The sequence below is a fragment of the Stenotrophomonas sp. 14P6.2.3 genome (genome assembly GCF_057799055.1).
On the sequence record NZ_JBYOLA010000022.1, the window covers coordinates 1 to 57,671 of the forward strand.

Genomic DNA, 57,671 nt, shown 5'->3' on the forward strand with positions numbered 1-57,671 from the left:
CGCAACCGGACCCACCCCGCCTTCGACAGATTTCTGCGATCTGTCGGAATGGCATGGGCTGCTCTTGGTGGGTGTCGACCTTGGTCGACAGGTAGATCCACGCCATGCGTGGATGTTTTTCGTCCCGATTTCGAAATATCCGATTTCGATGGAGATTCATCCACGCATGGCGTGGATCTACTGGCCACCGGGAATCTGTCGAAGGCGGTGCACTGTGGGTTTGCGGGGTGTGAGCCGCATGGATGCGGCGACCAAGCCTCCATGGACGGATTCACGGCGTCCCCGCAAACCCACAGTGCACCGCCATCCCGCGGGAAGCCGCTTTGGCTGTTGCCGTTGCTCCGGCTGTTGCTTGAAAGCCTCTGCGGGTGCCGGGCGCCGCCCGGCCGATCCCCCCTTCAACCCGCCGGTGGGCAGTACGCCTTGATTGCCGCCTCGGCCAGGCCCTTCTGCGCGCTGCGCTGTTCCGGGGTAAGTGCGGTATCGGCCTTGCCGTCGCCATCGGTGTCCTGCATCACCGGGCCGCTGCCCTCCAGCAGCGCCACGTTGGCGCGGGCGGTGCTGCATTGTTCCGGTACCGGCGCGGCGGAAGGCTCCGGGGCCGCGTCCGTCGCCGGTGTCCTGGCCTGGGCTCGGGTCTCGTATTTGGCCCCGGTCGGCGGCGTTTCCGAATACTGGGTCACGCCCTTGGCGTCCTTCCACTTGTAGACGGGGCCTGCCAGCGCAGTGGTACTGGCCAACAGCAGCAGGTATCCCAGGCAGGACAGGGCACGCATGGCAAACTCCGCAGAATGGGCGTAGAACGCCGATTGCAGCATTGGCGCCGACCGCTGGCAAGTCGATTAAACTGGATTCCATGGACCCGATCACACCGCCGCCGCGCTCGCGCACGATTTACCTGCTGCCCAACCTGTTCACCACGGCTGGGCTGTTCTCTGGCTTCTACGCCATCATCGCCGCGGCCAACGGAGACTTCGTCAACGCCAGCATCGCCGTGTTCGTGGCGGCGGTGATGGATGGCCTCGATGGCCGTGTCGCGCGCCTGACCGGTACCAGCAGCGAGTTCGGCGTGCAGTACGACTCGCTGGCCGATCTGGTCAGCTTCGGCATGGCGCCGGCCCTGGTGATGTACCACTGGTCCCTGTCGGAACTGAAATACGACGGTGAGCTGGTCGGTCGTCTGGGCTGGGCGGTGGCGTTCCTGTACGCCGCCTGCGCGGCGCTGCGCCTGGCCCGCTTCAACACCCAGGTGGCCGTGGTCGACAAGCGCTGGTTCGTCGGCCTGGCCAGCCCGGCTGCCGCCGGCCTGATGATGTCCTTCGTCTGGGCCTTCGCCGATGGCACCCTGGGCTGGAACGGCAACGAGCTGCGCTTCGTGGCGCTGGCGGTGACCCTGGTCGCCGCACTGCTGATGGTCAGCCGCATCCGCTTCTGGAGCTTCAAGGGCGGCGCGGCCAAGGAGGGCGCCCGTTCGGACCGCGTCCCGTTCCTGGTGCTGGCACTGGTGCCGATCGCCATCGCCATCGCGGTGATCGACCTGCCACGCGTGTTGTTCGTCGTCGGCATCCTGTACGCGCTGTCAGGCCCGGTGATGTGGGGCGTGCAGCGCCTGCGCAAGAAGCCCGAGGCGGCGTGAGCCAGGACCTGCCCGTGTTGTGGTCCCCGGCCCAGCAGGCCTGGCTGCAGGCCATGGGCTATACCGTCTATCACGATGGCAAGTTGGCCGCCGAAATGGACGCGGCATTGCAGCTGAGCGTGGCTGAAGCCGCGGCATCGGCACCCGCGCCGGTCGCGCCGACGCGCACGGCGCCACCATCGATGCAGCACGCACCCAGCCAGCGCGACGCGGCGCCGGAACCTCGGCTCGAGCGCGCGCCACCACGCACTGCCGTGCCGGTGGCGGCGCCGGATACCGTACCGGCTGCGGCCCGTCCGCTGCCCACCGGCAACGCGCGCCAGCCGCTGGTGCGCCTGCCTGATCGCCTGCAGATCGCGCTGTTGCGCGCCTCGGGCTGCAATCCGAACGACCCGGCCACACAGACGCTGATGGAAAGCTGGCCGCTGGAACAACTGCGTCGCGACCCTGCAGCCAAGCGCGCGTTGTGGCCGCAGCTGCGCGCGCTGCGCAAGGGCGCAACCGCATGAGTGCAGTCAGCCAGCCCGGGCCGGTGGCGATGCGCGCGCTGCGTGAGAGCGATCTCAATGCGGTGATGGCCATCGAAGTGCGTGGCTACCCCTATCCGTGGACCCGCGGCATTTTCCTGGATTGCCTGCGTGCCGGTTATCCCGGCCTGGCGATGGAGCGCGATGGCCTGTTGATCGGCTATGGCGTGCTCAGCCTCGCTGCCGATGAAGCGCATGTGCTGAACATCTGCATCGATCCGCTGGTGCAGTCGCGTGGGCTCGGCCGCCAGCTGCTGCGTGCGCTGGTCCGTCTGGCCGCTGATCGAGGCGCGCAGCGGGTGTTCCTGGAAGTGCGTCCGTCCAATACGCCAGCCCTGGCGCTGTATCACAGCGAAGGCTTCAACGAGATCGGCCGGCGCCCTCGCTACTACCCTGCCGCGCAGGGGCGCGAAGATGCGCTGGTGATGGCGATCGAACTGGTGGACGGCGAGCTGGAGACAATGCCGCCGCTGTAGTCGGCGTCGCGTGGCCGCTGCGCACGCCGGGCATGGCCCGGCGCTACCGATGCGTTGTTTACGCCAGCCGCAGGGCCAACACGCCGGCCACGATCAACGCCGCCGCCAGCCAACGCGCGCGCGGCACCCGCTCGCGCAGCAGGAACACCGAGATCAGCAGCGCGAACAGGATCGACGATTCGCGCAGCGCCGACACCATGGCCACCGGCACCTGGGTCATCGCCCACAGCGCCATCGCATACGATGCGGTGGTGCCGATGCCGCCGGCCACGCCCAGCGGCCAGTGCTGGCGCGCATACGCCAGCAACTTGCCGCGCTGCCGATGCAGCGCCCACAGCGGCAACGGAATGCCCGACAGCAGGAACAGCCACAACGTGTAGCTCAGCGCATTGCCGGACAGCCGTGCGCCCTGCGCATCGACCAGCGTGTAGGTGGCGATCATCGCGGCGGTCAGCAACGGCAGCCGCAGCTGGCCGCTGCGTGCGCCGCGGGCCATGCACAGGATGCCGCCACTCACCAGAATGACGCCGAGCCAGGCCGACGGCGGCAGGCGTTCGCCGAGCGCGGCGCCGGCCAACGCAACCAGGATCGGCGCGCAGCCGCGCATCATCGGATACGCCAGGCTCATGTCGACCTGCTGGTAGCAGCGTGCGACCAACGCGTAGTACGTCACCTGCAGCAGCACCGATGCGATCAGCCACGGCCAGCTTTCCGCGGCGGGGAAGGGCAGCCACGGCAAGACGAGCGCAGACAACAGCGCGGCGCTGCCGGTGACCAGCACCGTGCCGAGAAACTTGTCCGGCCCGCGTTTGACGATCGCGTTCCAGCTGGCGTGCAGTGCAGCGGCAGCGAGGACCAGCAGGAAGAGGGAAAGCGGCATCGGGTGATGATGCCATGCGGGGAAAAATGAAACGCCGGGCATTGCCCGGCGTCAGCCTTGAAAATGTGCCAATCAAGGTTGGCGTTCTGGTAGGTGCCAACCTTGGTTGGCACGTCACAGCGGTGCGGACCCAGGTCCGCACCCACCACGGAGGCGTTACAGCTTCGCGCGCTGCTCGCGCAGGCCAGCCAGCTGGTTGTTCCAGTCGACCAGGCGCACGCGTTCCTGCTCGATCACCGCTGGCGGAACCTTGTCGGAGAACTTGGCCAGCTTGGTCTCGCTCTTCTCCTGCTCGCCTTCCACGCGCTTGATCTCCTTGTCCAGGCGCGCGCGCTCGGCATCGAGATCAACCAGGCCTTCCAGCGGTACCAGCAGCTTCAGCTCACCGACGATCGCGGCGGCTGCCGGCGGCGCACTCTGTGCGTCGGCCAGCCACTGGATGCTGTCCAGCTTCAGCAGGAAAGCCAGCGAGGCACTGAAGCGCTCGATGCGCACGCGGTCCTGTTCCAGGCCGGCCAGCAGGCGCAGCGGTACCAGCTTGGACGGGGCGACGTTCAGTTCGCTGCGCACGCGGCGCACGGCACTGATCACCGCCTTCAACCATTCAACGTCGGCCTCGGCCTGTGCATGATCGCCCTCGAACTCGGCGGCGGTCGGGTACGGACGCAGCGACAGCGTGGTTTCGGCCAGGCCCAGGCGCGGGGCCAGCTGCTGCCACAGCTGTTCGGTGATGAACGGGGTCAGCGGGTGCAGCAGGCGCAGCAGCGCTTCCAGCACATACAACAGGGTGTGGCGGGTGCTGTCAGCGTCGGCAGCATCGGCGCCATTCAACGCCGGCTTGCTCAGCTCCAGGAACCAGTCGCAGAACTCGTTCCAGGCGAATTCGTACAGGCACTGCGCCAACAGGTCGAAGCGATAGGCGGCGAAATGGCCCTGCGCTTCGGCGGTGGTAGCGGCCAGGCGCGAGAGGATCCAGCGCTCGGCATCGGTACGCGGCGTCGGCACGCCAGTGAACGCCGCACCTTCGGTGTTCATCAGGGTGAAGCGGCTGGCGTTCCACAGCTTGTTGCAGAAATTCTTGTAGCCCTCGGCGCGGTTCATGTCGAACTTGATGTCGCGGCCATGGGTGGCAAGTGCGGCGATGGTGAAACGCAGCGCATCGGCACCATGGGCGGCGATGCCGTCCGGGAACTCCTTGCGCGTGGCCTTCTCGATCTTCTCCACCATGCGCGGCTGCATCAGCCCGCCGGTGCGCTTGGCCACCAGGTCATCGATGGTGATGCCGTCGATGATGTCCAGCGGGTCGAGCACGTTGCCCTTGCTCTTGGACATCTTCTGGCCCTGGCCATCGCGGATCAGGCCGGTGAAGTAGACGTCCTTGAACGGGACCTTTCCGGTCAGGTTGTCGGTGGCCATGATCATGCGCGCCACCCAGAAGAAGATGATGTCGAAGCCAGTGATCAGCACCGACGACGGCAGGTAGCGGTCGAAACCGCGCTCGGCCATCGCCTGCTCGTTCGGCCAGCCCAGGGTGGAGAACGGCCACAGCTGCGAGGAGAACCAGGTCTCCAGCACGTCGCTTTCCTGGCTCAGCACGACGTCGCTGCCGAGATTGTTCTTCGCCCGCACTTCCTCTTCGCTGCGGCCGACGTAGCAGTTGCCGGTGGCGGCATCGAACCACGCCGGAATGCGGTGGCCCCACCACAGCTGGCGGCTGATGCACCAATCCTGGATGTTGTTCATCCAGTGGCGGTAGGTGTTGATCCAGTTCGGCGGCACGAAGGCGATTGACCCGTCCTCGACCAGCTCCAGACCACGACGCGCCAGTTCGTCCATTTTCACGAACCACTGATCGGTCAGGTACGGCTCGATCACCTGGCCGGTACGGTCGCCGCGCGGCACCTGTAGCTTGTGCGCCTTGGTCTCGACCAGGATGCCGAGGTCTTCCAGTTCACCCAGCACGGCCTTGCGCGCGTCGTAACGGTCCAGCCCCTGGAAACGTTCCGGCGCGTTGTCGTTGATCGCGGCCACCGGGGTGAACAGGTTGATCATCGGCAGGCTGTGGCGCACGCCCACCTGGTAGTCGTTGAAGTCATGCGCCGGGGTGACCTTGACCACGCCGGTGCCGAACGCACGGTCGACGTAGTCGTCGGCGATCACCGGCACGCGGCGGCCGGTCAGCGGCAGCACCACGCTCTTGCCGATCAGGTGCAGGTAGCGCTCGTCTTCGGGATGCACCATCACCGCGGTGTCACCCAGCAGGGTTTCCGGGCGGGTGGTGGCGACCACCAGGTAATCGCGGGTTTCGCGCAGCGTCTCGACGCCGTCGGCATCGCGCTCGACGTGCTCGTAGCTCAGGCCTTCATCCAGCTGGTAGGCGATCGACCACAGGAAACCGTCTTCCTCGGCGCTTTCCACTTCCAGGTCCGAGATCGCGGTCTTCAGCACCGGGTCCCAGTTGACCAGGCGCTGGCCGCGGTAGATCAGGCCCTGTTCGTGCCAGCGCACGAAGGCTTCGATCACCGCTTCGGACGGCTGCGGGTCCATGGTGAAGGTGCTGCGCGACCAGTCGGCCGAGGTGCCGAGGCGGCGCATCTGCCGTTCGATGATGTCGCCGGACTGCTGCTTCCACTCCCACACCTTGCCGATGAAGCCCTCGCGGCCCAGCGAATCGCGGGTCTCGCCGTTGCCTTCCAGCGCCAGGTTGCGGCTGACCACCATCTCGGTGGCGATGCCGGCGTGGTCGGTACCGACCTGCCACAGCGTGTCGTAGCCGCGCATGCGGTGGTAGCGCACCAGCGCATCCATCAGCGTCTGCTGGAAAGCATGGCCCATGTGCAGGGTGCCGGTCACGTTCGGCGGCGGCAGCAGGATGGTGTACGGCTCGCCCTTGCCGGACGGCTTGAAATGGCCGGCCTTCTCCCAGGCCTCGTAGAGGTCGGTCTCGAAGGACTTCGGGTCGTAGCTGGAGGCGAGTTGGGTCATGCGGGGGAACCAGTCATCAAGGCGGGAAGGGAGATCAGCGCGACCCGAGGGTGCGCCGGATCTTCTGGTCGGTGTGGTACTGGCTGACCGAATAGGCAGCCCAGATCGCCGCAGGCAGCCAGCCGATCAGGGTGATCTGCAGGATCAGGCAGACGATGCCGGCAAACGGCCGGCCGATGGTGAAAAAGGACAGCCAGGGAAGAATCAGGGCGATCAGCAGGCGCATCAAGGGGTCCTCGCAGGGCTTACATGTCGTGCTTGTTCAGGTCGTAACCGGCGGTCTTGTACTGGCGCCAGCGCTCGCGCAGCGGTTCGCGCGCTTCCGGATCGGCCGGCACCACTTCCAGCACGCGCTCGCACTGGCCAAGCCAGGGTTCGTCGCGCAGGTTGATCACCAGCGGCCGCACGGGCGCCTCGCCACCGGGCGGGGCGATCAGTACCAGCGCTTCTTCCTCGTCCACGTCCTCACCCACGATCTGGTGCGGAATGTAGGCATCGTCGTCGAACGACCAGAGAAGTTCGTCCAGTTCTTCGGCCTGGGCCTGGTCGCGGGCCAGCACCAGGGTGAACAACCCGGCGTCGTTGGCCTTGCGCGCCAGTTCGCAGACCAGGCGCAACGGCTCGGTCAGGAAGCGGGGCTTGGCGATCAGGTAGAAGTCGGCGCGGGGCATGGCGGCATCCAGGTGAGGCAGGTGCCGATCCATGCCGGCTGACGGCTGGAGCGGCGAGGCCCCGGCCGGCGGTTGCCGGCCAGGGTCAGGTACAGCGTCAGGCGCGGGCGACCTGGTCCAGCAGCCACTGGCTCAGCAGGCCGACCGGACGGCCGGTGGCCATGCCGCGCTTGCCTTCATCGCTGGCCACGCCGGCGATGTCCAGGTGGGCCCAGCGCTGGCCTTCGGCGAAGCGCGACAGGAAGCAGCCGGCGGTGATGGCACCGGCCCAGCGGCCGCCGATGTTGTAGACGTCGGCGAAGCTGGAATCCAGCATCGGCTGGTACTCGTCCCACAGCGGCAGGCGCCAGGCGCGGTCGAAGACCTGCTCGCCGGCGGCCAGCAGCTCGTTGGCCAGGTCGTCGTGCTTGCTCATCAGGCCCGCGGTCTGGTGGCCGAGGGCGACCATGCAGGCACCGGTCAGGGTGGCCACGTCGACCAGCGCCTGCGGCTCGAAGCGCTGCGCGTAGGTCAGGGCGTCGCACAGGATCAGGCGGCCCTCGGCGTCGGTGTTGCCGACTTCGATGGTCTTGCCCGACATCGAGGTGATGACGTCGGACGGGCGGTAGGCATTGCCGTCGATGGCGTTTTCCACCGCCGGCACCACCACCACCAGGTTCAACGGCAGCTTGGCCTTGACCGCAGCGACGAAGGTGCCGATGACGTTGGCGCCACCGCACATGTCGTACTTCATCTCTTCGATGCCGCCCTGGGTCTTCAGGTTGACGCCGCCGGTATCGAAGGTGATGCCCTTGCCGACCAGCACGTAGGGCTTGGCGTCGCCGCCATTGCTCCACTTCAGCACCACCAGGCGCGGGCGGTTGGCCGAGCCACGGGCCACGGCCAGCAGCGAGCCCATGCCCAGCGCTTCCATCTGGGTCTCGTCGAGGATCTCGGCTTCGGCACCGTCATGCTCGCCGGCGAATTTCACGCCCACTTCAGCCAGATAGGCCGGGGTGCAGTAGTTCGGCGGCAGGTTGCCCAGCTCGCGGGCAAACTCGACACCGGCAGCGATGGCCTGGCCCTGGGCCAGGGCCTGCGCATCCTCACCGGCGATGGCCAGCTGGGCCAGGCCGGCATCGTCGGCCTTCTTCTTGCCCAGGGTGGCGGTGTAGCGGTAGGCCGCGTGGTCGGCGGCAATCACTGCCTGGCGGATCGCCCAGGCCGCGTCGCGGTCCTTCACCGCCACCTCGGACAGGGTGAACAGTGCGCTGCGGGCAGCGCCGGCCTTCAGCGCGCGCACGGCATCACCGACTGCCTTCAGGTACTGCGGCACGCCGAAGCGGGCGGCATCGCCGAGGCCGACCACCAGCACGCGCGGGGCGGTCACGCCCGGCAGGTCGTGCAGCAGGGTGGTGGCGCCGGTCTTGCCGGACAGGTCGCCGCGCTGGGCCAGGGCCGCCAGGCGGCCACCGCTTGCAGCATCCAGTGCCTGCGCGGACGCAGTCAGGGTATGGTCGGCATAGGCGCCGACGACGAGGCAGTCAACGGCGGCCGAAGCCGCAGCGAGGTGGTTCAGGGTGAATTCGAGAGCCATTGAGCAGATTCCATTGGCAAGTCCGTACAATCGCGGACCGTTTACGCCCAGACGCTAGACTGGGCGGCACCGCGAACGAACCTGAGAGTTTAAACCACCGCCCCATGTTGAAGCTCGACCGCTATCTATTGGGCGATTTCGTCCAGAGTTTCCTGGCTACCCTGATCGTCCTGCTGGTGGTCAGCGTGGGCGGCGTGCTGGTGGACATCCTCGGCAACATCGCCGACGGGCGGCTGCCGGCCAAGCTGCTGTTCTCGCAGCTGGGCCTGCAGTTCATCGTCTACATGCCGCTGATCCTGCCGCTGGCACTGATGCTGGGCCTGCTGCTGGCCATCGCCCGCCTCTACCGCGACTCGGAAATGGCGGTCATCACCGCCATCGGTGTCGGCCCCAAACGCCTGCTCAAGCCCCTGCTGCTGCTGGTGCTGCCGGTGATTGCGGTGGTCGGCGCCTGTTCGCTGTGGCTGGGGCCCTGGGCCCAGCGCACCGCCGAACAGATGATCCAGGACGCCAACCGCAGCGTGCTGATGGCCGGCCTGGAGCCGGGCCGGTTCACTCCGCTGCCCAATGGTGGCGTGGTCTATGTCGCCTCCATCTCCCCCGATGGCAGCCAGCTGGGCCGGGTGTTCCTGCAGCGGCAGAAGGAGGATCGCCTTGAAGTGGTGTCCGCCGCCAGCGGTCGCATGTACTTCGAAGGCGCCCGCCAGCGCTTCCTGGAACTGGATGATGGCCACCAGCTGGAAGGGCCGGCGGCTGGTGCGCTGGATTACCGTCTGGCGACTTTCGCCCGCAACGACGTGGCGCTGCCCGACGGCAGCGAGGCCCGCAAGAGTGATGATCCCGAACTGATGCCGACCACCGCGCTGTTCGGCGACAAGCGTCCCGAGGCGCAGGCACAGCTGCACCGCCGCCTGGCCCCGCCGCTGATCGCGCTGGCCTTCGCCCTGCTGACCGTGCCGCTGGGCCGCAGTTCGCCGCGCCAGCAGCGCTACGGCCGGATGATGCTGGCCCTGCTGGCCTACATGGTCGGCACCAACATGATGTTCATCGGCAGCGGCTGGATTGCCAACGGCCAGATTCCGTCGGCGCTTGGCCTGTGGTGGCTGACCCTGCCGCTGCTGGCACTGGCGATCTGGATGTACGCGCGTGATGGCCGCATGGCCCGCCCGAAGGGAGCCCGCGCATGATGCTGCGACCGATGCGTTTCGACCTGTACCTGGGCCGGGCAGTGCTGGGTACCGTGCTGCTGACCTGGGCGGTGCTGGTCGGCCTGGACGTGCTGATGGCCTTCTCCGGCGAGTTCAAGGACATCGGCAAGAACGGCTATTCGCTGGGCCATGCGGCAGCCTGGGTGCTGTACACCGTGCCGCGCCGGGCCTACACGATGTTCCCGACCGCAGCGGTGATCGGCGCGCTGATGGGCCTGGGCCAGCTGGCCGCGACCTCGGAGCTGACCGCGCTGCGCGCGCTGGGCCTGTCGCGCAAGCGCCTGAGCGTGTCGGTGGCGATCGCGCTGTCGCTGCTGACCGGGCTGATGGTGATCAGTGCCGAGACCCTGGGGCCCTGGGGCCAGAACCGCGCCGATTCGCTGAAGATGAGTGCCAAGTGGGGCACCGACATGGCGGTGGCGCGTTACTCCGGCCTGTGGGCGCGCGAGGGTGACACCTTCCTCAACGCACAGACGGGCGAAGAACAGCTGGTGGGCGAAAAGGGCACCCGGCTGATCCTGCGTGACGTGCGCCTCTACAGGATCAACGAGGACGGGCGGGTCGGCACGCTGACCCATGCCGCCACCGCCGAGCATGACAAGGACGGCTGGGTGCTGACCGGCGTGCGCCGCGACACCTTCGGCGAGCGCTCGGCAACGCGCCAGGAAGTGGCCCGTGAGCCGTGGAATTCCAAGCTGGACGCCGGAGCCCTGGCCACCGGCATCGCCAAGCCGCGCAACCTCAGCGTGTCCGAGCTGAGCACCAGCATCGCCTACCGCGAGCGCAACGGCCTGGATGCACGCGACTATGAGGATGTGTACTGGAGCCGCTGGTTCTATCCGTTGAATGTGCTGGCGCTGTGCCTGGCGGCGGTGCCGTTCGCGTTCGGTTCGCTGCGCAGTGGCGGCATGGGCAAGCGCCTGTTCCTGGGCATCCTGTTCGCGCTGGCGTTCTGGCTGCTGCAGCTGTTCTTCGGTCGCATGGCCGGCGCGCTGAAGTTCGACTACCGCATTGCCTACGCGCTGCCGCCGATCGTGATGCTGGCGGTGTCCGGATTGTTGTTCCGGCGCAAATCGGGCTGATTCCGGTGGCGCCGGGCCCTGCCCGGCGCTGCCAGCACAGGTCAGCGCTTCGGCATCCGCCGCAGCCGCGTGGCGCTCGCGCGGTCGTGCCAGGTCAGCCGCTGGCGATCCACCAGCGCCCACCAGAAGCCCAATCCGCCCAGCAGCAACGACAGCGTGGCCACCGCGAACCGCAGCCACAGCTGGCCGCGTCGCAACGGCGTGCCGTCGCGTGATTCCAGCTTCAAGCGCCACGGGCGCATGCCCAAGGTCTGCCCGCCGCGTCGCCAGCTGGCAGTGGCGTACCACCCGGTCATTGCCCAGCACACTGCCCACAGCAGCCATTGCCAAGCGCTGAAAGGCGCGATGTTGTCGCGCTGCGCATGGCCGCTGAAGGTATAGGCCAGGGTGAACACGGTGCCGGCCAGCATCCACAAGGCCAGCACCGGCAACGCGTCATAGATCATCGCCAGCAGGCGCCACAGCAGCAGCGCGCGCGGGCGGGGCGTATCAGCGGCAACGTGGGCCGCATCGGTGGCGGGGCTCGACATGTGCCGAGCATACGCAATGCTGGCCGTGCCCGCAGTCGGCCTCGTATCCTGCGTGCATGGCCGTCACTTCCACTCCCGCCGAACGTCGTCAGCTGGTCCAGCACCTGCCCGAGCTGCGCAGCGAGGACGGCCAGCGCATCCAGCGTTTCCTCGACGCGATCTGGGCCGAGCACGGCCTGGCCCGCGCCACCCTGGACAGCTACCGCCGCGACCTAGAAGGCCTGGCGCGCTGGTGTGATGGGCGCGACGGCGGTCTGGCCGGTGTTGAACGCGCCGGGCTGTTCGATTACCTGGCCTGGCGCACCCGCCACAACTGGTCGCCGCGCAGCAATGCGCGGCTGCTGTCGGCGCTGCGTGCGTTCTTCGCCGACGCCGTGCGCCGTGGCGAACGCAGTGAAGATCCCAGCGCACTGCTCGATCCGCCGAAGCTGCCACGGCTGCTGCCCAAGGCGCTGGCCGAAAGCCAGATCGATGCGCTGCTGGCGGCGCCGGATATCGACAGTCCGCTCGGCCTGCGCGACCGCGCCATGCTGGAACTGATGTATGCCGCCGGGCTGCGCGTGAGCGAGCTGGTGCTGTTGCCCGCCACGGCAGTGAATCTGCGCCAGGGCGTTCTGCGGGTGACCGGCAAGGGCAGCAAGGAGCGCCTGGTGCCGCTGGGTGAGGAGTCGCAGTACTGGCTGGAACGCTATCTGCAGCAGTCGCGACCGCAACTGGTGGGCAAGGGCAAGGTGCAGGCGCTGGCCGACGGGCAGACGCCCTTGTTCATCGAACCGGCGCTGCATGGCTTGACCCGCCAGGCGTTCTGGCATCTGGTCAAGCGTTATGCGGCGGTGGCCGGCATCGACCCAGCGCGGATCAGTCCGCATGGCCTGCGGCACAGTTTCGCCACCCACCTGCTGAACCGTGGCGCCGACCTGCGCGCGCTGCAGATGCTGCTGGGCCACAGCTCGCTGTCCACCACCCAGATCTACACCCTGGTCGCGCGCGAACACCTGCAGAAACTGCACGCCCGCCATCATCCACGCGGCTGAGCCCACGGCTGAACCCTGCCGGGCCTGTGCGCGGCATCGCGGACCGCTCAGGATGGCTGTGTCAGAATCCGAAGTCTTCTTTCTGCTGCGGACTGCTCCATGCTCCGATTCGCCATCGCCGCCGTGTTCGGCGCGCTCAGCCTGAGTGCCTGCGCCCAGCCCGCCCCGCCCGCCGCAAAGGCGCCCGCCGCAGCGGCAGCCAAGGCCGGTCCTGCCGCCACCGCCAATGCTCCGGCCGAGCAGGCCGTGCGCAAGGCACTGACCGAGCTCAACCCCGGCTTCCAGGTGGATTACATCGGCGCCGCGCCCTTCCCTGGCTTCCGTGAAGTGGTGGTCTCCGGCCAGCTGCTGTACGTCTCCGACGACGGCCGCTACCTGTTCCAGTCGCAGCCCTACGACACCCGCGCCAAGAGCCCGGCCAACAGCGAAGGCCTGCTGGGCTACCGTCGCGACCTGCTGGCCAAGGCCAATCATGGTGACCGCATCGTGTTCGCCGCGCCGAACGCGAAATACACCATCAGCGTGTTCACCGATATCGAATGCGGCTACTGCCGCAAGCTGCACCAGGACATCGCCGAGCTCAACCGCAACGGCATCACCGTTGAATACCTGGCGTTCCCGCGCATGGGGCTGGGCAGCAAGGATTACACCGACATGATCTCGGTCTGGTGCGCGGCCGATCGTCGCCAGGCCCTGACCAATGCCAAGCGTGGTGGCACGGTGGCCGCGAAGAACTGCACCAACCCGGTGGCCATGCAGTACGCCCTGGGCCAGCAGCTGGGGGTGAACGGTACGCCGGCCATCTTCGCGCCGGATGGCACCCAGCTCGGCGGCTACCTGCCGCCGGCGCAGCTGCGTGCCGCGCTGGAGAAGCTGTCGGCCAAGCGCTGACCGCCGCTGACCTTTTTCTGTAGAGCCGAGCCCATGCTCGGCTGCGGACACATCAGCCGAGCATGGGCTCGGCTCTACAGGTTGGAAACCGGGGATGCCAGTCGCATCCCCGGTTGTCTGCTTATTTCAAGCCATCACTGACCGCCTTGGTCAGCGTGCCCTGCGCGTCGTCGCCGCTGAACTCCCAGACAAACGCACCGCCCAGTCCCTGGGTCTTCACGTAGCCCATCTTGCGGGTGATGTTGGCCGGGGTATCGAAGCTCCACAGCGTGCTGCCGTTGTAGATCCAGGTGGCCCCGGCGGTATTGTCGGTATAGCCCTGCCACGCCAGGTTCTTCAGCACCTTCCAGTCTTCGATGCCGGCCTCGTAGGTGCCCGGTGCCGCACCGGTGGCGCTCTGGTACAGGCCGTTGTTGGCGTTGGTCACCCCGGTCCAGCCGCGCCCGTAATAGCCGATGCCCAGGTTGAGCTTGGCGGCGGGAACACCGCGGCTGATGAAGGCCTCGATGGCATCGTTGCTGTTGTACAGCTTCTGGTCGCCGGTGGACGGATCACTCGGCGAATCGAACAGCGCCGACTGGTGATTGGTCTTCGCATCCCACGCGCCGTGGAAGTCGTAGGTCATCACGTTGATGTAGTCCAGGTACGGGTGGTACGCGGCCGGATCGGTGACGCGGATCTTGTCGATGCCGGCGCCGACCGCCACCGTCAGCAGCAGGCCCGGACGCACCGCATCGAGCTGGCGACGGAACTCGGCCATCAGCGCGGTGAAGTTGGCATTGTCCTCGGGCGTGCCGCAGGCGATACCGCAGGCCACCGGGTATTCCCAGTCGATGTCGATACCGTCGAACACGCCCAGTGCTGCCCCCGGGCCACCGGCGCCGTCGGTCACCGGCAGGTTGCCCTTGATGTAGGCGTCGATGCACGAGGCGACGAAGGCCTGGCGGTTGGCCGGCTGCGCCGCGCTGGAGAAGCCGCGCGACCAGGTCCAGCCACCCAGCGAGATCAGCACCTTCATGCCCGGGTACTTGGCCTTGAGCTGCTTGAGCTGGTTCCAGTTGCCACGCAGCGGCTGGTCCCACGTATCGGCGCTGCCGCTCACGCTTTCGCCGGCACCGAAGGCCTTGCTGTAGTCGGCGAAGGCATCGCCACCGGCACCGCTGTTCGGGTCCGACGCCTGGGTGATGCCCACTTCGCAGCGGTTGTTGCGCACGTTGCCGAAGGCGTAGTTGATGTGGGTCAGGCGCGCGGCCGAACCGCTGCTGTCGATGTTCTTGACCCGGTAGTTGCGGCCATAGATGCCCCACTGGGTGAAGTAGCCGATGACCCGCTTGCCGGTGGTGCCACCGTCGCCGGCCAGGGTGCTGGCGGTCACCGCCGTGCCCTGTGCGGAGGCATTGCCGGCGTTGTCGCGGGCGCGCACGCGGTAGCTGTAGCTGGTGGAGGCGGTCAGCCCGCCATCGACATAGCTGGCGCTGGACGGTGAACCGACCAGGCTGCCGTTGCGGTACACGTCGTAGCCGGCCAGGCCGCTGCCTCCGGTGTTGTCGGTGGAGGGACTCCAGCTGAGCGCGATGCTGTTGGCGGTGCGGGTGCCCACGGCCAGGCCGCCGGGCACGCTGGGTGCGGTGGTATCGCCACTGGCCGCGTTGACGGTGATGGTGATGGTCGCGGTGCTGGCGGTGGCGTTGTTGTTGTCGGTGGCGACCGCGCGCAGGGTATGGCTGCCGGCGCTGGCGTTGGCCCAGCTGGCGCTGTACGGCGCGCTGGTGTCGACGCCCAGCGAACTGCCGTCGCGGAAGAACTCGACCTTGCTGACGCTGCCGTCCGCATCGCTGGCATTGGCGGTCACATTGACCGTGCTGCCGGCGCTGAAAGTGGCGCCGTTGGCCGGCGAGGTCAGGCTGACCACCGGCGGCTGGTTGGCGCCGCTGCCGTCGCAGGCGCCGAGGTTGGTGTAGTAGGGCGCCCCGGCCGGATGGTCCGGCGGTGCGTTCCAGATGTCCTGGTTCGCCCGGTAGAGGACGCCTCCTTTCTGCAGGGTATCGCCACTCCGGTAGATCTTGGCCTGGTCCCATTCGGCCACGCCGGCACAGCTGGCGGCCTGGGCCAGGCCGGGCAGGGCAACGGCCCCGGCGAGGGCCAGCAGCCAGGCCAGACGGCGCGGGCGACAGCGTTGAAGGGAAGGGTGGGCACTGCGTACATCGGCACTCTGCACAAGCGGGTCGTACATGGTGTGTCTCCGATCGATGGTTGGCGCACGGGCCACGACGGCGCCGCACGTAACGCAGGGTCCGGACATCGCCCGGGAAGGCGACGGAGGGGGCGGACGGAGGTACCTGGTGGGCCGGGGAGAGAGTCCGGCGCCAGGTAGGGACAACGTTGTCATCAATTGCGTGGTCAATCCGTGAGCGAGTGCATGGTTCGGGGATTTGGCGGAGAGCGGCGCTGGCGCGCGGTCGGCAGCCAGCGGCGGAGCCCCCCTCGTGGTTGGGGTGGTCGTTTACAGCGGATTTCTGGGGGTTGGCCGGGTGGGTGGGCTGCGCAGGGGGCGCCGTGAATACGTCCCTGTAGGCTCGGGCGCGCCATCCATGGCGCTTACGCCCCTGCGCAGCCCACCCACCCGGCCACGGACAATTTCCTGCGCGGCCAGCCACGAAAGACGAACAAAAAATCAAAATCAAACGCCGATCGCTTCGCTCTCAGGCGTTTGATTCCAGGCATTCCTTGGTTGCCGGCGAGCGGCCGGCACTACCGGAAGCATCCACGCATGGCGTGGATCTACCGTGTCGACCAAGGTCGACACCTACCAACAGCAGCAGGAAACTGTCGAAGGCGGGGTGGGTCCGGTTGCGGGGGTGTCCGCGGCATGGATGCCGCGGCCAAGCCCCCAGGGACGGGTTTACGGCGTCCCCCGCAACCGGACCCACCCCGCCATCCCACGGAATGCCCGCTTTGGCTTTGGCCGTTGCCGTTGCCTGCGCTCTGGCCTCTGCGGGTGCCGGGCGCCGCCCGGCCGAAGCCTACCCCCGCTTCCGGTACAATGTCGGGCCCGTTTCCCAACTACGGTTCCCCGGACATGATGGTCCTCGAGGGCGCGCCCGCCCTGTCGCCGTTCCGCCGCGAACGTCTTGAATCCCGCCTGCAGTCCATCGCTCCCTCCCTGCGCATCAGCGGTGCCTGGCACGTCTACTTCGTGCAGGCCGAGGGCACTGCCGCCCCCGACGTCGATACCCTGTGCCGCATCCTGGAAGCCCGTCCGCAGTCCGAGGCGGTCGCTGACGGTGCGGTCAGCCGCATCGTGGTGCCGCGCCTGGGCACGCTGTCGCCGTGGTCGAGCAAGGCCAGCGAACTGGTCCGCGGTGCCGGCCAGCCGGTGAGCCGGGTCGAGCGTGGCCTGCGCATCGACGTACTGGGATGGCCGGCCGATGCCGCCGCCCAGCAGGCATTGATCAAGGTGCTGCACGACCCGATGACGCAGTCGGTGCTGGAGACCGTCGATCAGGGCCAGTCCCTGTTCTCGACCCCGGCCCGTGGCGAACTGGAGCGCGTGCCGGTGGACCAGCTGGAGGCCGCCAACCAGCGCCTCGGCCTGGCCATGGCGCAGGACGAGATCGACTACCTGCGCGAACGCTTCACCGCGCTGGGCCGGTCGCCGTCGGACGTGGAACTGATGATGTTCGCGCAGGCCAATTCCGAGCACTGCCGGCACAAGATCTTCAATGCCAGCTGGACCATCGACGGCCAGGAGCAGGACCGCTCGCTGTTCCGGATGATCAAGAACACCCACCAGCAGACGCCGCAGCACACGCTCAGCGCGTACAGCGACAATGCGGCGGTGATCGAAGGCCACCCGGCCTCGCGCTATCGCCCGGACCCGGCCAGCGGCGAGTACCGCCGCGAACCGCAGGTGCCCAGCGCGTTCCAGATCAAGGTGGAAACGCACAACCACCCGACCGCGATCGCGCCGTTCCCGGGCGCGTCGACCGGCGCCGGTGGTGAAATCCGCGACGAAGGTGCAACCGGTCGTGGTGGCAAGCCGAAGGCTGGCCTGAGTGGTTTCTCGGTCTCGCACCTGCGCATTCCCGAGCTGCCGCAGCCGTGGGAAGCGCCGCGTGCGCTGAACCCGCGCATGGCGCCGGCGCTGGAAATCATGACCGACGGCCCGCTCGGCGGCGCTGCGTTCAACAATGAATTCGGCCGCCCGGCCCTGCTCGGCTACTTCCGCAGCTTCGAACTGCCGGAAGGCGCCGACCTGGTACGCGCCTACGACAAGCCGATCATGCTGGCCGGTGGCCTCGGTGCCATCGACCGCGTGCAGGTCGACAAGATCCTGCTGCAGGACGGCGATGCCGTGATCGTGCTCGGCGGCCCGGCGATGCTGATCGGCCTCGGCGGCGGTGCCGCCAGTTCGGTCGCCTCCGGTGAAAGCGCCGAGGATCTGGACTTCGCCAGCGTGCAGCGCGACAACCCGGAAATGGAGCGTCGCTGCCAGGAGGTCATCGACCGCTGCGTGGCGATGGGTGCCAACAACCCGATCAAGTTCTTCCATGACGTCGGTGCAGGTGGCCTGTCCAACGCCATTCCCGAACTGCTGCACGATTCCGGCGTGGGCGGCATCATCGACCTGGGCAAGGTGCCCACCGACGATCCGTCGCTGTCGCCGATGCAGCTGTGGTGCAACGAGTCGCAGGAGCGCTACGTGCTCGGTGTGGCGCAGGAGCGCCTGGCCGAATTCGCGGCGCTGTGCGCGCGCGAGCGCTGCCCGTTCGCTGCGGTCGGTGTCGCCACCGCAGCCGAACACCTGGTGGTGGCCTATGGCGCCGTGCCGGGCAACATCCCGGCCGATGCGCCGATCGACCTGCCGATGGACGTGCTGTTCGGCAAGCCGCCGAAGATGCACCGCGATACCGCGCACCCGCCGGCACCGCGCTGGCCGGCGCTGAAGACCGGTGGCATGGATCTGCAGGAAGCCGGTCTGCGCGTGCTCGCGCACCCGACCGTAGCCTCCAAGAACTTCCTGGTCACCATCGGCGACCGCAGTGTGGGCGGCCTGACCGCACGCGAGCAGATGGTCGGCCCGTGGCAGCTGCCGGTGGCCGACGTGGCGATCACCCTGGCCGACTTCGACGGCGTGGCCGGCGAGGCGATGGCACTGGGCGAACGCACGCCGCTGGCGCTGCTGGACGCGGCTGCTTCGGCCCGCATGGCCGTTGGCGAAGCACTGACCAACCTGTGCGCGGCCCCGGTCGATGCGCTGGATGAAATCAAGCTGTCGGCGAACTGGATGGCCGCGGCCGGCCACCCGGGCGAAGACGCGCTGCTGTACGACGCGGTGAAGGCGGTGGGCATGGAACTGTGCCCGCAGCTGGACATCAGCATCCCGGTGGGCAAGGACTCGCTGTCGATGCAGGCGCAGTGGCACGACCAGGGCGAGGCGCACAAGAGCGTGTCGCCGGTGTCGCTGGTGATCACCGCGTTCGCGCCGGTGGCCGATGCGCGTCAGCAGCTGACCCCGCTGCTGGACCGCGATATCGACAGCGAGCTGTGGTTGATCGGCCTCGGTGCCGGCAAGCAGCGCCTTGGCGGTTCGATCCTGGCCCAGGTGCACGCCGACCATGGCGACCTGCCGGCGTTCGCCGGTGCCGCCCCGGACCTGGACGACCCGCAGCGCCTGCGTGGCTTCTTCGAGCTGATCCGCGATGCACGCCAGGCCGGCCTGCTGCGCGCGTACCACGACCGCAGCGACGGTGGTGCGTTCGCCGCGCTGTGCGAAATGGCCTTCACCTCGCGCCTGGGCCTGGACATCACCCTCGACGCCTGGGGCGATGATCCGTTCCGCAGCCTGTTCAATGAAGAACTGGGCGCCGTTGTGCAGATCGCCCGCGAAGACCGCGCCGCGTTCGCCGACCTGGTCGAGCGCCACGCGCTGACCGAGTGCGCGCAGCGCATCGCCAAGCCGACCACCGCGCCGGTGGTGCGGGTGTCGCTGGGCGGTGACTCGCTGGCCGAATGGCGCTGGGAAGCGTTGTTCGACGCCTGGTGGTCGGTGACCCACGCCATGCAGAAGCGCCGCGACAATCCGGCCAACGCCGATGCCGAGCGCGAGATCGCCCGCGCCTTCACCGCGCCGGGCCTGAAGCCGAAGTTGAGCTTCGATCCCAATGAGGATGTCGCCGCACCGTTCGTGCAGACCGGGGCGCGTCCGCGCGTTGCGATCCTGCGCGAACAGGGCGTCAACGGCCAGATTGAAATGGCCAACGCCTTCGAACGTGCCGGCTTCCGCGCATTCGACGTGCACATGAGCGACCTCATCGAAGGCCGCGTGGCGCTGCAGGACTTCACCGGCCTGGTCGCCTGCGGCGGCTTCAGCTACGGCGACGTGCTCGGTGCCGGCCGCGGCTGGGCGACCTCGATCCTCGAGCGCACTGCGCTGCGCGATGCCTTCGCCGCGTTCTTCGCGCGTGAGGACAGCTTCGCCCTGGGCGTGTGCAACGGCTGCCAGATGATGAGCCAGCTGAAGGACATCATCCCCGGTGCCGAGCACTGGCCGCAGTTCCGCCGCAACGCCAGCGAGCAGTTCGAAGCCCGCACCGCGCTGCTGGAAGTGGTGGAGTCGCCGTCGATCCTGCTGCGTGGCATGGCCGGTTCGCGGCTGCCGGTGGCGGTGGCGCATGGCGAAGGCCAGGCGGTGTTCGACAACGCCGTCGACCAGGCCACAGCCCGTGTCGCGTTGCGCTACATCGACGGCAACGGCAACGTCGCCAGCCACTACCCGCTGAATCCGAACGGCTCGCCGGACGGCATCACCGGCCTGACCAGCACCGACGGCCGGGTGACCATCATGATGCCGCACCCGGAGCGCACCCCGCGCGCGCTCAACCTGAGCTGGGCCCCGTCCGAGTGGCAGGGCGATTCACCGTGGATGCGCATGTTCCGCAACGCACGGGTGTGGTGCGGCTGATCGCACACGCGTTGCGCAGCTGACGATGCCATCGCGTATGGAAACCCGCCGGGAAACCGGCGGGTTTTTCTTTTTGAATACGGAAACTCCTGTGCTGTCCATCAGTTACATACGTTTTCATATGTGAGGATTCCCTCACGCATGCCTAACAAAATACGTACATAAACAAGTGAAACAGTGAACTGCTTCACGGCAATGGCTTTTGCTGCGTCAAACTCTTGACGATTCGCAAAGATGCCGTTAACACTTGACCCCCGTTTCAAATCTGTTCATCCCGCAGTAACCGCACGGCGCACGCGCTCGGTTTTCTGTCCCTGCGCGCCGTTCGGCAATACACCGCAGTAAATCACGCGAATAACGCCCCCAGGGGACGTTGAACCACGAAGGTTCGGCGGTGGCGTTGCTTTGCCCAAAACCAGTCCAATCAGGAGCCGTACCGATGAATCGGATTTATCGCAAGGTCTGGAACAAAGCATTGGGTCAGTTGGTGGTGGCCTCGGAACTGGCCTCTTCCAGCTCATCAGGCGGGGTCGTCGACCAGCGCCGCAGTGCGACGGATGCCGCGCCGGCACGACTGGCCGCAGCGTTGGCCTTGGCAATGGGACTGGGAATGACCGGCATCGTTTCGGCGCAGTCGGTCGAGATTGGCGGCAGCGCGAACTGCGTGGTGCTCAACAGCAAAGTGGTGGACAAGTGCGCGGTCGATGGCACTGCCAGCGCCAAGGGCAGCAACGCGGTGGCGATCGGCGCGGGTACCAGCGCCACCGGTGCCAACAGCGTGGCGCTGGGCGCCGGTTCCAAGGCAGCTCGCGCCAACACCGTCTCTGTCGGTGATGCCGGCAAGGAACGGCAGGTGACCAACGTCGCCGCCGGTACCGCCGCCACCGATGCGGTGAACAAGGCGCAGCTGGATGCACAGGCACGCGCCACGCAGGCTGCGCTTGCGCAGGCGGCGGCCGAGGGCAGCCGCTATTTCAAGGCCGATGGCGCGGGTGACAACAGCGACGCGGCGAAGATCGAAGGCGAGGGCGCCATCGCGGTCGGCAGTGGCAGCCAGTCGCTGGCCAACGCCACCACTGCGGTCGGCACCCAGGCGATTGCTGCGGGCGTCGGGGCCAGTGCCTTCGGCCAGAACGCGCTCGCCTTCGGTGATGCCAGCGTGGTGGTCGGGCAGAGCGCGGCGGCATTCGGCCTGGGCGATACCGCCGTCGGTGCCCATGCCGTGGCCGCCAGCGAGAACGGCGCAGCCACCGCACTGGGTGCACTGTCCGAAGCCAGCGCCGATGGCGCCACGGCAGTGGGTGCAGGCGCAGTGGCCATGGGCCCGGGCAGCACCTCGCTGGGCCGCGGTGCAACTGCCGCCAACGAAGCCTCCATTGCCGTCGGTGCGTTCAGCACGGCGGCGGGCGAGTACAGCACCGCGCTGGGTTCCAACTCGGCCGCCGTGGCCACCGGCAGCGTGGCATTGGGCGCCGGCTCGCTGGCCGATCGCGTGGATACCGTTTCGGTGGGTGCGGTCGACTACGGCCTGACCCGGCAGATCACCAGTGTTGCCGCAGGTACCGAAGATACCGATGCGGTCAACGTCGGCCAGTTGAAGGGTGTGGCGGCAGTAGCCGATACCACCGCCAAGCGCTTCCAGGCCACCGGCAGCAGCAACAGCGATGCTGGCGCATTGGCCGAGGGAGATGACGCGCTCGCCGCTGGCGAAGCCGCCAATGCAATCGGCAACGGCACAACCGCCGTCGGTGCAGGTGCGACCGCTGTCGCGCAGAGCGCCACTGCAGTCGGCAACAACGCGCTGGCCTCGGGCCAGAACAGTGCGGCCTTCGGCAACAACGCGCAGGCAGTCGGTCCGGGCAGCGTCGCCGTCGGCGGTGCTGCGGTGGATGCTGATGGCAATCCGCTGATCACCAGTGGTGGCGTGCCGGTAGAGACCGGCGCCACCAGTGCCGGGGTCGGTGGTACCGCTGTCGGCGCCAGCGCCGATGCCGGCGGTTTCGCCGCCTCGGCGTACGGCGTGGGTGCCTACGCGGCAGGTGTGCAGTCGTCGGCGTTCGGCGCGGTCTCCAATGCCATCGGCGATTACTCAACGGCCGTCGGTACGCAGAGCAACGCTACCGGTACCAGCAGCGTGGCCATCGGTGGACCGGCCGATCTGATTCCGGGCCTGGGCTTCTTCGTGCAGACCCAGGCCAGTGGCGAAGCGGCCACGGCCGTCGGTGCCGGCGCGATTGCCAGCGGTGACCATGCCGTGGCCAACGGCAGCCTGACCGAGGCCTCCGGCACCGATTCGGTCGCAGTGGGCTACTTCGCCTACGCACCGGGCGAGAACGCCAGCGCACTGGGGGCGCAGACCTGGGCCAGTGGCGCGCAGAGCACCGCCGTCGGCTACTACGCCACTGCGCGGGGTGCCAACAGCGTTGCACTGGGTGCGAATTCCGAAGCGGTGCGCGCCAACAGCGTGGCCGTGGGCAGTGCCGGCAACGAGCGGCAGATCACCAGCGTGGCGGCCGGCAGCGAAGCCACCGATGCAGTGAACAAGGCACAGCTGGACGCCGTGGCCAGCACCGCCGACACCACCGCGCGCTTCTTCCAGGCGCAGCCGGAGAGCGGCAGCGATGCCGGTGCCTATGCAGAAGGCGAGGGTGCCGTAGCGGCGGGTTCGGCCAGCAACGCCATCGGTGCCGGCGCGCTGGCGCAGGGCGCAGGCGCTGCGGCCATCGGCGCCGACAGCGTGGCCCTGGGTCGCAATACCTTCGCCGACGGTGACGGTGCAGTGGCCGTGGGTGGCCTCGGCCAGGCGTACGACGAATACAACCAGCCCCTGCTGGATGACCAGGGCAATCCGGTGCAGATCGGCACCACCGCTTCGGCCGGTTCCACCGCCGTCGGCAATGCCGCGCAGGCGACCGGTGCCAGCAGCAGCGCCTTCGGCAATGCTGCACAGGCCACCGGCGACAACAGCTTCGCGGCAGGCGGCAAGTCGCGCGCTACCGGCAGCTATGCCGTCGCCATCGGTGACAGCGCCTTTGCCAAGTCCGACGACAGCACCGCCGTGGGTGGTTACAGCACCGCCAGCGAGGAGGGCGCCACCGCTTTTGGCGCCGGTGCCTGGGCCACCGGCCGCAATGCTTCGGCGTTCGGTCCGGCGGCATGGGCCAGCGCCAACGGTGCCACCTCCATCGGCTACAACAGCTGGGCCAACGGCATCAGTTCCACCGCTGTCGGCCGCGGCGCCTTCAGCTACGGCGACAACAGTGTTGCGCTGGGCTTCCAGGCGTTGGGCAACAGCATCAACAGCATCGCCATCGGCACCAACACGGTGGCTGGCGGTGAAAGTGCGATCGCCCTGGGCGCGGGCAGCGCGGCCAGTGGCAACAACGCGGTTGCGCTGGGTGCCGGTTCGGTGGCCAGCCGTGACCGCAGCGTGTCGGTGGGCAGCGCCGGCAACGAGCGGCAGATCACCAGTGTGGCGGCCGGTACCCAGGCCACCGATGCGGTGAACAAGTCGCAGCTCGACGCGGTTGCAGCCAGTGCGGCGACCACCGGCAAGTACTTCCAGGCCAGTGGCAGCGCCGACAGCGATGCCGGCGCCTACGTGGAAGGTGACAATGCGCTGGCCGCCGGTGAATCGGCCAACGCCATCGGCAACGGTGCAACCGCGCTGGGCAGTGGCGCCAATGCGCTGGCCAGCAATGCACAGGCCATCGGCTTCAATGCGCTGGCCACAGCAGCCAATGCCAGCGCCATCGGTGCCAACGCGCAGGCGACCGGCGAATACGCCACCGCGCACGGTGCCGAGAGCGAAGCCAGCGGCGAGCAGAGTGCGGCCTTCGGTGCGGCCTCGGTGGCCAGCGGCGCTGGCAGCACCGCCACCGGCGTGTTGTCCGAGGCCAGCGGCGAGGAAGCCGTGGCGGTGGGCTACTTCAGCAACGCCAGTGGTGAGGCGGCCACGGCGGTCGGCAGTGAAAGCGTGGCCAGCGGCACCGCTTCGGCCGCGTTCGGCATCGGCGCCGAAGCGACCGGCGGCTACAGCACGGCCATCGGTGGCTACGCCAACGCGTCGGCATTCAACGCCACTGCCTTCGGCAACTTCGCCAACGCCTCCGGCTCCAACAGCGTTGCGCTCGGCGGCGATTCGGAAGCATCCGGTGCCTACAGCACCGCCACCGGCCAGGGCAGCCTGGCTACCGGCACCAATGCCGTGGCCGTCGGTGGCTCGTTGTTCGGCCTGCTGGCGACCGAAGCATCCGGCGACTATTCCACCGCGGTCGGCGGCGGCGCCTATGCGCCGGGCACCAACAGCACCGCGCTGGGCAATGCGGCGGAATCGCGCGGTGCCAACAGCGTGGCGCTGGGTGCCGATTCGATTGCAGACCGCGACAACACCGTGTCGGTCGGAGGTGGCGGCAACACCCGCCAGATCACCAACGTGGCAGCGGGTACCCAGGGTACCGATGCAGTGAACAAGGACCAGCTGGACGCAGTGGCCGCCGAAGGGGCCAAGACCAGCAAGTACTTCCAGGCCAGTGGCAGCGCCGACAGCGATGCTGGTGCCTACGTGGAAGGCGACAGCGCGCTGGCTGCGGGTGAGGCCGCCAATGCGATCGGCACCGGCGCCACCGCGCTCGGCAGTGGCGCAACGGCGGTGGCCGCGAACGCCACGGCGGTGGGCTTCAACAGCCTGGCCAGCGGCGGCAACGCGGCCGCAGTGGGCAACAACGCGCAGGCGACCGGTGAAGACAGTGCCGCGCTCGGCAACGGCGCGGTGGCCAGCGGCATCAGCGCCACCGCCACGGGCACCGCTGCAGAGGCCAGCGGCGTCTACAGCACCGCCAACGGTGCGGAGGCTGTCGCCAGCGGTGCGCAGTCGCTGGCCAGTGGTTTCCGCAGCGCGGCCTCGGCCGATGGCACCACCGCCATCGGTGGTTACAGCGAAGCCAGCGGCCGCCTTGGCACCGCGCTGGGCTACGGCTCGGCGGCGACCGGTGCCAACACCACGGCTGTCGGCTTCGGTGCAGCAGCGGCAGGCAGCGGCGCGGTCGCCGTCGGTCAATCCAGCGAAGCCAGCGGCGATGAGAGCGTGGCCATCGGTGGCAGCACCTTCTTCGGCCTGGTGCCGTCGCGTGCCAGTGGCTACGGCGCAGCGGCGTTCGGCGCCGGTGCCTGGGCCACCGACGACTACGCCACCGCCATCGGCTGGAACTCGTGGGCCGATGGCGCCGAGTCCACCGCGCTGGGTGCCAGCGCTACCGCCAACGGTGCCAACAGCGTGGCCCTGGGCGCAGGCTCCAAGGCCGACCGTGACAACACCGTGGCCGTCGGCAGTGCCGGCAGCGAACGCCAGGTGACCCACGTCGCCGCAGGCACCGAAGGCACCGATGCGGTGAACAAGAACCAGCTCGATGCCGTCGCTGCCACGGCGAACAAGACCAGCAAGTACTTCCAGGCCAGCGGCAGCGCCGACAGCGATGCCGGTGCCTACGTGGAAGGCGACAACGCACTGGCTGCCGGTGAAGCGGCCAATGCGGTCGGCAACGGCGCCACCGCGCTCGGCAGTGGTGCCACGGCCGTGGCCGCGAACGCGACCGCCGTGGGCTTCAACTCGTTGGCCACGGGCAGCAATGCGGCCGCGGTGGGCAGCAATGCACAGGCCACCGGCGCAGACAGTGCCGCACTCGGCAACGGCGCGGTAGCCAGTGGCATCAGCGCTACCGCCACCGGCACCGCTGCACAGGCCAGCGGCGTCTACAGCACGGCCAACGGTGCGGAGGCTGTCGCCAGCGGTGCGCAGTCGCTGGCCAGTGGTTTCCGCAGTGCGGCCTCGGCCGATGGCACCACCGCCATCGGTGGCTACAGCGAAGCCAGCGGCCGCCTCGGCACCGCGCTGGGCTACGGCTCGGCGGCGACCGGTGCCAACACCACGGCTGTCGGCTTCGGTGCAGCAGCGGCAGGCAGCGGCGCGGTCGCCGTGGGTCAATCCAGCGAAGCCAGTGGCGCAGAGAGTGTCGCCATCGGTGGCAGCACCTTCTTCGGTCTGATTCCGTCGCGTGCCAGCGGTACCGGTGCGGCCGCCTTCGGTGCCGGTGCCTGGGCCACCGACGACTACGCCACCGCAATTGGTTGGAATGCGTGGGCCGATGCGGCTGACAGCACCGCTCTGGGTGCCAGCGCTACGGCCAGCGCAGCCAACAGCGTCGCCCTCGGCGCAGGCTCGAAGGCGGACCGTGCCAACACGGTGGCCGTCGGCAGCGCAGGCAGCGAACGCCAGGTCACCCATGTTGCCGCTGGCACCGAGACCACCGATGCGGTGAACAAGGGCCAGCTGGATGCAGTGGCCAGTGTCGCCGACAAGACCAGCAAGCACTTCCAGGCCAGTGGCAGTGCCGACAGCGATGCCGGGGCGTACGTCGAAGGCGACAACGCGCTGGCCGCGGGTGAAGCGGCCAATGCGATCGGCAACGGCGCCAGTGCGCTCGGCAGCGGTGCCACCGCGGTTGCCGCCAACGCCACCGCAGTGGGCTTCAATGCGCTGGCCAGCGGCGCCAATGGCGCTGCGCTGGGCAATGCGGCACAGGCTACCGGCGTGGACAGCGTGGCGCTGGGCAGCGGTGCTGTCGCCAGCGAGCTCGGCGCCAGCGCCACCGGCGCCGGTGCGCAGGCCAAGGGTGCCTACAGCACCGCCAGCGGCGCGCAGTCCACCGCCAGCGGCACGCAGTCGCAGGCCAGTGGCTTCCGTGCCACCGCAACGGCCGACGGTACGTCGGCGCTGGGCAGCTACGCCGAGGCCAGCGGTCGCCTCGGTACGGCTGTCGGCTACAGCGCCAAGGCAACCGCCGCCGGTGCCACGGCGGTTGGCTTCGGTGCCACCGCAAGTGCCGCCAACAGCACGGCGCTGGGCGCGTCGGCAGTGGCCGATCGGGCCAACACGGTATCGGTGGGCAGTGCGGGCGCGGAGCGGCAGATCACCCGCGTTGCCGCCGGTACCCAGGCCACCGATGCAGTCAACCGCGCGCAGCTGGATGCGGTCGCTTCCACCGCAGACACCACCAGCCGCCACTTCCGCGCCAGCGGCAGTGGCACCGCAACCGCCAGCGGCACCGACGCTGTGGCCATCGGCTCGGCGGCCAACGCCGGCGGTGCACGCAGCAACGCACTGGGTGCCAATGCCTCGGCCATTGGTGGCGGCGCGCTTGCGCTGGGTGCCAACAGCGGCGTCACCGGGGCCAACTCGGTCGCCCTCGGCACCGGTGCGCGCGCCCTGGAAGCCAACGTGGTGTCGGTCGGTGGCGGCAACGGCACTGCCGGCCCTGCCACGCGCCGCATCGTCAACGTCGCCGATGGCCGCATCACCGCCGGCAGCAGCGATGCCGTGACCGGTTCACAGCTCAACGTCACCAACCAGCGCGTGGGCGCGGTGGAAACCCGGGTCGGTGATTTCGACTCGCGCATCGCCACCGTTGAAACCAGCGCGGCCAGTTCGGTCGGCTACGACGACGCCAGCCGTGACCGCCTGACCCTGGCCGGTATCCAGGGCACCACCATCGACAACGTCGGCGCCGGCAGCATCGCCTCCGGCAGCCGCCAGGCGATCAATGGTGGCCAGCTGTTCCAGTCGCTCAGCGATGCCGCCAGCTTCCTCGGCGGCGGTGCCAGCGTCGGCATGCAGGGGGTGTTCGTTGCGCCGAACTATGTGATCCAGGGTTCCACCTACAGCAACGTCGGCGACGCACTGGGCGCACTGGACCGCAAGGTCAGCGAGATCGATCGTCGCACCGCCAGCGGCACGCGTTCCGGCGCGGCCAGCCTGCGTTCGATGGCCGCTCCGCTGGACGCCGACGCGGCCAGCGCGGCCACGGCTTCGGCCACCGCCGATGCGAGCCTGGCGGATAGCGGATCGGCAACGGCCACCCGTGTGCAGGGCACCCCGACCGCAGCCAGCGCAGGCAGTGCACAGCCGGCACTGGTCGCAGGCGGTGGCATCAACGCCGTCGCGATGGGGGATGGCGCTGTCGCCAGTGGTGCATCGTCCACCGCGGTCGGCCAGGGCGCGAGTGCAACGGCAGCCAATGCGGTGGCGCTGGGCCAGGGCTCGGTTGCCGATCGCGCGAACACCGTCTCGGTCGGCAGCGAGGGCAACGAACGCCAGGTCACCAACGTGGCGGCCGGTACCACCGCAACCGATGCGGTCAACAAGGGCCAGCTGGACCGTGGCATCACCACCGCCAACGGCTACACCGACAGCCGCGTGCAGGCGGTTACCGACAGCTTCGATGTGTTCAAGGGCGAAGTGGATGGACGCCTGCGTCACATGGATCGCCGCATCGACCGTCAGGGCGCGATGAGCTCGGCGATGCTCAACATGGCCACCAGTGCCGCCGGCATCCGTACCCAGAACCGGGTCGGCGTCGGCATCGGTTTCCAGGGCGGCGAGTCGGCCATGTCGCTGGGCTACCAGCGTGCGATCAGCGATCGCGCCACGGTCACCATCGGTGGTGCCTTTAGCAGTGATGACAGCTCGGTCGGCGTTGGTGCCGGCTTCGGCTGGTAAGTGCGCAACAACGTGCCGGTGGGCAACCCCATCGGCACGTCGAGCAGTGAGCGCCAAAGGGGCGTGGCCGGCAACCCTGGTGGGCCAGCCAGGGCAGTCGCAGGGAGTGATGGCCGTAGTGAGCTCCGTCCGTGCAACGGGCGGAGAAGGAAAGCTCAACCATGACCTTGAAGAGGATTTCGAACGTGACCAAGAAGCAGACCCTTCGCATCAATGTGCTGGCTGCCGCCATGCTGTCTCTGACTGTCGGCGTCGGTGCGGCGCATGCGGCCAAGCCGGGCGTGGCCAAGGAACCGGCGCGCGTGGCCAGCACTGCCCAGCAGAGCGTGGACGGCATCATCGTGAAGTACCGCAACGGCACTGCTGCCGCCAGCGATCGTTCGACCAAGCTCTCGGTCGTGCAGTCGGCGTTGTCGCGTGCCATCGTCAGCAGCGGCACCACCAGCCGTGCTGCGGCACTGTCTCCGCTGGTGGAGCGCAAGCTCGGTGCCGGTGGCGACCTGATCCGCCTGAAGTCCAAGCTGGGTTCGGCCGACATGCAGAAGGTGCTGGCTGAACTGAATGCCGATCCGTCGGTGCAGTACGCCGTGGCCAACGTGCGCCTGCAGCGTTCGGACCTGCGTGCCACCAACGCGCAGCCGGCACTGGTGCCCAACGACCCCAACTACGCGCAGTACCAGTGGAACTTCTTCAATGCCACCGGTGGCGTGAACGCACCGGCCGCATGGGATCTCTCGCAGGGCGAGGGCATCGTGGTCGCCGTGCTCGATACCGGCATCCTGCCGGGCGTGCCGGACTTCGGCAGCAATCTGCTGGAAGGCTACGATTTCATCAGTGACAAGGAATCCTCGCGCCGCCCGAACGACGGCCGCGCGCCCGGTGCCACCGACTACGGTGACTGGGTGGAAACGGCCAACGAGTGCTACACCGGCTCTGAACCGGAAGGCAGTTCCTGGCACGGCACGCACGTTGCCGGCACCGTTGCCGAGGTGACCAACAACGGCAGCGCCCTGGCGGGCCTGGCCTACAAGGCCAAGGTGCTGCCGGTGCGCGTGCTGGGCAAGTGCGGTGGCACCCTGGCCGACATCAGTGACGCCATCACCTGGGCCTCCGGTGGTACCGTGCCGGGCATTCCGGCCAACACCAACCCGGCCGAGATCATCAACATGAGTCTGGGCGGTGGCGGCGCATGCGATGCCGCCTACCAGGACGCGATCAACGGCGCGGTGTCGCGCGGCACCCTGGTGGTGGTCGCGGCCGGCAACGAAACCGACAACGCATCCAAGTACCGTCCGGCCAGCTGCAACAACGTGGTGGCGGTGGGTGCGACCCGTGTCACCGGTGGCATCACCTATTACTCCAACTACGGCACCGCGGTCGACCTGTCGGCCCCGGGCGGTGGCGGCAGCGTCGACGGCAACCCGAACGGCTACATCTGGCAGGTCGGCTCCAGTTCGGAAACCACCCCGGACGCTGGTGAGTGGGTGCTGATGGGCAAGGGCGGCACGTCGATGTCCTCGCCGCATGTTGCCGCCGTGGCCGCCATGGTGCAGAGCGCGTTGATCGCCAAGGGCAAGGAACCGTTGGCCCCGGCCGCACTGGAAACGCTGCTGAAGCAGAGCGCGCGCAAGTTCCCGGTGACCATCCCGGCGGCGACCCCGATCGGCACCGGCATCCTCGATGCCAAGGCCGCGCTGGATGCCGCGCTGAAGGAGCCGTGCACCGAGAACTGCGAGCCGGAGGGCATTCCGCTGACCAACAAGGTGACCGTGGGTGGCTTGGCCGGTGCGGCCGCCAGCGAAACCGTCTACACCTTCGAAGCGGCGGCCGGCAAGACGCTGAGCGTGCTGACCTACGGCGGCAGCGGCAACGTGTCGGTGTATCTGGCGCAGGGCCGCGTGCCCACCGCGACCGACAACGATGCCAAGTCGACCCGCCCGGGCAATACCGAAACCGTGCGCGTAGCCAAGCCGGTGGCCGGTACCTACTACATCAAGGTGGTGGGTGAGGCCGCTTACAGCGGGGTGAGCATTCTGGCGACCCAGTAATAATCGACTGTCGTAAATGAATAAGCGAGGCCCGTCACCTGTGTGACGGGCTTCGTCTTTTTACGAAAGAAGAATCGGAGAGGGTGGAAACCACGGCTTAACTGCTAAAGTCGGGACGATCGACAGGAGAGTCACGTGAACGCGCTCGCTGCCACCGCCATCGACGACACTGAAGGCCGCATCCTCGATGCGCTGCTGGCACGTGGTCGGCTCAAGGAAGGAGATCTGGCGCGTGCGCGGCCACTGCATGCCGAGGCCGGTGGCAGCCTGCTCGGCCTGCTGGTCCGGCTTGGGCTGGTGTCCGAACGTGACCAGGCGCAGGCCAGCGCCGATGTGCTGGGCCTGCCGCTGCTGGAAGGACGGCAGCTGCCTGAATCGCCGCCGCAGGCACTGGCCGAAGGCCTGCCGCTGTCGCTGCGCTTCCTCAAGCAGTTCCACGTATGCCCGCTGGCGCTGGATGAACACGGCGTGCAGCTGTGGCTGGCCGACGCCCACGATCCGTACCCGCAGCAGGCCGTGCAGCTGGCATTGGGCGTGCCGGTAACGCCGCTGCTGGGCATGCGCGCCGAGATCGATGACCTGGTCGAGCGCTGGTTCGGCCAGGGCCGCAGCGCGATGGGGGCGATCGTGGAAACCGCCGATGGCGAAGGCGGTGCAGTGGACGATATCGAGCACCTGCGCGATCTCGCCTCGGAAGCGCCGGTGATCCGCCTGGTCAACCTGGTGATCCAGCGCGCGGTCGAACTGCGCGCATCGGACATCCACGTCGAGCCTTTCGAGAACCGGCTCAAAGTGCGTTACCGCGTCGATGGCGTGCTGGTCGAAGGCGAGAGCCCGCCGGCCAACCTGACCGCCGCGGTGATCAGCCGCATCAAGATCATGGCCCGGCTCAACATCGCCGAGCGCCGCCTGCCGCAGGACGGCCGCATCATGCTGCGCGTGCAGGGCAAGGAACTGGACCTGCGTGTCAGCACGGTGCCCACCGCGCACGGCGAAAGCGTGGTGATGCGCCTGCTCGATCGCGAGACGGTGGTGTTCGACTTCCACCGGCTGGGCTTCACCGATGCCTTCCTGCCGCAGTTCCGCAAGGTGCTTGAACAGCCGCACGGCATCCTGCTGGTGACCGGCCCAACTGGTTCGGGCAAGACCACCACGCTGTACACCGCGCTGAGCCAGCTCAACACCGCCGACGTCAAGATCATCACCGTTGAAGATCCGGTCGAGTACCAGATCGAGGGCATCAACCAGATCCAGGCCAAGCCGCAGATCGGGCTGGATTTCGCCAATGCGCTGCGCAGCATCGTGCGCCAGGATCCGGACATCATCATGATCGGCGAAATGCGCGACCTGGAAACCGCGCGCATCGCGATCCAGTCGGCGTTGACCGGCCACCTGGTGCTGTCCACGCTGCATACCAACAATGCCGCGGGCGGCATCACCCGCCTGCTCGACATGGGCGTGGAAGACTATCTGCTCACCTCCACCATCAACGGCATCCTGGCCCAGCGCCTGGTGCGCCGGCTGGAACCGACCCACGCCGAGCGTTATGAAGCCTCGCCGGAAGAGATCGAGCGCTTCGACCTGCGTCGCCTGCAGCCGCAGGGAACGATCCACCTGTATCGGCCGAAGCCGTCGGCACTGGCGCCGACCGGCTACCTGGGGCGCACCACCATCATGGAATTCCTGGTGATGAACGACGCGCTGCGGCGTGCGGTCATGCGCCGCGATGGCATGGGCGAGATCGAGCGCATCGCCCGTGAAGCCGGCATGCGCACCATGTACGAGGATGGCCTGAGCAAGGCCCTGAGCGGGCAGACGACCCTTGAGGAAGTCCTGCGCGTGACCGAGGAAGGCTGATGCGCGCGCAGGGACGACGCTGACATGCCGAACTACCGTTACAAGGCGCTCAATACGCACGGCGAGATCTTCGACGGACAGATGGAAGCGGCCAGCGAGGCCGATCTGGTCGCTCGCCTGCAGGACCAGGGCCATCTGCCGATGGAAACGCAGCTGGCCGACGGTGGTGCGGTTGGCGGCAGCAGCCTGCGCGGCCTGTTCCGCCAGCGTCCGCTGCAGGGTGCGGCATTGCTGCAGTTCACCCAGCAGCTGGCGACGCTGCTCGGTGCCGGGCAGCCGCTGGACCGCGCGCTGTCGATCCTGCTCAGCCTGCCCGAAGACGAGCGCTCGCGCCGCGCGATCACCGACATCCGCGACGTGGTGCGCGGTGGCGCGCCGTTGTCGACCGCGCTGGAGCGCCAGCACGGCCTGTTCTCGCGCCTGTACGTGAACATGGTGCGCGCCGGTGAAGCCGGTGGCAGCCTGCACGACACGCTGCAGCGCCTGGCCGATTACCTTGAACGCAGCCGTGCGCTGCAGGGCAAGGTGATCAACGCGCTGGTGTACCCGGCGATCCTGCTGGTGGTGGTGGGCGGTGCGCTGCTGTTCCTGCTGGGCTATGTGGTGCCGCAGTTCGCACAGATGTACGAAAGCCTGGACGTGGCGTTGCCGTGGTTCACCAACCTGGTGCTGCAGCTGGGCTTGTTCGTACGCGACTGGTGGGTGCTGCTGCTGGTGGTGCCGGGCGTGCTGCTGCTGTTGTTCGAACGCAAGGCGCGGCAGCCCGTGTTCCGTCTGGCACTGGATGGCTGGCTGCTGCAGCGCCGCGGCATCGGCCGCCTGCTGGGCGAACTGGAAACCGCGCGGCTGGCGCGCACCCTGGGGACATTGCTGCGTAACGGCGTGCCGCTGCTGGCGGCGCTGGGCATCGCCCGCAACGTGCTCGGCAACCGTGCGCTGGCGGCCGATCTGGAAACCGCCGCCGACGAGGTCAAGAACGGCACCGGGCTGTCGCTGGCGCTGTCGCGCGGCAAGCGCTTTCCCCGGTTGGCGCTGCAGATGATCCAGGTCGGCGAGGAGTCCGGCGCACTCGATACCATGCTGCTGAAAGCTGCTGATACCTTCGAACAGGACAGCGCCCGCCGCATCGACCGCCTGCTGGCGGCGATGGTGCCGGCGATCACCCTGGTGCTGGCCTCGGTGGTCGGTGCGGTGATCGTGGCCGTGCTGGTGCCGTTGTACGACCTCACCAACGCCATCGGCTGACGATGGCCTCCCTCGCAACCCCGACATCCCGTACCTGAAAGGACCGACCATGATTGCTTCCCGTCGACCGATCCGCCTTTCCTTCACCGCCGCACGCCACCAGTCGGGCATGAGCCTGCTGGAGATCATCATCGTCATCGTGCTGATCGGCGCGGTGCTGACCCTGGTCGCCAGCCGCGTGCTCGGCGGCGCCGATCGCGGCAAGGCCAACATCGCCAAGGCGCAGGTGCAGACCGTGGCCTCCAAGGTCGACAACTACCAGATCGACACCGGCAAGCTGCCTGCCTCGCTCAACGACCTGGTGACCGCACCGGCCGGCGTCGGTGGCTGGCTGGGCCCGTATGCCAAGCCTGCCGACCTCAACGACCCGTGGGGCCACGCGCTGGAGTACCGCGCACCGGGCGAAGGCCAGGCGTATGAGCTGATCAGCCTGGGCAAGGATGGCAAGGCCGGCGGCAGCAGCGTCGACGCTGACATCCGCTACCAGCCGTAAGCACGCATGCTGCTTTTCCTGCCGCGCCGGTTGTCACGCCCGCGCCTGCACGGCAGGCGCGCAGCAGGCCTGTCGCTGCTGGAAATGCTGCTGGTGATCGCGTTGATCGCGGCCATCGGCCTGATCACCGCCGCTGGCATGTCGCGCGGCTTTGCTGGCATGCAGCTGCGCAGTGCCGGCAAGGACATCGCCAACCAGCTGCGCATGGTGCGCGCGCAGGCGATTGCCCGCGGTGAGCCGCAGCGCTTCGTGATCGAACCGGCACAGCATCGCTGGCAGGGCGCCAACCAGCGACACGGCGAAGTGCCGGCCAAGCTGAAGGTGCAGTTCGAAGGTGCCGCGCAGTTGGCCACCGCACCCGGTCAGGGCGTGATCGAATTCCATCCCGACGGTGGCTCCAGCGGCGGCCGCATCCGCCTGCAGCTGGAGAGCGCCGAGTGGCGCATCGATGTGGGCTGGTTGACCGGTGAAGTCCGTTCCGGACCGTGGCGGGCGCAATGAGGTCGCGCGCCCGTGGCTTCACCCTGCTTGAAGTGATCGTTGCCTTCGCACTGCTTGGGTTGGCACTGACGCTGTTGCTGGGCAGCCTGTCCGGTGGCGCGCGCCAGGTGCGTGATGCCGAGCTGCGCACGCGCGCGGTGCTGCACGCGCAGTCGTTGCTGGCTGCCGCTGGCGTGGAAACGCCACTGCAGGCCGGCAGCCAACAGGGCGAGTGGGAGCAGGGGCGATATCACTGGCAGCTGCAGGTGCAGCCCTGGGCCGAGCCGCGCAGTGGTGCGCTGCCCGCTGCGCAGTCGCCGGGTACGCCTTGGCTGGCGGAACTGCAGCTGCAGGTGCGCTGGGGCGACGGCGAGCGCGAGCAGTTGCGCTGGCGCAGCCTGCGCCTGTTGCCGCCTGCGCTGGAGAATGCGCGATGAGGCGCCGCGCGCGGGGCTTCACCCTGATCGAAGTCATGCTGGCCACCGTGCTGCTGGCCGGCGGCCTGGCGTTGGCGTTCGCCAGCGTGCGCTCGGCGATGGCGATCAGCCAGCGCGGTGAGCAGATTGCCGCGCAGAGCGAACGCATGCGCGCAGTGCAGGCCCTGCTGCGGCGCCAGCTCGCCAGCGCCCTGCGCAGCCCGCTGGAAGTGCCCGATCCCACCCGCGAACCGGTGTTCTTCCAGGGCGATGATCGGGGCATGCAGTTCGTAGCCGATCTGCCGGGCTATCTCGGTCGCGGCGGCCCGTACCTCCATGCGCTGCAGGTGGATGGCGCAGCCGGCCACCGCCGCTTGCTGCTGGAGCTGGTGCTGCTGCAGGAAGGCGAGCGCATCGAAGAGAGCCCGCCGCGCCCGCCCGAAGTGCTGGCGGAGGACTTGAAGGATGTACGGCTGCGCTATCGCGGTGTCGACGCCAGCAACGGGCAGATGACCGAATGGTTGCCACGTTGGGATGACACCCGGCGCCTGCCGCTGCTGGTGGAAGTGCAGATCGTGCCAAGCAGGGGCACGCCGTGGCCGCCGCTGGTGGTGGCACTGCGCGCCGGCGGCAGCGGAGGCGCGCGATGAAGCGTCCACGTGGTGCCGCGCTGGTACTGGTGCTGTGGCTGATCGCGCTGATGACCGCGCTGGTCGGCGCTTTTGCGCTCAGCGCACGGGTCGAGCACCTGCAGCAGCGGGTGCTCGGTGATGATGCACGCGGCCAGGAGCGCGCGCGCGCGGGCCTGGAATACGCACTGCTGCGGCTGCAGCCAGACCCGCAGCGTCCGCCGTGGCAGGCCGACGGCCGGGCCTATCGTTGGCAGTTCGACGACGCCCGCATCGAGATCCGGGTGCTGGACGAGAACGGCAAGATCAACCTCAACCTGGCGGATGCGGCCCTGCTGTCCGCATTCATGCAGGCACTGGGCGAGCCGGCTGAAACCGCCAGGCAGTTGGCCGGTGCGATCATCGACTGGCGCGACGAAGACAGTCTGCTGCAGCCCGGTGGCGGTGCCGAGGCGCCCGAGTACGCCGCCGCAGGCCTGCCCTACGGCCCGCGCAACAAGCGCTTTGAAACCCTGGGCGAACTGCAGCGGGTGCTGGGAATGCGCGGGTCGCTGTACGCCGCGATGCTGCCGCACCTGACGCTCTACAGCCGGCAGGCGCGCCCGGATCCACGCTTCGCCGGTGGCCCGGTGTTGACGGCAATGGGCCTGGATGCGGAACAACTGCTGGCGCAACGCGCCCAGCAGGAGCGTGACGGAGATAACGCTGCGGGTGCATCGGCGCTTGCCAGCAGCAGTGGCACCTATAGTATCGAGTCCCGCGCCACTGACGGCAGCGGACGCCTGTCGGTGCTGCAGGCGGTGGTGCGCAACGGATCGGGCGGGGTGCCCGGCCGGACCTACACAGTGCTTCGCTGGGAGCAGGGAATGGCAGCAAGATGACGGCTTGGCAGGACAGTCTGCGGCAGGTGCAGGGCCAGATCGGCCCCGGTGCCGGCCGTTTCCTGCGCTGGTGGCGGCAGTCGTTGCTGGCCTGGGTGCCGATGCGCTGGCAATGGGCGCTGGGCTGGTCGCAGACCCGCCTGCTGCTGCAGTGCGAAGACGGGCAGCTGCAGGTCTGGCGCGAAACCGGTGACGGCCTCGAGCCCGTGGCCCGTCTTCCGTGGCCGCTGCAACCGGCGGACCTGGACCGCGTGCTGGAGCCGCGCCTGCGCAGCCTGCCACGGGTGTGGCTGCTGCCCGCCGGGCAGGTTCTGCGGCGCACGCTGCGCCTGCCCGCCGCGGCCGGTGACCGTCTGCGCGCGGTGGTCGGCTACGAGATCGACCGGCAGACACCGTTCGAAGCCAGCCAGGTCAGCTATGACATCCGTGAACTGGGCAGTGCCGGCGAAGGCCTGCTGCAGGTGGAACTGGTGGCGTGGCCGCTGCGTCAGCTCGATGACTGGCGTGCGCAGATCGGCGACTGGGCTGACGCGCTGGCCGGTGTTGATGCGATCGATGCACAGGGCCGCACGTTGCAGGTCAACCTGCTGCCGCCCGCGCAGCGTCAGCAGCGGCCGGACCCGATGCGGCGCTGGAACCTGCTGCTTGCCGCAGCGGCGCTGGTGATGCTGGTGCTGGCGGCGATGCAGCTGCTGGACAACCGCCGCGCTGCTGTCGATGCACTGCGCGAAGAGGTCGAGCGCAGCGCCCGCAGTGCGCGTGGCGTGGCCAGCGAACGCAGCCAGCTGCAGGCGCTGCTGGACGGAGCGGCGTTCCTGGAAACACAACGCAACCAGCGCGCCAGTACCGTTGAAGTGTGGAATGAGCTGACCCGACGCCTGCCCGATGGCACCTACCTGGAAAAACTGGCGATCGAGAACAACAGCCTGCAGCTGATCGGCCTCAGCAGCGAAGCATCGCAGCTGGTTCCGCTGCTGCAGGACGCGCCGCAATGGCGCAAGGTCAACCTCACCGGCGTGCTGCAGGCCGATGGTGCCGCCAGTGGCCGCGACCGCTTCACCCTGACCGCCGAGCTGCAGCCATTGCCTTCGGCGGCACCTGCGCCCGCAGCCGCCCCGACTGAAACCACGGAGGCGGCCCATGCCGATGCCAAGCGCACGCCGTGACCGCTGGTTGGCACTGGCACTGCTGTTGGCAGTGCTGGGCCTGGCCTACCTGCTGCTGGTGCACCCGTGGTTCACCCAGCCATTGCTCGCGATCGACGCCGATGCCGCTGCCCTGCGCGAACGCCAGCAGCGCGTACAGGCGCAGCTGCAACAGCAGCCGCAGATCGAACAGAGGCTGCGCGCGACCCGCGACGCCCTGCAGCAGCGCCCGGGGTTCCTGCAGGAAGCCACCGCCGAGGCCGCTGCGGCCGCGCTCGGCGCACGCCTGCAGGATGCGGTGGCGATGGCCAGCCCGGGCAACCGCAGCTGCACCATCAGCAACCGCACGCCATTGAGCGACAACCGTCGCGATGCCGCCTTCGTGCGCGTGGCCATGCAGGTGCGCCTGCGCTGTGGCGTGGCCGAACTGGCCACCGTCCTGCACAGCCTGGAGACCGGCAGCCCGCGCCTGTTCGTGGACAACCTCAACCTGATCGCACAGCGCTTCCAGCAATCGCCGAACGAATCCGGCCTCGGTCTCGATGTGTCCTTCGAGCTGGCCGGCTACCTGTTGCCAGGTGCGGCTGCCGATCCCGCCACAGCGCCCGTGACCACGCCACCTGCAGCGGCGCCGGTGGTGTCGCCGCCGGCACCTGTACCGGCACCGGCGGATCAGCCTGCTGCCGATGCGCAGGAGGTGGCCGATGAAGCTTGAACAGATCAACCTGCGCACCGGGCTGTTGCTGGCGGTGGCCGGATGGGCCGCTGCGACCTGGCTGGCCACCGGCTTCGGCCTTGGCAGCCAGCTGCCCACGGTCAGCACGGAGGGCGATGCCCAGGCCGCGCTGCCGGCGTTGCCTGTGCTGGCGCCCGAACGCATGGCCGGCGCAGACAGCTACAGCGTGATCAGCGAACGGCCCCTGTTCGCCGAAGACCGCAAGCCGCGCCCGTATCTGCTGGGGGGCAGCGAAGCCGCCGCCAGCCCCGCGCTGCGCCTGACCGGCGTGCTGCTCACCCGCGATTTCAGCATGGCCACCTTCACCACCGAGCAGGGCCGCTCGCTGCGCCTGCGCCTCAATGGCGATGCAGTCGATGGCTGGCAACTGGTCGCCTTGGAACCACGCCAGGCCACGGTGATCGGCTCCAGTGGCAGCCAGGTGCTGGAGCTCGCCGTGTTCAATGGCCAGGGCGGTGAAGCGCCGACGGTCCTGCGCGGGGCCAATGGCGCACCGCCTGTGCCCGGCGCGGTGGTTCCGCCGCCGCCGCCACAGCCGGCGCCCAGCCAGACCCAGCCCAACCCACGTGCCACCGATGGCAACGTGGCTCCCGCGTCGCCTGCACCGGCCGCGGCCGCCGCGCCACCTGCCAACACCAACGGTCCCAGCGAAGCGCAGATGCAGGCCATCCGCGAACGCATCCAGGCCCGCCGCCGTCAGCTGCAGCAACAGCAGCAACAACCGTCGCCGCCCCCGGGCGATGGCACCAACCGATAGAGTGAATGCATGAATCTGCGTTTTCTTCCCTGGTCCCTTGCCCTGACACTGCTGGTCGGCTGCAGCACCGTGTCCGCCCCGCATGTGCAACGCAACGGCAACCTGCAGCCATCGGCCAGCGCCGGTCAGGCCGCCACCGATGCGCAGACCGAAGCGGCCGATCAAGCCCAGGGGACGCCGCAGGCGGTGATCCGCCGTGGCACCGGCACCATGATCAACCGCGAGGCCGCGCGCAAGCCGTCGCCCGCGTTGCATGCGGCCAGCTCCGGCGAAGCCACCTTCAACTTCGAGGGCGAGTCGGTGCACGCGGTGGTCAAGGCCATCCTCGGTGACATGCTCGGCCAGAACTACGTGATTGCCCCGGGGGTGCAGGGCACAGTGACCCTGGCCACGCCCAAGCCGGTATCGCCGGCACAGGCACTGAACCTGCTGGAGATGGTGCTGGGCTGGAACAACGCCCGCATGGTCTACAGCGGTGGCCGCTACAACATCGTCGCCGCCGACCAGGCACTGGCCGGGACCGTGGCGCCGAGCACTGCGCCCGCCTCCAGTGCACGCGGCTTTGAAGTGCGCGTGGTGCCGCTGCAGTTCATCTCCGCCACCGAGATGAAGAAGGTGCTGGAGCCCTATGCGCGGCCCAATGCCATCGTCAACGTCGACAGCGGCCGCAACGTGATCACCCTGGGCGGCACCCGTGCCGAACTCGAGAACTACCTGCACACCGTCGAGATCTTCGACGTCGACTGGCTCTCGGGCATGTCGGTGGGCGTGTTCCCGATCCAGTCCGGCAAGGCCGAGCAGGTCGCGGCCGATCTGGAAAAGGTATTCGGCGAGGAGAGCAAGACGCCCAGCGCCGGCATGTTCCGTTTTCTGCCGCTGGAAAACGCCAACGCCGTGCTGGTGATCACCCCGCAGGTGCGCTACCTGGACCAGATCCAGCAGTGGCTGGACCGCATCGATACCGCCGGTGGCAGCGCGCGCCTGTTCTCGCATGAACTGCGTTACATCAAGGCACGCGATCTGGCTGAACGCCTCAGCGAAGCCTTTGCCAGCAGCGGCAACCGTAGCGGCGCCGGCCCGGCATCGCTGGCACCGGGCGCCATTCCGTCGCAGCTGGGCAGTGATGGCGACCGCGGCATGGACGCCAACAACGGCAGCAGCTTCAACAACACGGTGGGTGGCGGCAGCAGCAGCGGTAGTGGCAGCAGCGCCGGCAGCCTGAACCTGCCGCAGCGCCAGTCGGGCAACGTCAGCATCAGCCTGGAAGTGGAGGGCGATCGTGTCGGCGTGTCGGCGGTGGAAGAGACGAACACGTTGCTGGTGCGTTCGACGCCGCAGGCCTGGCGCTCGATCCGCGAGGTGATCGAAAAGCTGGACGTGATGCCGCTGCAGGTGCACATCGAAGCGCAGGTGGCCGAGGTCGGGCTGACCGGCGACCTGAAGTACGGCGTGAACTGGTACTTCGACAACGCCGTGGCAGGGCGCGCGCTGACTGGAGCATTGGCTGGGCTGTCCCTGCCGGCGGCGGCCGGCGGATCCTGGAACACCTTCGCCGGTGCGGTGACCGGCACCGATGGCGCCGGTTGGGCATTTACCGGGCACAACGGTGCGGCCGTGGTCAGCGCACTGGACAAGGTCACCGACGTGCGCCTGCTGCAGACACCCTCGGTGTTCGTGCGCAACAACGCCGAAGCCACGCTCAACGTGGGCGACAAGGTGCCGATCAACACCACCACGGTCAACACCGGCATCGGCACCAGCAGCTACAGCTCGGTGCAGTACATCGACACCGGCGTGATCCTGAAGGTGCGCCCGCGCGTAACCCGCGACGGCACGGTGTTCCTGGACATCGTGCAGGAGATCAGCAGCGCCTCCGACGTACCGGAGAACTGCAATCCGCAGGAGCGCAACTGCAATCCGCGCATCTCCACCAAGAAGCTGGCTACTGAGGCGGCGGTGCAGAGCGGGGACACCATCATGCTGGCTGGCCTGATCACCGATTCGGCCACTGATGGCAGCAGCGGCATTCCCGGCCTCAGCCGGATTCCGGTGTTGGGTGCGCTGTTCGGCCAGAAGAGCCGCACCAGCCGTCGTTCGGAGGTGATCGTGCTGCTGACCCCGACCATCGTCCGCAACGGCCAGGAAGCACGCAACCTGACCGACGAATACAGCCAGCGCTTCCGCGCGATGGAGCCGCTGAACCAGCCGGGCTCAAAGAAGTAAGGGGGTTCGGCCGGGCTGCGCCCGGCACCTGCCGAAGCCGAAGCCGAAGCCGAAGCAACGGCAGCAGCAACAGCAACAGCGGGTTTACTGGGGGAGGGCGGGGCACTGTGGGTTTGCGGGGACGCCGTAAATACGTCCATGTAGGCTTGGTCGCCGCATCCATGCGGCTCACACCCCGCAAACCCACAGTGCCCCACCTTCGACAGTTGGCCGGTGGCCAGTAGATCCACGCCATGCGTGGATGAATCTCTTTCAGATATCGAATGAAATTCTGGGGTCAGATCCGTTTTCCTGCGGAAAACGGATCTGACCCCAAGAGTCGTTCCGACAGTTCGCGGGAAACTGTCGAAGGCGGGGTGTGTCCGGTGGCGGGGGCGTGAGCGCCATGGATGGCGCGACCGAGCCTACAGGGACGTATTTACGGCGTCCCCCGCCACCGGACACACCCCGCCATCCCACAGGAAACCCGCTTCGGCTGTTGCTGTCGCCGTTGCTGCGGCCTCTGCAGGTGCCGGGTGCAACCCGGCCGACACCCACCCGATGCTACGCTGTGGCCACCGACAACCACGGAGGCGGGATGGGGGCGATCGTGTTGTTGCCGCTCGGCGTGGACGACGCGGTGCTTGACCGCTGCCTGGCCGCGCTCGATGCCGGTACCGCAGCGGGGACATCGATCTGGCTGGGCGATGACGCGCAAGCCGGGCCACGTGCACAGGCGGTGGTCGAACACTGGCTGGCACATACGCCGCTGCAGGCCGAATACACCCGCCGCGCCAGACCCCTCGGCGAGGTCGCCCATCTGGACGAAATGCTGCGTGCCTGCGACGGCCTGGACGTCGCGGTGCTGGCCCCGGACAGCGTGCCTGCACCGGGATGGCTGCAGCAGTTGCAGGCCACCTTCGCTCGTGACGCCGCCATCGCCACCGCCACGCCGTGGTGCAATGTGGGCGAAACCGCTGCCTGGCCGCGGCTGGGTGAACTCAACCCCGAACCGAGCGACCCGGCGCTGTTGGCCCACGTCTGCGCGGCGCTGCCGACCCTGCATCCTGAACTCCCCTCGGCAGTCACTCATGCGGTGCTGGTGCGCGCCAATGCGCGGCGGCGCGCCGGTGGCCTGGATGCAGAAAGCTACCTGGGCTGGAACGCGGCGCTGGTCGATCTGAGCCTGCGCATGGCCGGCCTCGGCTGGCGCAACGTGTTGTGCGAAAACGCCTTCGTCAGCCGTGCCAGTGAAGCGCCCAGCCGCGACGGCGATCTGGAGGCACTGGCCGCGCGCTGGCCGGGCTGGGTACCGCGGCTGGCTGACTTCCTGATGCATGATCCGCTGCACACGCTGCGCCAGGACCTGCAGCACAACCTGCAGCAGGCGATAATGCCGCGCGGGCAGGGCGACCTGTTCGTGCCGCCATCACCGCTGGAGCCGCCTGTTTGAATTCCGCCATTGCCGCCATCGTCGTCACCTACCAGAGCGGCAGCACCATCGATGCCTGCCTGTCGCGACTGCGCCAGGCGCAGGACGTGGCCGAGATCCGGGTGATCGACAACGGTTCGCTGGATGACACCCTGGAAGTCATACAGCGCCACGCCAGCCACGATCCGCGCGTGCGTTTCATTGCCAACCCGGACAATCCCGGTTTCGCCGCAGCGAACAATCAGGGCGTTGCTGATTCACGCAGCCCGTGGCTGGCCTTCATCAATCCCGACCTGATGGTCGAAATCGATACCCTCGCCGCACTGCGTGACCGCGCCGGTGCGGTGGGCGACAGTCTGCTGGGTGTGGAGCAGGTGGACGAGCACGGCCAGGCCGATGACGCGGTAAGGCGTCGTGATCCGGACTTCCTCGCCATGCTGCGCTCGCCCGGGCGCGGCGCGCGGTTGGCCATTGCCCGCGACCCGGTGCAGCCGTTGCAGCAGGTACCGGCGTTGTCCGGTGCGCTGCTGCTGATGCCGCGCGCCTTGTTTGATCGCATCGGCGGCTGGGATGCCGGTTACCGGCTGCATGCCGAAGACCTGGACCTGTGCCGCCGCGTGCGTGATGCCGGTGGCGTGGTCGCCATCGCCAACGACCTGAAGGTGACCCATGTGCGCGGGGTGTCCAGCCGTTCGCGGCCGTTCTTCGTGGAATGGCACAAGCATCGCGGGCTGTGGCGCTACTTCAGCAAGTTCGAAGGGCCGCAGCGGTCGTTGCCGGTGCGGGTGGCAGTGTGGGGCGCGATCTGGGCCCACGCGCTGGTGCAGGTACCGAGGCTGCTGCGCAGGTCACTGTAACCCGCTGCGTCAGGATCATCCACGCATGGCGTGGATCTACTGCAGAGCCACGCCGTGCGATAGGGCTCCACCTCCCCGCGGACCCCGGTTCACCCCTACAGGCGCATAATTCCAGCCATGCCTATCATCCAGTCCCTGCTCGACACCGACCTGTACAAGTTCACCATGATGCAGGCGGTGCTGCACCAGCACCCCGGCGCGCAGGTTCAATACCGTTTCAAATGCCGCACACCTGGTATCGAGCTGGCCCGCTTCATCGACCAGATCGATGAGGAGATCGACCACCTGTGCAGCCTGCGCTTCAGCAATGAAGAGCTGGACTACATGCGCGGCCTGCGCTTCGTGAAGCCGGATTTCGCCGACTTCCTCGGCCTGTTCCACCTGGATCGCAAGTACATCCAGCTGCGTGCGTCGAAGACGGTGCCTGGTGAGATCGAGCTGGATATCACCGGTCCGTGGTTGCACACCATCCTGTTCGAAGTGCCGCTGCTGGCGATCATCAACGAAGTCTGGTTCCGCAACACCACCACGGCGGATTTCGCCGAAGGCGAACGCCGGCTGCAGGCCAAGGCCGCGCTGCTGCGCGATACCCCCGGCTTCGAACAGTGCCGCATCGCCGACTACGGCAGCCGCCGCCGCTATTCGCGCGACTGGCATGCGCGCCTGCTGCCGCTGCTGCGCGACGCGCTGGGCCCGCAGCTGGTCGGCACCAGCAACGTGCACTTCGCCCGCCTGTACGGCATGACCCCGCACGGCACCATGGCCCACGAATACCTGCAGGCATTCCAGGCGCTGGGTCCGCGCCTGCGCGATTCGCAGGTGGCGGCACTGGAATCGTGGGCGCGCGAGTACCGCGGCGACCTCGGCATCGCGCTGTCCGACGTGGTCGGGCTGGATGCGTTCCTGCGCGACTTCGACATGTATTTCTGCAAGCTGTTCGATGGCGTGCGCCATGATTCCGGCGACCCGTTCGATTGGGGCGACCGCATGCTGGCCCACTTCCAGCAGCGCCGCGTCGACGCGCGCAGCAAGGTGCTGGTCTTCAGCGATGGGCTCGACATCACCAAGGTGATGCGCCTGTACGACTACTTCCGCGGCCGCTGCCAGGTGGCGTTCGGCGTGGGTACCCATCTGACCAACGATCTGGGGCCGACCCCGCTCAACATCGTCATCAAGATGGTCCGCTGCAATGGCCAGCCGGTGGCCAAGCTCAGTGACTCACCGGGCAAGAGCATGTGCGATGACCCGGGTTACCTGTCCTACCTGCGGCAGGTGTTCGAACTGCCGGACCCGGCTCAGGGGTAGTCGACCACCACCAGATAGGCGCCTCGCAGCGGTTGGCGCTGGGAGGCTTCCAGGCGATAGCGCTCGGAGAACGACAGGTCGCCGGCACGCATCGTGCGTGCGGCCACGGCCAGCTGCTGGCCATGGCGACCACCTTCGCGCAGCGTTGCCGTTTCACCTTCGCCCAGCGCCGTCACCGCCACCTTGGCGCCCTTGGCCGACGGCGGGCACGCTTCCAGGCTCAGCTCCTGCTGGGACAGGCGCGTCGTGCAGCCGGGATCGACGATGCGACCGCTGAAGCGGACGCTTCCGCTGCTGGCCTGGGCCAGTGCGCTGACGGACATCAAGACCACGCACAGCAGGATCGAGCTCTTCATGACACGTTCTCTGGTTCGGTGTGTCCTAGTTAGCGACAACCGCGAACAGTCATTGATAGGCAGTGTTTCGTTCTGCTAGGGCCATCACCCGAGAAGGGTGATGTGCGTCAAATAACGCCGTTTTTACCTGCAAAATCGGTCGACGATCGAGTGCCATTTGCGTCGCACGCTAAGCCTGCCTTGGCTTCCCGGGCATCCGCCATTTTTGAGCTATCACGTCAATTTATTGGCGTCAAGATGTTGTGTTCATAAAAAATTATGAGAACTGGGTCACATTTATGCATATACTTGCGTCACGGATTCAGGGAGAGGTACGTCCGAATCCGGCGACAGGTGAGACGCAAGGAAGGGTCCGATGCCCGGCAGTGCTCCTTGCTTCCTCCTCTACTTTCCATCTCTTCAGTAGGGTTAGGTACAAGCAATGCACAAGATCAAATTCATCGCGGTTCTGATGCTGGCTGCCGCTCCGCTGGCCGCCAATGCTGCCGACGGCACCATCACCTTCAACGGCAAGGTCACCGACAAGACCTGCACCATCTCGACCCCGGGTGGCAAGGACTTCTCTGTCAACCTGCCGACGGTCTCCAAGAGCACCCTGGCTGCCGCCGGTGCCGTCGCCGGTCGTACCCCGTTCGCGATCAACCTGACCAAGTGCAGCGCCGGCAACGTCGCTACCTACTTCGAGCCGGGTTCGACCGTTGACTTCAACAGCGGCCGCCTGAACAACCAGGCTGCGGCCAATGCTGCCGGCAACGTGCAGCTGCAGCTGCTGGGCTCGAACAACCAGTTCCTGCCGGTCAAGGCCTCGGGCGCCAACCAGGCCCAGGACAACTCGCAGTGGGTGACCGTTGCTGCCGATGGCACCGCCAACCTGAACTACTACGCTGAGTACTACGCGACCGCCGCCGCGACTGCCGGTGAAGTCACCAGCAACGTCAAGTACACGATCATCTACAACTGATCGTAGCCGTACCCCGCATTGGCCGGCGTACGCGCCGGCCAGTGCTTCGCGGCCCCTGGCCACACATCTCGAGCGTAGTAATTCCGATGAAAGCAATCTTTCCCCGGGCGCTGCTGCTGGCAGCGTTCACGCTGCCCTTCTGCCAGAACGCTCTGGCCGGCGTGGTGGTCAATGGCACGCGAGTGATCTACCCGGCGCAATCGCGCGAAGTCACCGTGCAGGTCGACAACGTGGGCGACTCGCCCGCGCTGGTGCAGGCGTGGGTCGACAGTGGCGACGCCAACCAGACCGCTGATACCAGTGATGCACCGTTCGTGCTGACGCCGCCGATCAGCCGTGTCGAGCCCGGTCGCAGCCAGGCGCTGCGCCTGATCTTCTCTGGCGCGCAGCTGCCGACCGACCACGAATCGGTGTTCTGGCTCAACGTGCTGGATGTGCCGCCGTCGCCGGAAAGCGCCGACAGTGGCGAACAGAACTACCTGCAGGTCGCGTTTCGTTCGCGCCTCAAACTTTTTTATCGGCCGCAGGGCCTGAAGGGCGTCGCCAACGACGCGCCTGCAGCACTGCGCTGGACCCGCAGCGGTGATCGCCTGCGGGTGGAAAACCCCAGTCCCTTCCACGTGACCCTGGCTGAAGTGCATGCCGTGACCGGCAGCGGCGAACGACCGGTCGAAGAGCAGGGAAAGATGGTTGCACCGAAGCAGAGCCTCGATTTCGCGGCTCCGGCCGGCATCGAGCAGGTCCGCTTCATCACCATCAACGACTACGGCGGCCGGGTCGAACACACGATCCGCCTGTCCGCTACCGGGGGCTGAAAGCGCCGCGTGGGCCATTGGCCTGCGCATCCCGCAACTGCCGCCGTGCGGCGAATTGAAGGAATGTCAGTGTGATCGGAAACAGATTGACATTGTCGATCCATCAGGCGCTTTGCCTGTTGGCTGCTGGCGTCGCCTGCCCAGGATGGGCACTGGCTGCACCGGCCAATCTCGGCGAACAGGCGCTGATGGCGCAGAGCGGTGCGGCAACGGCGCGTGCGCCGGAACAGGCGCAGTTCAATTCCAGCTTCCTGTCTGGCCAGGCCAAGCAGGTCGACCTGGCAGCGTTCTCCAATGGCAACCCGATGGTTGCCGGCAACTACCGCGTCGACGTCTACGTCAACGGCGCATGGCAGGGCCGCCGCGATCTGCAGTTCAAGGCAGATGCGCAGGGCCGTGTCGATGCCTGCCTGGATGTCGCGACGCTGGAAGAGCTGGGCGTGGACAGCGAAGCGGTCCTGCTCCAGCAGGATCCGTCCGCAGCGCTGGACAAGAGCACCTGCGTGCCGGTGCAGCAGCGCATGGCCAACGCCTACGGTACCTATGACAGCGGCAACCTGCGCTACGACCTCAGCATCCCGCAGGCGTTCATGCGCCGCGAAGCACGAGGCTACGTCAATCCCGCACTGTGGGACCGCGGCATCAATGCCGGTTTCGTTGGCTACAGCTTCAATGCGATCGACAGTGACAGCCGCACCGACGGTGGCAACCGCAACCGCAGCGCCTACCTGGGCCTCAACGCAGGCCTGAACCTGGGCGGCTGGCAGTTCCGCCACGATTCCAATCTCACCTGGAACGAAGGCGACGGCCGTCATTGGCAGAGCATCGCCACCTATGCACAACGCGGTATTCCGCAGGTGCGCGGCATGCTCACCCTGGGTGAGGCCTACACCAGCGGCGAGCTGTTCGATTCGATCGGCTACCGCGGTGCCAGCCTGGCCAGCGACGATCGCATGCTGCCCGATTCGCTGCGCGGTTACGCGCCGATCGTGCGTGGCATCGCCGAGACCAATGCGCGCGTCGAAGTGCGCCAGAACCAGCAGCTGATCTATTCGGCCTCGGTGTCGCCGGGCAACTTCGTGATCGACGACCTGTACCCGACCGGTTACGGCGGCGACCTGGAAGTGAGCGTGGTCGAAGCCGATGGCCGTCGCCGCGAGTTCAAGGTTCCGTTCGGTTCGGTGCCGCAGATGCTGCGCGCCGGTGTATCCCGCTATGCGATTACTGCCGGCCAGGTCCGCAACAAGCAGCTGCGCGATGAGCCGTGGCTGATGCAGGGCACCTATCAGCGCGGCATCGGCAACCAGCTGACCCTGTACGGTGGCAGCGCGTTGAGCGATGGCTACCTCTCGCTGCTGTACGGTATCGGCGTGTCCACGCCGCTGGGTGCCTTCGCCGCTGATGTCACCCATGCCCGTACCTCGTTCGATCATTACGGCAACAGCACCGGCGCCAGCGTGCGCCTGAGCTACAGCAACATGATCGGCGAGACCGGCACCAACCTGACCCTGGCTGCTTACCGCTATTCCACTGAAGGCTTCTACAGCCTGCAGGATGCGCTGTATGCACGCGACGCCGATGATCGTGGCATCGATCCGAGCACCCGCGGCCGCCAGCGCAGCCAGTTCCAGCTGACCCTGAACCAGCCGCTCGGCCGTCGCTGGGGCGCGCTGTACGTGACCGGCTCGGTGCGTGACTTCTATGATCGCCCCGGTACTGCCAAGCAGTACCAGGTGGGCTACAACAACGCCTGGCGCTCGGTGAACTTCGGTTTCTCCGCACTGCGTACCGAAGAAGGTGCGCTGGGCCGTTCCGATACCCAGTACCTGTTGTCGATGAGCGTGCCGCTGGGCCGCGGAACCCGCCCGGTCTCGCTCAGTGCCGATGTCGGTGTGCGCGAACGCGGTGGCTACGACAGCAGTCGCGTAGGCATCACCGGCGCCGCAGGCGTGGACAACAACTTCAGCTACGGCGTGGCCCTGTCCGATACCCGCGACGGTGGCACCACCGCCGTCGGCAATGCCGAGTACCGCAGCCGCTACACCGCTTTGAACGCGACCTACGGCCATTCGCGTGACTTCCGCCAGGCATCGTTCGGTGCCAACGGCAGCCTGGTCATGCACCCGGGTGGCGTCACCTTCACCCCGCAGCGCGGTGAAACCATGGTGCTGGTCGAGGCACCGGGTGCACGTGATGCCATGGTCAGCAACGCGCCTGGCCTGCGCATCGATGGTCGCGGTTACGCCGTGGTGCCCTACGTGTCGCCGTATCGTCTCAACACCGTGACCCTGGACCCGCAGGGCATGGCTCACGATGTCGAGCTGGAAAGCAGCAGCCAGTCGATCGCTCCGTTCGCCGGTGCCATCAGCTACCTGCGCTTCGACACCCGCAAGGGCAACGCGTTGCTGATCCAGGTGCGCAACGCCGACGGTCGCACGCTGCCGTTCGGCGCGCAGGTCAAGGACGAAACTGGCCAGCCGGTGGGCATGGTCAGCCAGGGCGGCCGCCTGTACGTGCGCAGCGAGAAGAACCAGGGCAGCCTGCAGGTTGAATGGGGCTCCGGTGCTGACCAGCGCTGCACGGTTGATTACCAGGTACCGGCGGGCGCCGATGCGTCCAAGACCGGCTTCATCCCGCTGGAGGCAGCATGCCGATGATTCTCTTCCGTGGCCGCAAGGCGCTGGCCACCCTGGCCGTGCTTGGCGGCGTGCTGCTGGCCGGCCCGGCGCTGGCCACCTGCTATATCACCCAGCAGGGGTTCGTCGCGCAGGACGTGCAGATGGACATGGGTCAGATCGTCATCCTGCCCAATCTGCCAGTCGGTGGTGTGATCAAGGAACTGATCGTGCCGATCAACCAGCGCGACAACATTGGTTACTGTGATCGTTGGGGTGGCAGCGCCAACGGTCGCTTCGTGAACGCTGCGCAGCAGAGCGCTGTGCCAGGCTTCAGCAATGTCTATGCCACCGACGTAGCGGGTGTCGGTATTCGTGTCTATCGCGATTCGGGCTCCATCCAGACCTATTACCCCCACACCCTGCAATTGGGGGGCAACCGCAACTTGACCCTCAATGGCGGCCGCTTCCGGGTGGAATTGATCAAGACTGCTGCGCAGACCGGTTCGGGCACCATCGCGCCCAATGGTCGTTTCACCACCTACTATCTTGATGGCGACGGTCCCGGCCGTCCGGAACTGACCTCCACCTTCAAGGGTTCGGGCACCACCGTGGTCAGCCCGACCTGCGAAGTACAGGCCGGCAGCCGCAACATCCCGGTGGATTTCGGCAGCGTGCCCAACACCAGCTTCACCGGCGTCGGCTCCAAGGCCGTCAACCGTGATTTCGACATCCGCCTGAACTGCCAGGGCAGCAACCTTGCGCAGTTCCAGAGCAAGGTCGGCATCCGCCTGGATGCCGACCAGGATGGTTCGAACATGCCGGGCGTGCTCAAGCTGAGCGCCGCTGCCAACAGCGCTACGCGCATCGGCATCCAGATGGTGCAGCGCGATGGCAGCAGCGAGCGCGAAGTGCGTTTCGGCCAGACCATCAACGTCGGCACGACGACGGTCGGCAGCTCTACATTGAGCCTGCCGCTGCGCGCCCGCTACGTGCAGACCCAGGCCGGTACCGTGGGTGCCGGTATTGCAAACGGGCAGGCAACCTTCACCATCCAGTACGAGTGAAGGCCACGCGGCATCGGGTAGTGCCGGTCGCTGGCCGGCAACTGCAGGATTCCCGAGGCATGTGAGGTTGCCGGCCAGCGGCCGGCAACAGCCACCGGCTTACTCCAGCGCGTAGCGCAGCACGAACAGCACCGCCACCAGCCACACTGCCGGATGCACCTCGCGCCAGCGGCCGGTGCCCGCCTTCAGCGCGGCATAGGCAATGAAGCCGAAGGCCAGGCCGTTGGCGATGGAATAGGTGAACGGCATCGCCAGCGCGCACAGTGCCGCCGGCACCGACTCGGTCAGGTCGCTCCAGTCCACTTCCACCAGTTCACGCAGCATCAGCCCGGCCACGAACAGCAGCGCCGGCGCGGTGGCATAGCCGGGCACCATCGCCGCCAGTGGCGAGAACAGCAGTGCGGCCAGGAACAGCGCGGCCACCACCAGCGCGGTCAAACCGGTACGGCCACCCACCTGCACGCCAGAGGCGCTTTCGGCGAAGGCGGTGGTGCTGCTGGTGCCCAGCAGCGAGCCGGCGACAATCGCCGTGCTGTCGGCCAGCAGCGCGCGCCCGAATCGCTTCTGTGCGCCCGGCAGTTTCAGCAAGCCGGCACGGCCGACCACGCCATACAACGTGCCGGTGGCATCGAACACCTCCACCAGCACGAACACCAGCACCACCTGCAGCAGCACCGCAATCGGTGCACCACCGTTGTGGTGCAGCAGGCCGGGCAGGTCCAGCTGCAGGAAGGTCGGTGCCAGGCTCGGCGGCAACGACACCAATCCGTGGTACTGCAGATCGCCCAACGCCCAGCCGGCCGCGGTCACCGCCAGGATGCCGATCAGGATCGCGCCGCGCACACGCCGCGCTTCCAGGATCGCGATCAGCAGGAAGCCGCCCAGTGCCAGCAACGGCGGCGCGGTATTGAGCGGGCCCAGCGCGACCAGCGTGTCCTCGTTGCCGATGATCACGCCGGATTTCTGCAGCGCGATGATCGCCAGGAACAGGCCTATACCGGCCACGATCGCCGACCGCAATGAGGCCGGAATGCCCGACACCAGCCACGCGCGCACGCCGGTCAGCGACAGCACCAGGAACACCAGGCCGGAAATGAACACCGCCGCCAGCGCCTGCTGCCAGGGCAGGCCGGCAGCACCGACCACGGTGAAGGCGAAGAACGCATTCAAGCCCATGCCCGGCGCCATGCCCACCGGGAAGTTGGCCGCCAGTGCCATCACCACCGAGCCCAGCGCGGCGGCCAGGCAGGTGGCCACGAACACCGCACCTGCATCCATGCCGGTGGTGCCGAGAATCTCGGGATTGACGAAGACGATGTAGGACATCGTCAGGAACGTGGTGACACCGGCCAGCAGTTCGGTGCGCACGGTGGTGCCGTGCTGCTGCAGCTGGAACAGGCGTTCGAACAGGGACATGGGGGTTCTCACGACAATAAGGTGTCACGACCAACGGTCGTGACCTACCCAAATGCAGAACGTGGGTGCCGACCGTTGGTCGGTACGCCTTCCTTCACCACCAACGGTGGTGACCTACCTAAATGAGAAAGGCCGCGCGAGCGCGGCCTTTCCGGTTGCCTTACTTCAGCGCCTTGAAGCGCAGGCGCTTCGGCGCAGCGTCGTCGCCCATGCGGCGGCGCTTGTCTTCTTCGTACTCGCGGTAGTTGCCCTGGAAGAACTCCACGTGCGAATCGCCTTCGAACGCCAGGATGTGGGTCGCGATGCGATCCAGGAACCAGCGGTCATGCGAAATGACGAAGGTGTTGCCCGGGAACTCCAGCAGCGCATCTTCCAGCGCACGCAGGGTTTCGATGTCCAGATCGTTGGACGGTTCATCGAGCAGCAGCACGTTGCCACCCTGCAGCAGGGTCTTGGCCATGTGCAGGCGGCCACGCTCACCACCGGACAGCGAACCGACCATCTTCTGCTGGTCCTGGCCCTTGAAGTTGAAGCGGCCGATGTAGGCGCGCGACTGGATCTCGATGCCGTTGATGTTGAGGATGTCCAGGCCGCCCGCGATTTCCTGGAACACGCTGTGGTTGCCTTCCAGCGCGTCACGGCTCTGGTCGACATAGGACAGCTGCACGGTCGGGCCGACCACGATCTCGCCGGTGTCCGGCTTTTCCTTGCCGGTGATCATCTTGAACAGGGTCGACTTACCCGCACCGTTGGGGCCGATGATGCCGACGATGGCGCCCGAGGGCACCAGGAAGTTCAGGTTGTCGAACAGCAGGCGGTCGCCGAACTTCTTGGAAACGTTCTTGAATTCCATCACCGCCTGGCCCAGGCGCTCGCCCGGCGGGATGAAGATTTCATTGGTCTCGTTGCGCTTCTGGTAATCGACCGACTGCAGCTCTTCCAGGCGGGCCAGACGGGCCTTGCCCTTGGTGCGGCCGCCCTTGGCGTTCTGGCGCGACCACTCCAGTTCCTTCTGGATGGCCTTCTGGCGGGACTTCTCCTGGTTGTCTTCCTGCTTCAGGCGCTCGTCCTTCTGGGTCAGCCAGTCGGTGTAGTTGCCCTTCCACGGAATGCCGCGGCCACGGTCCAGTTCCAGGATCCACTCGGCGGCGTTGTCCAGGAAGTAGCGATCATGGGTGACCGCCACGACGGTGCCGGTGTAGCGCGCCAGGAACTGTTCCAGCCATTCCACCGACTCGGCGTCGAGGTGGTTGGTCGGTTCATCGAGCAGCAGCATGTCCGGCTTCTGCAGCAGCAGGCGGCACAATGCCACGCGGCGCTTTTCACCGCCGGACAGCTTGCCGACGATGGCCTCCCACGGTGGCAGGCGCAGCGCGTCGGCGGCCACGTCCAGCTGGTTTTCCAGGGTGTGCGCGTCACCGGCGGCGAGGATCGCCTCCAGGCGTTCCTGTTCCTTGGCCAGCGCGTCGAAATCAGCGCCTTCCTCGGCATAGGCGGCGTACACGGCGTCCAGTGCGGACTGCGCCTGCAGCACTTCGCCCACGCCTTCCTCCACCGCTTCACGCACGGTCTTGGTCGGGTCCAGCTCCGGTTCCTGCGCCAGGTAGCCGACCTTGATGCCCGGCTGCGGACGGGCCTCGCCCTCGAAATCGGTGTCCACGCCGGCCATGATCTTCAGCACGGTGGACTTGCCGGCGCCGTTCAGGCCCAGCAGGCCGATCTTCGCGCCCGGGAAGAAGGACAGCGAGATGTCCTTGATGATCTGCCGCTTGGGCGGGACCACCTTGGACACGCGGTTCATGGTGTAGATGTATTGCGAGGACATGAGGTCTCCGTAGGCGCGACCCTGCGCCCGGTCCGTCACGGGGAACTTCCCGTTGCGGCAGCGGGCACAGATTGAATTGAATACCCCCAATTATAGCCGGAACCGGTTCCGGCCCGCGCTGGCCTGAGCGCCCGGGGCTGGCCGCGGCCTGAATACCCCGTCACAGTCCCGCAGCGGGAAGCGTTTCCAGCCGGAAACCGTTCAGATCGCATGCGCAAGATGGGATCACCACCCACCCAGCAGAGGTCTCCCATGCAACTCCATCGACTCATGGCCGGCGCCGTGGCCTCCGTACTGGCGCTGGGTGCCATCGCCCCGGCCTTTGCCGACAACGACCACCGTGGCCGCGACCATGATCGCCGTGAGTGGCGCGAGGATCGCCGGGAATGGCGTCACGACCGTCGCGACTGGGAACGCGACCGCCGCGAAGCGCGCCGCGATTACCGTCACGATCGCCGCTACGACCATGGCTACTACCGTCCGGCACCGCCGCCGCCGCGCGTGGTCTACAGCCCCGGCTACCGGCCCGGCCATGGCTATGGCTGGCAGCGCGGCCACCGCTACCGCGATTACTACCGTGGCCCGATCTACGTGGTGAACGACTACCCGCGCTACCAGCTGCGCCGCCCGCCGTACGGCCACCAGTGGATCCGCGATGACCGCGGCAACATGCTGCTGGTGGCCATCGCCAGCGGCATCATCGCCGACTACATCGTCAGCAACCGCTGAGGATCGCAGCCGGCACGCGCAAGGACGAAGGGCGCCTGAGGGCGCCTTTTGTCGTCCTGCCATCGTCATCCACGCATGGCGTGGATCTACGGGAGAACCGGCAGTAGATCCACGCCATGCGTGGATGATCCGCCACAGCCGCCGGCTTGCCCGGGGATTGCAGACCATACGGGCCCGTTTCGGCCCCAGCAGGCCGGGGCGGGGCTACAATCAAGGGCTGAGTCGTACCCCTTTCCCCGCCTGCTGGAGTACCCGATGTTCCCGCGTGACGTCCGCATCGAAACCTACGATCCCGAACTGGCCAAGGCCATCGCCGCTGAGACCCAGCGCCAGGAAGACCACGTCGAGCTGATCGCCAGCGAGAACTACACCAGCCCGGCGGTGATGGAAGCACAGGGCAGCCAGCTGACCAACAAGTACGCCGAAGGCTACCCGGGCAAGCGCTACTACGGTGGCTGCGAATACGTGGACATCGCCGAGCAGCTGGCGATCGACCGCCTCAAGCAGCTGTTCGACGCGGACTATGCCAACGTGCAGCCGCACAGCGGCTCGCAGGCCAACCAGGCCGTGTACTTCGCGCTGCTGCAGCCGGGTGACACCATCCTCGGCATGAGCCTGGCCCACGGCGGCCACCTCACCCACGGCGCCAAGGTCAACGCCTCGGGCAAGCTGTTCAACGCCGTGCAGTACGGCGTCAACGACCAGGGCCTGATCGATTATGACGAAGTCGAGCGCCTGGCCCTGGAGCACAAGCCGAAGATGGTCGTGGCCGGCTTCTCGGCCTACTCGCAGGTGATCGACTGGGCGCGCTTCCGCGCCATCGCCGACAAGGTCGGTGCCTACCTGTTCGTCGACATGGCGCACGTTGCCGGCCTGGTTGCCGCTGGGGTCTACCCGAGCCCGCTGGAACATGCCCACGTGGTCACCTCGACCACCCACAAGACCCTGCGCGGCCCGCGCGGCGGCTTCATCGTCGCCAAGGGCGCCGACGAGGACCTGGTCAAGAAGCTGCAGTCGATCGTGTTCCCGGGCATCCAGGGCGGTCCGCTGATGCATGTCATCGCCGGCAAGGCCGTGGCCTTCAAGGAAGCACTGGAGCCTGGCTTCAAGACTTACCAGCAGCAGGTGGTGAAGAACGCCCAGGCGATGGCCAACACGCTGATCGCGCGCGGCTACAAGATCGTCTCCGGCGGTACCCAGAACCACCTGATGCTGGTCGACATGATCGGCAAGGACGTGTCCGGCAAGGACGCGGAAGCCGCGCTGGGCAAGGCCCACATCACCGTCAACAAGAACTCGGTGCCGAACGACCCGCGTTCGCCGTTCGTGACCTCGGGCCTGCGCCTGGGCACTCCGGCGGTGACCACTCGTGGTTATGTGGAACAGGACTGCGTGGACCTGGCCAACTGGATCGCCGACGTGCTCGACGCGCCGGCCGATGAAGCCGTCATTGCCCGCGTGCGCGATGCCGTCAGCGCGCAGTGCCGCAAGTACCCGGTTTACGGTTGATCGGGCACTGGGGTCGGATCCCTTCCTTGTGGGAAGGGCTCTGACCCCGGGCACCTGAGTACCGCGCATGGATGAGCGCCGCCTCAAGTATCTCTATGCAGCGCTGGCGGTGCCGTTGGGTGCACCCAGCGTGCTGTTCGGCGGGGCGATGGCGGTGATCGGCATGGCGGGAAGCGTGCTTTCACTCGCCGACGGCACTGTCGATCTGCCCAGCCAGGCGTTGATGCTGGTGTGGGGATTGGCCGGCCTCGCCGGTTGCCTTGCTTGGCTCGATCTCAGTTGTGGATACCTGTTTGGAGGACGCAGCGCACTGCGCACCCGCAGCCGGGTGCAGTGGGGCGCGCTGCTGCTTGGCATGCTCGCGGCGCTGCCGCTGTTGGGCATGGGGCTGTGGCTGGGAATCACACACGGCGTTGAGGGATTGGGTCTGCTGCTGACGGGGCCTTCGCTGCTGGTTCCGGCCGCCATGCTTTTGTGGCTGCGACCGCGCGCTTGAAGCGAGCGACCTTAGCGCTTGAAGCGAGCGACCTTAAAAGAGATTCGAACGCATGGATGAGCGTCTGCACAAACGCCTGTATATCGCCCAATGCCTGCTGCTGGGATTGCCTGCATTGGTGGCCGGTGGTGGCGTCGCCGCGTTCGGCATCTACACCTTTCTGGTCCGTCATGGACTGATGCGCGGCGACGAAGGTGCCGTGCTGTTCCTGTGGGCGAGTGCCGGCATTGCCGGGTTGCTGGCATGGCTGTGGCTCAGCATCCGTTACCTGCGGCGGGGGCGCGATGGCGTGCGGCAGTCACCAGCGCTGCCATGGATCGGGCTGGTGCTTGGCGCCATCGCGGCACTGGCCGTGGTCGGCGTCGTGCTTTTCAGCCTGTTTGCC

At 67.5% G+C, this 57,671-nt stretch carries 43 protein-coding genes (1 of these 43 running past the window's edge); 32 read left to right on the forward strand and 11 right to left on the reverse strand.

Features of this window, described 5'->3' with window-relative positions; translation table 11 throughout:
- Window positions 1-398 precede the first annotated feature (398 nt).
- Window positions 399-776: a DUF4124 domain-containing protein gene (locus AC27VL_RS15635; RefSeq protein WP_191078389.1), complete on the reverse strand. Its 378-nt coding sequence runs from the start codon at window positions 774-776 to the stop codon at window positions 399-401.
- Between the two features lie 80 nt (window positions 777-856).
- Here AC27VL_RS15635 and pssA point away from each other — a divergent pair, with 80 nt between their 5' ends.
- From pssA to rimI, 3 genes are read left to right on the forward strand one after another with little or no spacing between them, the layout of a single operon-like run.
- Window positions 857-1,636: a CDP-diacylglycerol--serine O-phosphatidyltransferase gene (pssA, locus tag AC27VL_RS15640; protein WP_099820368.1), complete on the forward strand. Its 780-nt coding sequence runs from the start codon at window positions 857-859 to the stop codon at window positions 1,634-1,636.
- Window positions 1,633-2,145: a hypothetical protein gene (locus AC27VL_RS15645; RefSeq protein ID WP_100551512.1), complete on the forward strand. Its 513-nt coding sequence runs from the start codon at window positions 1,633-1,635 to the stop codon at window positions 2,143-2,145. The genes pssA and AC27VL_RS15645 overlap by 4 nt, the downstream gene beginning before the upstream one ends.
- The gene (gene rimI / locus AC27VL_RS15650) at window positions 2,142-2,639 is read left to right on the forward strand and encodes a ribosomal protein S18-alanine N-acetyltransferase (protein ID WP_100551513.1); all 498 of its coding nucleotides are present in this window, start codon (window positions 2,142-2,144) and stop codon (window positions 2,637-2,639) included. Before AC27VL_RS15645 ends, rimI begins: the two co-directional genes overlap by 4 nt.
- Window positions 2,640-2,697: 58 nt before the next feature.
- On the opposite strand, the gene AC27VL_RS15655 is transcribed toward rimI, so the two are convergent.
- From AC27VL_RS15655 to AC27VL_RS15675, 5 genes are all read right to left on the reverse strand, one after another.
- Window positions 2,698-3,519 (reverse strand): EamA family transporter, encoded by an 822-nt coding sequence (locus AC27VL_RS15655; RefSeq protein WP_100551514.1) that lies wholly within the window; start codon window positions 3,517-3,519, stop codon window positions 2,698-2,700.
- Between the two features lie 156 nt (window positions 3,520-3,675).
- Window positions 3,676-6,504 carry a valine--tRNA ligase gene (locus AC27VL_RS15660; protein ID WP_100551515.1) on the reverse strand — a complete coding sequence of 943 codons (2,829 nt, stop codon included), beginning with the start codon at window positions 6,502-6,504 and terminating at the stop codon, window positions 3,676-3,678.
- 34 nt (window positions 6,505-6,538) lie between these two features.
- Window positions 6,539-6,730 carry a YqaE/Pmp3 family membrane protein gene (locus AC27VL_RS15665; RefSeq protein ID WP_025879360.1) on the reverse strand — a complete coding sequence of 64 codons (192 nt, stop codon included), beginning with the start codon at window positions 6,728-6,730 and terminating at the stop codon, window positions 6,539-6,541.
- Window positions 6,731-6,749: 19 nt separating this feature from the next.
- The gene (locus AC27VL_RS15670; RefSeq protein ID WP_025879359.1) at window positions 6,750-7,175 is read right to left on the reverse strand and encodes a DNA polymerase III subunit chi; all 426 of its coding nucleotides are present in this window, start codon (window positions 7,173-7,175) and stop codon (window positions 6,750-6,752) included.
- A 97-nt stretch (window positions 7,176-7,272) separates the two neighbouring features.
- Window positions 7,273-8,751, reverse strand: a complete 1,479-nt coding sequence (locus tag AC27VL_RS15675; RefSeq protein WP_099820363.1) for a leucyl aminopeptidase — start codon at window positions 8,749-8,751, stop codon at window positions 7,273-7,275.
- A gap of 104 nt (window positions 8,752-8,855) precedes the next feature.
- On the opposite strand from AC27VL_RS15675, the gene lptF reads away from it, so the two are divergent.
- Together lptF and lptG are read left to right on the forward strand one after the other, a co-directional pair.
- Window positions 8,856-9,938: an LPS export ABC transporter permease LptF gene (gene lptF, locus AC27VL_RS15680; RefSeq protein ID WP_100551516.1), complete on the forward strand. Its 1,083-nt coding sequence runs from the start codon at window positions 8,856-8,858 to the stop codon at window positions 9,936-9,938.
- Window positions 9,935-11,041 (forward strand): LPS export ABC transporter permease LptG, encoded by a 1,107-nt coding sequence (lptG, locus tag AC27VL_RS15685; RefSeq protein ID WP_099820361.1) that lies wholly within the window; start codon window positions 9,935-9,937, stop codon window positions 11,039-11,041. The genes lptF and lptG overlap by 4 nt, the downstream gene beginning before the upstream one ends.
- A 41-nt stretch (window positions 11,042-11,082) precedes the next feature.
- Here the strand turns inward: lptG and AC27VL_RS15690 are convergent, their stop codons facing one another.
- A complete protein-coding gene (locus AC27VL_RS15690; protein WP_488767276.1) occupies window positions 11,083-11,571 on the reverse strand; it encodes an RDD family protein in 489 nt (162 codons plus the stop codon).
- Window positions 11,572-11,627: 56 nt separating this feature from the next.
- On the opposite strand from AC27VL_RS15690, the gene xerD reads away from it, so the two are divergent.
- Both xerD and AC27VL_RS15700 read left to right on the forward strand, forming a co-directional pair.
- On the forward strand, window positions 11,628-12,605 hold the full coding sequence (gene xerD / locus AC27VL_RS15695; protein ID WP_482996544.1) for a site-specific tyrosine recombinase XerD: 978 nt from the start codon (window positions 11,628-11,630) through the stop codon (window positions 12,603-12,605).
- A 99-nt stretch (window positions 12,606-12,704) separates the two neighbouring features.
- A complete protein-coding gene (locus AC27VL_RS15700; protein WP_032977259.1) occupies window positions 12,705-13,496 on the forward strand; it encodes a thioredoxin fold domain-containing protein in 792 nt (263 codons plus the stop codon).
- A 121-nt stretch (window positions 13,497-13,617) separates the two neighbouring features.
- On the opposite strand, the gene AC27VL_RS15705 is transcribed toward AC27VL_RS15700, so the two are convergent.
- The gene (locus AC27VL_RS15705) at window positions 13,618-15,729 is read right to left on the reverse strand and encodes a glycosyl hydrolase family 18 protein (RefSeq protein ID WP_100551519.1); all 2,112 of its coding nucleotides are present in this window, start codon (window positions 15,727-15,729) and stop codon (window positions 13,618-13,620) included.
- An 846-nt stretch (window positions 15,730-16,575) separates the two neighbouring features.
- Between AC27VL_RS15705 and purL the strand changes: the two genes are divergently transcribed.
- The 17 genes from purL to pncB all read left to right on the forward strand — a co-directional run bounded on the left by purL (window position 16,576) and on the right by pncB (window position 45,497).
- Window positions 16,576-20,460 (forward strand): phosphoribosylformylglycinamidine synthase, encoded by a 3,885-nt coding sequence (gene purL, locus AC27VL_RS15710; protein WP_100551520.1) that lies wholly within the window; start codon window positions 16,576-16,578, stop codon window positions 20,458-20,460.
- Between the two features lie 439 nt (window positions 20,461-20,899).
- A complete protein-coding gene (locus AC27VL_RS15715) occupies window positions 20,900-29,014 on the forward strand; it encodes an ESPR-type extended signal peptide-containing protein (RefSeq protein WP_488767280.1) in 8,115 nt (2,704 codons plus the stop codon).
- A 161-nt stretch (window positions 29,015-29,175) separates the two neighbouring features.
- Entirely contained in the window at window positions 29,176-31,062 is a 1,887-nt protein-coding gene (locus AC27VL_RS15720) for a S8 family peptidase (protein WP_488767282.1), read from the forward strand.
- Between the two features lie 135 nt (window positions 31,063-31,197).
- Window positions 31,198-32,919 carry a type II secretion system ATPase GspE gene (gene gspE / locus AC27VL_RS15725; RefSeq protein ID WP_100462854.1) on the forward strand — a complete coding sequence of 574 codons (1,722 nt, stop codon included), beginning with the start codon at window positions 31,198-31,200 and terminating at the stop codon, window positions 32,917-32,919.
- 24 nt (window positions 32,920-32,943) lie between these two features.
- Complete coding sequence (gene xpsF / locus AC27VL_RS15730; RefSeq protein ID WP_488767285.1) at window positions 32,944-34,164, forward strand: type II secretion system protein XpsF; 1,221 nt, start codon at window positions 32,944-32,946, stop codon at window positions 34,162-34,164.
- Between the two features lie 49 nt (window positions 34,165-34,213).
- Entirely contained in the window at window positions 34,214-34,657 is a 444-nt protein-coding gene (gene gspG, locus AC27VL_RS15735) for a type II secretion system major pseudopilin GspG (RefSeq protein ID WP_032951922.1), read from the forward strand.
- A gap of 6 nt (window positions 34,658-34,663) precedes the next feature.
- Window positions 34,664-35,158, forward strand: a complete 495-nt coding sequence (gene xpsH / locus AC27VL_RS15740; RefSeq protein ID WP_100551523.1) for a type II secretion system protein XpsH — start codon at window positions 34,664-34,666, stop codon at window positions 35,156-35,158.
- Complete coding sequence (gene xpsI / locus AC27VL_RS15745) at window positions 35,155-35,574, forward strand: type II secretion system protein XpsI (RefSeq protein ID WP_100551524.1); 420 nt, start codon at window positions 35,155-35,157, stop codon at window positions 35,572-35,574. Before xpsH ends, xpsI begins: the two co-directional genes overlap by 4 nt.
- Entirely contained in the window at window positions 35,571-36,203 is a 633-nt protein-coding gene (locus AC27VL_RS15750; protein WP_100462858.1) for a type II secretion system protein J, read from the forward strand. The genes xpsI and AC27VL_RS15750 overlap by 4 nt, the downstream gene beginning before the upstream one ends.
- Window positions 36,200-37,063: a type II secretion system minor pseudopilin gene (locus AC27VL_RS15755; protein ID WP_100551525.1), complete on the forward strand. Its 864-nt coding sequence runs from the start codon at window positions 36,200-36,202 to the stop codon at window positions 37,061-37,063. Before AC27VL_RS15750 ends, AC27VL_RS15755 begins: the two co-directional genes overlap by 4 nt.
- Window positions 37,060-38,229, forward strand: a complete 1,170-nt coding sequence (locus AC27VL_RS15760; protein ID WP_488767288.1) for a PilN domain-containing protein — start codon at window positions 37,060-37,062, stop codon at window positions 38,227-38,229. The genes AC27VL_RS15755 and AC27VL_RS15760 overlap by 4 nt, the downstream gene beginning before the upstream one ends.
- On the forward strand, window positions 38,204-38,923 hold the full coding sequence (gene gspM / locus AC27VL_RS15765) for a type II secretion system protein GspM (protein ID WP_488767290.1): 720 nt from the start codon (window positions 38,204-38,206) through the stop codon (window positions 38,921-38,923). Before AC27VL_RS15760 ends, gspM begins: the two co-directional genes overlap by 26 nt.
- Window positions 38,913-39,701, forward strand: a complete 789-nt coding sequence (locus tag AC27VL_RS15770; RefSeq protein WP_100551528.1) for a general secretion pathway protein GspN — start codon at window positions 38,913-38,915, stop codon at window positions 39,699-39,701. The genes gspM and AC27VL_RS15770 overlap by 11 nt, the downstream gene beginning before the upstream one ends.
- 9 nt (window positions 39,702-39,710) lie before the next feature.
- Complete coding sequence (gene gspD / locus AC27VL_RS15775) at window positions 39,711-41,924, forward strand: type II secretion system secretin GspD (RefSeq protein ID WP_488767292.1); 2,214 nt, start codon at window positions 39,711-39,713, stop codon at window positions 41,922-41,924.
- Window positions 41,925-42,501: 577 nt separating this feature from the next.
- Window positions 42,502-43,356 (forward strand): glycosyltransferase family 2 protein, encoded by an 855-nt coding sequence (locus AC27VL_RS15780; protein WP_165376236.1) that lies wholly within the window; start codon window positions 42,502-42,504, stop codon window positions 43,354-43,356.
- Entirely contained in the window at window positions 43,353-44,192 is an 840-nt protein-coding gene (locus AC27VL_RS15785) for a glycosyltransferase family 2 protein (RefSeq protein WP_488767294.1), read from the forward strand. The genes AC27VL_RS15780 and AC27VL_RS15785 overlap by 4 nt, the downstream gene beginning before the upstream one ends.
- A gap of 117 nt (window positions 44,193-44,309) precedes the next feature.
- On the forward strand, window positions 44,310-45,497 hold the full coding sequence (pncB, locus tag AC27VL_RS15790) for a nicotinate phosphoribosyltransferase (protein ID WP_100462865.1): 1,188 nt from the start codon (window positions 44,310-44,312) through the stop codon (window positions 45,495-45,497).
- Here the strand turns inward: pncB and AC27VL_RS15795 are convergent.
- The gene (locus tag AC27VL_RS15795) at window positions 45,488-45,853 is read right to left on the reverse strand and encodes a hypothetical protein (protein ID WP_488767296.1); all 366 of its coding nucleotides are present in this window, start codon (window positions 45,851-45,853) and stop codon (window positions 45,488-45,490) included. The two genes, pncB and AC27VL_RS15795, sit on opposite strands and share 10 nt — an antisense overlap.
- Before the next feature lie 421 nt (window positions 45,854-46,274).
- Here AC27VL_RS15795 and AC27VL_RS15800 point away from each other — a divergent pair, with 421 nt between their 5' ends.
- The 4 genes from AC27VL_RS15800 (at window position 46,275) to AC27VL_RS15815 (ending at window position 51,311) form a co-directional block, all read left to right on the forward strand.
- Window positions 46,275-46,814: a fimbrial protein gene (locus AC27VL_RS15800; RefSeq protein WP_049469455.1), complete on the forward strand. Its 540-nt coding sequence runs from the start codon at window positions 46,275-46,277 to the stop codon at window positions 46,812-46,814.
- A gap of 86 nt (window positions 46,815-46,900) precedes the next feature.
- Window positions 46,901-47,629, forward strand: a complete 729-nt coding sequence (locus tag AC27VL_RS15805; RefSeq protein ID WP_089238705.1) for a fimbrial biogenesis chaperone — start codon at window positions 46,901-46,903, stop codon at window positions 47,627-47,629.
- Between the two features lie 92 nt (window positions 47,630-47,721).
- Window positions 47,722-50,286 (forward strand): fimbria/pilus outer membrane usher protein, encoded by a 2,565-nt coding sequence (locus AC27VL_RS15810; protein WP_100551532.1) that lies wholly within the window; start codon window positions 47,722-47,724, stop codon window positions 50,284-50,286.
- Window positions 50,277-51,311 (forward strand): fimbrial protein, encoded by a 1,035-nt coding sequence (locus AC27VL_RS15815; protein WP_488767298.1) that lies wholly within the window; start codon window positions 50,277-50,279, stop codon window positions 51,309-51,311. The genes AC27VL_RS15810 and AC27VL_RS15815 overlap by 10 nt, the downstream gene beginning before the upstream one ends.
- 99 nt (window positions 51,312-51,410) lie before the next feature.
- Here AC27VL_RS15815 and AC27VL_RS15820 read toward each other — a convergent pair whose 3' ends face one another.
- On the reverse strand, window positions 51,411-52,727 hold the full coding sequence (locus AC27VL_RS15820; RefSeq protein ID WP_025876668.1) for an NCS2 family permease: 1,317 nt from the start codon (window positions 52,725-52,727) through the stop codon (window positions 51,411-51,413).
- A gap of 160 nt (window positions 52,728-52,887) precedes the next feature.
- The gene (gene ettA, locus AC27VL_RS15825; RefSeq protein ID WP_100551534.1) at window positions 52,888-54,552 is read right to left on the reverse strand and encodes an energy-dependent translational throttle protein EttA; all 1,665 of its coding nucleotides are present in this window, start codon (window positions 54,550-54,552) and stop codon (window positions 52,888-52,890) included.
- Window positions 54,553-54,804: 252 nt separating this feature from the next.
- Here ettA and AC27VL_RS15830 point away from each other — a divergent pair, with 252 nt between their 5' ends.
- From AC27VL_RS15830 to AC27VL_RS15845, 4 genes are all read left to right on the forward strand, one after another.
- Window positions 54,805-55,281: an RcnB family protein gene (locus tag AC27VL_RS15830; protein ID WP_100551535.1), complete on the forward strand. Its 477-nt coding sequence runs from the start codon at window positions 54,805-54,807 to the stop codon at window positions 55,279-55,281.
- A gap of 255 nt (window positions 55,282-55,536) precedes the next feature.
- Complete coding sequence (gene glyA, locus AC27VL_RS15835; RefSeq protein WP_488767299.1) at window positions 55,537-56,790, forward strand: serine hydroxymethyltransferase; 1,254 nt, start codon at window positions 55,537-55,539, stop codon at window positions 56,788-56,790.
- A gap of 67 nt (window positions 56,791-56,857) precedes the next feature.
- Window positions 56,858-57,286 carry a hypothetical protein gene (locus AC27VL_RS15840; RefSeq protein ID WP_100551537.1) on the forward strand — a complete coding sequence of 143 codons (429 nt, stop codon included), beginning with the start codon at window positions 56,858-56,860 and terminating at the stop codon, window positions 57,284-57,286.
- Window positions 57,287-57,338: 52 nt separating this feature from the next.
- Window positions 57,339-57,671 carry the 5' portion of a hypothetical protein gene (locus AC27VL_RS15845; protein ID WP_488767300.1) on the forward strand. It continues 111 nt past the right edge of the window, so 333 of the gene's 444 nt are visible here — the first part of the coding sequence; the start codon lies at window positions 57,339-57,341; its stop codon lies beyond the right edge, outside the window.

Coding starts and splice junctions, on each gene's coding strand:
- AC27VL_RS15670 (WP_025879359.1), bottom strand. CDS start 7,175: ATGCCCCGCGCCGACTTCTACCTGATCGCCAAGCCCCGCTTCCTGACC.
- AC27VL_RS15660 (WP_100551515.1), bottom strand. CDS start 6,504: ATGACCCAACTCGCCTCCAGCTACGACCCGAAGTCCTTCGAGACCGAC.
- AC27VL_RS15715 (WP_488767280.1), top strand. CDS start 20,900: ATGAATCGGATTTATCGCAAGGTCTGGAACAAAGCATTGGGTCAGTTG.
- AC27VL_RS15675 (WP_099820363.1), bottom strand. CDS start 8,751: ATGGCTCTCGAATTCACCCTGAACCACCTCGCTGCGGCTTCGGCCGCC.
- lptG (WP_099820361.1), top strand. CDS start 9,935: ATGATGCTGCGACCGATGCGTTTCGACCTGTACCTGGGCCGGGCAGTG.
- gspG (WP_032951922.1), top strand. CDS start 34,214: ATGATTGCTTCCCGTCGACCGATCCGCCTTTCCTTCACCGCCGCACGC.
- gspM (WP_488767290.1), top strand. CDS start 38,204: ATGCCGATGCCAAGCGCACGCCGTGACCGCTGGTTGGCACTGGCACTG.
- AC27VL_RS15830 (WP_100551535.1), top strand. CDS start 54,805: ATGCAACTCCATCGACTCATGGCCGGCGCCGTGGCCTCCGTACTGGCG.
- AC27VL_RS15655 (WP_100551514.1), bottom strand. CDS start 3,519: ATGCCGCTTTCCCTCTTCCTGCTGGTCCTCGCTGCCGCTGCACTGCAC.
- AC27VL_RS15720 (WP_488767282.1), top strand. CDS start 29,176: ATGACCTTGAAGAGGATTTCGAACGTGACCAAGAAGCAGACCCTTCGC.
- AC27VL_RS15795 (WP_488767296.1), bottom strand. CDS start 45,853: ATGAAGAGCTCGATCCTGCTGTGCGTGGTCTTGATGTCCGTCAGCGCA.
- ettA (WP_100551534.1), bottom strand. CDS start 54,552: ATGTCCTCGCAATACATCTACACCATGAACCGCGTGTCCAAGGTGGTC.
- glyA (WP_488767299.1), top strand. CDS start 55,537: ATGTTCCCGCGTGACGTCCGCATCGAAACCTACGATCCCGAACTGGCC.
- pncB (WP_100462865.1), top strand. CDS start 44,310: ATGCCTATCATCCAGTCCCTGCTCGACACCGACCTGTACAAGTTCACC.
- AC27VL_RS15635 (WP_191078389.1), bottom strand. CDS start 776: ATGCGTGCCCTGTCCTGCCTGGGATACCTGCTGCTGTTGGCCAGTACC.
- AC27VL_RS15820 (WP_025876668.1), bottom strand. CDS start 52,727: ATGTCCCTGTTCGAACGCCTGTTCCAGCTGCAGCAGCACGGCACCACC.
- lptF (WP_100551516.1), top strand. CDS start 8,856: ATGTTGAAGCTCGACCGCTATCTATTGGGCGATTTCGTCCAGAGTTTC.
- pssA (WP_099820368.1), top strand. CDS start 857: ATGGACCCGATCACACCGCCGCCGCGCTCGCGCACGATTTACCTGCTG.
- AC27VL_RS15760 (WP_488767288.1), top strand. CDS start 37,060: ATGACGGCTTGGCAGGACAGTCTGCGGCAGGTGCAGGGCCAGATCGGC.
- xerD (WP_482996544.1), top strand. CDS start 11,628: ATGGCCGTCACTTCCACTCCCGCCGAACGTCGTCAGCTGGTCCAGCAC.
- AC27VL_RS15700 (WP_032977259.1), top strand. CDS start 12,705: ATGCTCCGATTCGCCATCGCCGCCGTGTTCGGCGCGCTCAGCCTGAGT.
- AC27VL_RS15690 (WP_488767276.1), bottom strand. CDS start 11,571: ATGTCGAGCCCCGCCACCGATGCGGCCCACGTTGCCGCTGATACGCCC.
- AC27VL_RS15800 (WP_049469455.1), top strand. CDS start 46,275: ATGCACAAGATCAAATTCATCGCGGTTCTGATGCTGGCTGCCGCTCCG.
- AC27VL_RS15665 (WP_025879360.1), bottom strand. CDS start 6,730: ATGCGCCTGCTGATCGCCCTGATTCTTCCCTGGCTGTCCTTTTTCACC.
- xpsI (WP_100551524.1), top strand. CDS start 35,155: ATGAGGTCGCGCGCCCGTGGCTTCACCCTGCTTGAAGTGATCGTTGCC.
- AC27VL_RS15770 (WP_100551528.1), top strand. CDS start 38,913: ATGAAGCTTGAACAGATCAACCTGCGCACCGGGCTGTTGCTGGCGGTG.
- xpsH (WP_100551523.1), top strand. CDS start 34,664: ATGCTGCTTTTCCTGCCGCGCCGGTTGTCACGCCCGCGCCTGCACGGC.
- xpsF (WP_488767285.1), top strand. CDS start 32,944: ATGCCGAACTACCGTTACAAGGCGCTCAATACGCACGGCGAGATCTTC.
- AC27VL_RS15705 (WP_100551519.1), bottom strand. CDS start 15,729: ATGTACGACCCGCTTGTGCAGAGTGCCGATGTACGCAGTGCCCACCCT.
- AC27VL_RS15840 (WP_100551537.1), top strand. CDS start 56,858: ATGGATGAGCGCCGCCTCAAGTATCTCTATGCAGCGCTGGCGGTGCCG.
- AC27VL_RS15750 (WP_100462858.1), top strand. CDS start 35,571: ATGAGGCGCCGCGCGCGGGGCTTCACCCTGATCGAAGTCATGCTGGCC.
- rimI (WP_100551513.1), top strand. CDS start 2,142: ATGAGTGCAGTCAGCCAGCCCGGGCCGGTGGCGATGCGCGCGCTGCGT.
- AC27VL_RS15780 (WP_165376236.1), top strand. CDS start 42,502: ATGGGGGCGATCGTGTTGTTGCCGCTCGGCGTGGACGACGCGGTGCTT.
- purL (WP_100551520.1), top strand. CDS start 16,576: ATGATGGTCCTCGAGGGCGCGCCCGCCCTGTCGCCGTTCCGCCGCGAA.
- AC27VL_RS15805 (WP_089238705.1), top strand. CDS start 46,901: ATGAAAGCAATCTTTCCCCGGGCGCTGCTGCTGGCAGCGTTCACGCTG.
- AC27VL_RS15815 (WP_488767298.1), top strand. CDS start 50,277: ATGCCGATGATTCTCTTCCGTGGCCGCAAGGCGCTGGCCACCCTGGCC.
- gspD (WP_488767292.1), top strand. CDS start 39,711: ATGAATCTGCGTTTTCTTCCCTGGTCCCTTGCCCTGACACTGCTGGTC.
- AC27VL_RS15755 (WP_100551525.1), top strand. CDS start 36,200: ATGAAGCGTCCACGTGGTGCCGCGCTGGTACTGGTGCTGTGGCTGATC.